The 57,671-nt window shown below is 37.0% G+C and carries 47 protein-coding genes, 14 tRNA genes, 2 rRNA genes and 1 riboswitch (1 of these 64 running past the window's edge); of the genes, 50 read left to right on the top strand and 13 right to left on the bottom strand.

Features of this window, described 5'->3' with window-relative positions:
• The 18 genes from GHD00_RS13345 to GHD00_RS13430 all read left to right on the top strand — a co-directional run.
• A 23S ribosomal RNA gene (locus tag GHD00_RS13345) occupies window positions 1-199 on the top strand; the annotation flags it as partial.
• Between the two features lie 169 nt (window positions 200-368).
• Window positions 369-484, top strand: a 5S ribosomal RNA gene (gene rrf, locus GHD00_RS13350).
• Window positions 485-496: 12 nt separating this feature from the next.
• Window positions 497-571, top strand: a tRNA-Asn gene (locus GHD00_RS13355).
• Window positions 572-573: 2 nt separating this feature from the next.
• Window positions 574-665, top strand: a tRNA-Ser gene (locus GHD00_RS13360).
• Window positions 666-678: 13 nt separating this feature from the next.
• A tRNA-Glu gene (locus GHD00_RS13365) sits at window positions 679-753 on the top strand.
• Between the two features lie 50 nt (window positions 754-803).
• Window positions 804-879: transfer RNA gene (locus GHD00_RS13370), tRNA-Val, on the top strand.
• 108 nt (window positions 880-987) lie between these two features.
• Window positions 988-1,064, top strand: a tRNA-Met gene (locus GHD00_RS13375).
• A gap of 72 nt (window positions 1,065-1,136) precedes the next feature.
• Window positions 1,137-1,213: transfer RNA gene (locus GHD00_RS13380), tRNA-Asp, on the top strand.
• Between the two features lie 35 nt (window positions 1,214-1,248).
• Window positions 1,249-1,324 (top strand) — tRNA-Phe (locus GHD00_RS13385).
• A 38-nt stretch (window positions 1,325-1,362) separates the two neighbouring features.
• Window positions 1,363-1,448: transfer RNA gene (locus GHD00_RS13390), tRNA-Tyr, on the top strand.
• A 23-nt stretch (window positions 1,449-1,471) separates the two neighbouring features.
• Window positions 1,472-1,542, top strand: a tRNA-Trp gene (locus tag GHD00_RS13395).
• Window positions 1,543-1,550: 8 nt separating this feature from the next.
• Window positions 1,551-1,626 (top strand) — tRNA-His (locus tag GHD00_RS13400).
• An 11-nt stretch (window positions 1,627-1,637) separates the two neighbouring features.
• Window positions 1,638-1,712, top strand: a tRNA-Gln gene (locus GHD00_RS13405).
• Window positions 1,713-1,716: 4 nt separating this feature from the next.
• Window positions 1,717-1,791 (top strand) — tRNA-Gly (locus tag GHD00_RS13410).
• Window positions 1,792-1,806: 15 nt separating this feature from the next.
• A tRNA-Cys gene (locus GHD00_RS13415) sits at window positions 1,807-1,880 on the top strand.
• A 7-nt stretch (window positions 1,881-1,887) separates the two neighbouring features.
• Window positions 1,888-1,969: transfer RNA gene (locus tag GHD00_RS13420), tRNA-Leu, on the top strand.
• 212 nt (window positions 1,970-2,181) lie between these two features.
• Window positions 2,182-3,150, top strand: a complete 969-nt coding sequence (locus GHD00_RS13425) for a tyrosine-type recombinase/integrase (RefSeq protein WP_163538679.1) — start codon at window positions 2,182-2,184, stop codon at window positions 3,148-3,150.
• A gap of 176 nt (window positions 3,151-3,326) precedes the next feature.
• Window positions 3,327-4,790 (top strand): SIR2 family protein, encoded by a 1,464-nt coding sequence (locus GHD00_RS13430; protein ID WP_163538680.1) that lies wholly within the window; start codon window positions 3,327-3,329, stop codon window positions 4,788-4,790.
• Between the two features lie 1,929 nt (window positions 4,791-6,719).
• Here the strand turns inward: GHD00_RS13430 and GHD00_RS13435 are convergent.
• Window positions 6,720-7,631, bottom strand: coding sequence for a hypothetical protein (locus GHD00_RS13435; protein ID WP_163538681.1), 912 nt, complete (start codon window positions 7,629-7,631; stop codon window positions 6,720-6,722).
• A 339-nt stretch (window positions 7,632-7,970) separates the two neighbouring features.
• Here GHD00_RS13435 and GHD00_RS13440 point away from each other — a divergent pair, with 339 nt between their 5' ends.
• From GHD00_RS13440 to GHD00_RS13455, 4 genes are all read left to right on the top strand, one after another.
• Window positions 7,971-8,522: a tyrosine-type recombinase/integrase gene (locus GHD00_RS13440; RefSeq protein ID WP_163538682.1), complete on the top strand. Its 552-nt coding sequence runs from the start codon at window positions 7,971-7,973 to the stop codon at window positions 8,520-8,522.
• Window positions 8,523-9,066: 544 nt separating this feature from the next.
• A complete protein-coding gene (locus GHD00_RS13445) occupies window positions 9,067-9,939 on the top strand; it encodes a hypothetical protein (RefSeq protein ID WP_163538683.1) in 873 nt (290 codons plus the stop codon).
• A gap of 139 nt (window positions 9,940-10,078) precedes the next feature.
• Entirely contained in the window at window positions 10,079-10,282 is a 204-nt protein-coding gene (locus tag GHD00_RS13450) for a restriction endonuclease subunit S domain-containing protein (protein WP_163538684.1), read from the top strand.
• 862 nt (window positions 10,283-11,144) lie between these two features.
• Window positions 11,145-11,408, top strand: coding sequence for an HI0074 family nucleotidyltransferase substrate-binding subunit (locus GHD00_RS13455; protein WP_240468707.1), 264 nt, complete (start codon window positions 11,145-11,147; stop codon window positions 11,406-11,408).
• A 637-nt stretch (window positions 11,409-12,045) separates the two neighbouring features.
• Here the strand turns inward: GHD00_RS13455 and GHD00_RS13460 are convergent.
• Both GHD00_RS13460 and GHD00_RS13465 read right to left on the bottom strand, forming a co-directional pair.
• The gene (locus tag GHD00_RS13460; protein WP_163538685.1) at window positions 12,046-13,380 is read right to left on the bottom strand and encodes a glycoside hydrolase family 68 protein; all 1,335 of its coding nucleotides are present in this window, start codon (window positions 13,378-13,380) and stop codon (window positions 12,046-12,048) included.
• A gap of 201 nt (window positions 13,381-13,581) precedes the next feature.
• A complete protein-coding gene (locus tag GHD00_RS13465; protein ID WP_163538686.1) occupies window positions 13,582-14,961 on the bottom strand; it encodes a glycoside hydrolase family 68 protein in 1,380 nt (459 codons plus the stop codon).
• A 595-nt stretch (window positions 14,962-15,556) separates the two neighbouring features.
• Between GHD00_RS13465 and GHD00_RS13470 the strand changes: the two genes are divergently transcribed.
• The 5 genes from GHD00_RS13470 to mscL all read left to right on the top strand — a co-directional run bounded on the left by GHD00_RS13470 (window position 15,557) and on the right by mscL (window position 22,642).
• Window positions 15,557-17,968: a GH32 C-terminal domain-containing protein gene (locus GHD00_RS13470; RefSeq protein ID WP_163538687.1), complete on the top strand. Its 2,412-nt coding sequence runs from the start codon at window positions 15,557-15,559 to the stop codon at window positions 17,966-17,968.
• A gap of 396 nt (window positions 17,969-18,364) precedes the next feature.
• A complete protein-coding gene (locus GHD00_RS13475) occupies window positions 18,365-19,717 on the top strand; it encodes a PTS transporter subunit EIIC (RefSeq protein ID WP_163538725.1) in 1,353 nt (450 codons plus the stop codon).
• A gap of 56 nt (window positions 19,718-19,773) precedes the next feature.
• A complete protein-coding gene (locus GHD00_RS13480; RefSeq protein WP_163538688.1) occupies window positions 19,774-20,643 on the top strand; it encodes a PRD domain-containing protein in 870 nt (289 codons plus the stop codon).
• Between the two features lie 381 nt (window positions 20,644-21,024).
• Entirely contained in the window at window positions 21,025-21,921 is an 897-nt protein-coding gene (locus tag GHD00_RS13490; RefSeq protein ID WP_163538689.1) for a fructose bisphosphate aldolase, read from the top strand.
• Window positions 21,922-22,201: 280 nt separating this feature from the next.
• Window positions 22,202-22,642, top strand: coding sequence for a large-conductance mechanosensitive channel protein MscL (gene mscL / locus GHD00_RS13495; protein ID WP_163538690.1), 441 nt, complete (start codon window positions 22,202-22,204; stop codon window positions 22,640-22,642).
• A 258-nt stretch (window positions 22,643-22,900) separates the two neighbouring features.
• Here the strand turns inward: mscL and GHD00_RS21300 are convergent, their stop codons facing one another.
• Window positions 22,901-23,032, bottom strand: coding sequence for a hypothetical protein (locus tag GHD00_RS21300; RefSeq protein WP_276208282.1), 132 nt, complete (start codon window positions 23,030-23,032; stop codon window positions 22,901-22,903).
• Between the two features lie 489 nt (window positions 23,033-23,521).
• Window positions 23,522-23,722 carry a hypothetical protein gene (locus GHD00_RS13500; protein WP_163538691.1) on the bottom strand — a complete coding sequence of 67 codons (201 nt, stop codon included), beginning with the start codon at window positions 23,720-23,722 and terminating at the stop codon, window positions 23,522-23,524.
• Window positions 23,723-24,229: 507 nt separating this feature from the next.
• On the opposite strand from GHD00_RS13500, the gene sppA reads away from it, so the two are divergent.
• The 4 genes from sppA (at window position 24,230) to GHD00_RS13520 (ending at window position 27,312) form a co-directional block, all read left to right on the top strand.
• The gene (gene sppA / locus GHD00_RS13505) at window positions 24,230-25,231 is read left to right on the top strand and encodes a signal peptide peptidase SppA (RefSeq protein WP_163538692.1); all 1,002 of its coding nucleotides are present in this window, start codon (window positions 24,230-24,232) and stop codon (window positions 25,229-25,231) included.
• A gap of 12 nt (window positions 25,232-25,243) precedes the next feature.
• Window positions 25,244-25,708 (top strand): RDD family protein, encoded by a 465-nt coding sequence (locus GHD00_RS13510; RefSeq protein WP_163538693.1) that lies wholly within the window; start codon window positions 25,244-25,246, stop codon window positions 25,706-25,708.
• Window positions 25,709-26,311: 603 nt separating this feature from the next.
• On the top strand, window positions 26,312-26,686 hold the full coding sequence (locus GHD00_RS13515) for a 2Fe-2S iron-sulfur cluster-binding protein (RefSeq protein ID WP_163538694.1): 375 nt from the start codon (window positions 26,312-26,314) through the stop codon (window positions 26,684-26,686).
• A 152-nt stretch (window positions 26,687-26,838) separates the two neighbouring features.
• A complete protein-coding gene (locus tag GHD00_RS13520; RefSeq protein WP_205600767.1) occupies window positions 26,839-27,312 on the top strand; it encodes a hypothetical protein in 474 nt (157 codons plus the stop codon).
• Window positions 27,313-27,397: 85 nt separating this feature from the next.
• Here GHD00_RS13520 and GHD00_RS13525 read toward each other — a convergent pair whose 3' ends face one another.
• Both GHD00_RS13525 and GHD00_RS13530 read right to left on the bottom strand, forming a co-directional pair.
• Window positions 27,398-28,246 carry a family 1 encapsulin nanocompartment shell protein gene (locus GHD00_RS13525; RefSeq protein ID WP_163538695.1) on the bottom strand — a complete coding sequence of 283 codons (849 nt, stop codon included), beginning with the start codon at window positions 28,244-28,246 and terminating at the stop codon, window positions 27,398-27,400.
• 27 nt (window positions 28,247-28,273) lie between these two features.
• A complete protein-coding gene (locus GHD00_RS13530; protein WP_163538696.1) occupies window positions 28,274-28,870 on the bottom strand; it encodes an IMEF encapsulin system ferritin-like cargo protein in 597 nt (198 codons plus the stop codon).
• A gap of 993 nt (window positions 28,871-29,863) precedes the next feature.
• On the opposite strand from GHD00_RS13530, the gene GHD00_RS13535 reads away from it, so the two are divergent.
• The 7 genes from GHD00_RS13535 to GHD00_RS13565 all read left to right on the top strand — a co-directional run bounded on the left by GHD00_RS13535 (window position 29,864) and on the right by GHD00_RS13565 (window position 34,266).
• Window positions 29,864-30,865, top strand: coding sequence for a TRAP transporter substrate-binding protein (locus GHD00_RS13535; RefSeq protein WP_163538697.1), 1,002 nt, complete (start codon window positions 29,864-29,866; stop codon window positions 30,863-30,865).
• 16 nt (window positions 30,866-30,881) lie between these two features.
• Complete coding sequence (locus GHD00_RS13540; protein WP_163538698.1) at window positions 30,882-31,409, top strand: TRAP transporter small permease; 528 nt, start codon at window positions 30,882-30,884, stop codon at window positions 31,407-31,409.
• Window positions 31,406-32,704, top strand: a complete 1,299-nt coding sequence (locus tag GHD00_RS13545) for a TRAP transporter large permease (RefSeq protein WP_163538699.1) — start codon at window positions 31,406-31,408, stop codon at window positions 32,702-32,704. Before GHD00_RS13540 ends, GHD00_RS13545 begins: the two co-directional genes overlap by 4 nt.
• Before the next feature lie 238 nt (window positions 32,705-32,942).
• On the top strand, window positions 32,943-33,377 hold the full coding sequence (locus tag GHD00_RS13550; protein WP_163538700.1) for an Hsp20/alpha crystallin family protein: 435 nt from the start codon (window positions 32,943-32,945) through the stop codon (window positions 33,375-33,377).
• A 27-nt stretch (window positions 33,378-33,404) separates the two neighbouring features.
• Complete coding sequence (locus GHD00_RS13555; protein ID WP_163538701.1) at window positions 33,405-33,608, top strand: hypothetical protein; 204 nt, start codon at window positions 33,405-33,407, stop codon at window positions 33,606-33,608.
• Between the two features lie 5 nt (window positions 33,609-33,613).
• Window positions 33,614-33,979 carry a hypothetical protein gene (locus GHD00_RS13560; RefSeq protein ID WP_163538702.1) on the top strand — a complete coding sequence of 122 codons (366 nt, stop codon included), beginning with the start codon at window positions 33,614-33,616 and terminating at the stop codon, window positions 33,977-33,979.
• Complete coding sequence (locus GHD00_RS13565; RefSeq protein ID WP_163538703.1) at window positions 33,979-34,266, top strand: hypothetical protein; 288 nt, start codon at window positions 33,979-33,981, stop codon at window positions 34,264-34,266. The genes GHD00_RS13560 and GHD00_RS13565 overlap by 1 nt, the downstream gene beginning before the upstream one ends.
• Window positions 34,267-34,688: 422 nt before the next feature.
• Here the strand turns inward: GHD00_RS13565 and GHD00_RS13570 are convergent, their stop codons facing one another.
• The 6 genes from GHD00_RS13570 to GHD00_RS13595 all read right to left on the bottom strand — a co-directional run bounded on the left by GHD00_RS13570 (window position 34,689) and on the right by GHD00_RS13595 (window position 38,830).
• Window positions 34,689-34,955, bottom strand: a complete 267-nt coding sequence (locus tag GHD00_RS13570) for a spore germination protein (protein WP_205600768.1) — start codon at window positions 34,953-34,955, stop codon at window positions 34,689-34,691.
• A gap of 8 nt (window positions 34,956-34,963) precedes the next feature.
• Complete coding sequence (locus GHD00_RS13575) at window positions 34,964-35,209, bottom strand: hypothetical protein (RefSeq protein ID WP_163538705.1); 246 nt, start codon at window positions 35,207-35,209, stop codon at window positions 34,964-34,966.
• A gap of 568 nt (window positions 35,210-35,777) precedes the next feature.
• A complete protein-coding gene (locus GHD00_RS13580) occupies window positions 35,778-36,239 on the bottom strand; it encodes a hypothetical protein (protein WP_163538706.1) in 462 nt (153 codons plus the stop codon).
• Window positions 36,239-37,027 (bottom strand): hypothetical protein, encoded by a 789-nt coding sequence (locus GHD00_RS13585; protein WP_163538707.1) that lies wholly within the window; start codon window positions 37,025-37,027, stop codon window positions 36,239-36,241. Before GHD00_RS13585 ends, GHD00_RS13580 begins: the two co-directional genes overlap by 1 nt.
• 275 nt (window positions 37,028-37,302) lie before the next feature.
• On the bottom strand, window positions 37,303-37,407 hold the full coding sequence (locus GHD00_RS21385) for an ATP-binding protein (protein ID WP_205600769.1): 105 nt from the start codon (window positions 37,405-37,407) through the stop codon (window positions 37,303-37,305).
• Window positions 37,408-37,480: 73 nt separating this feature from the next.
• A complete protein-coding gene (locus GHD00_RS13595) occupies window positions 37,481-38,830 on the bottom strand; it encodes an APC family permease (RefSeq protein ID WP_163538708.1) in 1,350 nt (449 codons plus the stop codon).
• Window positions 38,831-39,182: 352 nt separating this feature from the next.
• Window positions 39,183-39,300, top strand: a riboswitch (guanidine-I (ykkC/yxkD leader).
• A gap of 59 nt (window positions 39,301-39,359) precedes the next feature.
• Here GHD00_RS13595 and GHD00_RS13600 point away from each other — a divergent pair.
• From GHD00_RS13600 to GHD00_RS13655, 12 genes are all read left to right on the top strand, one after another.
• Window positions 39,360-40,079: an urea amidolyase associated protein UAAP1 gene (locus tag GHD00_RS13600; RefSeq protein ID WP_163538709.1), complete on the top strand. Its 720-nt coding sequence runs from the start codon at window positions 39,360-39,362 to the stop codon at window positions 40,077-40,079.
• A gap of 28 nt (window positions 40,080-40,107) precedes the next feature.
• Complete coding sequence (locus tag GHD00_RS13605) at window positions 40,108-40,758, top strand: urea amidolyase associated protein UAAP2 (RefSeq protein WP_163538710.1); 651 nt, start codon at window positions 40,108-40,110, stop codon at window positions 40,756-40,758.
• Between the two features lie 33 nt (window positions 40,759-40,791).
• Window positions 40,792-44,430 carry an urea carboxylase gene (gene uca, locus GHD00_RS13610; protein ID WP_163538711.1) on the top strand — a complete coding sequence of 1,213 codons (3,639 nt, stop codon included), beginning with the start codon at window positions 40,792-40,794 and terminating at the stop codon, window positions 44,428-44,430.
• A complete protein-coding gene (gene atzF / locus GHD00_RS13615) occupies window positions 44,427-46,169 on the top strand; it encodes an allophanate hydrolase (protein ID WP_205600770.1) in 1,743 nt (580 codons plus the stop codon). The genes uca and atzF overlap by 4 nt, the downstream gene beginning before the upstream one ends.
• Window positions 46,170-46,443: 274 nt before the next feature.
• The gene (locus tag GHD00_RS13620; RefSeq protein ID WP_163538712.1) at window positions 46,444-47,175 is read left to right on the top strand and encodes a gamma-glutamyl-gamma-aminobutyrate hydrolase family protein; all 732 of its coding nucleotides are present in this window, start codon (window positions 46,444-46,446) and stop codon (window positions 47,173-47,175) included.
• Window positions 47,176-47,262: 87 nt separating this feature from the next.
• Window positions 47,263-47,886 carry a hypothetical protein gene (locus GHD00_RS13625; RefSeq protein WP_163538713.1) on the top strand — a complete coding sequence of 208 codons (624 nt, stop codon included), beginning with the start codon at window positions 47,263-47,265 and terminating at the stop codon, window positions 47,884-47,886.
• 133 nt (window positions 47,887-48,019) lie between these two features.
• Window positions 48,020-49,264 (top strand): TolB family protein, encoded by a 1,245-nt coding sequence (locus tag GHD00_RS13630; protein WP_240468703.1) that lies wholly within the window; start codon window positions 48,020-48,022, stop codon window positions 49,262-49,264.
• A 299-nt stretch (window positions 49,265-49,563) separates the two neighbouring features.
• Window positions 49,564-51,495 (top strand): fructose-1,6-bisphosphatase, encoded by a 1,932-nt coding sequence (locus tag GHD00_RS13635; RefSeq protein ID WP_163538714.1) that lies wholly within the window; start codon window positions 49,564-49,566, stop codon window positions 51,493-51,495.
• Between the two features lie 314 nt (window positions 51,496-51,809).
• Window positions 51,810-53,867, top strand: a complete 2,058-nt coding sequence (locus GHD00_RS13640; protein ID WP_163538715.1) for a hydantoinase/oxoprolinase family protein — start codon at window positions 51,810-51,812, stop codon at window positions 53,865-53,867.
• A gap of 1 nt (window position 53,868) precedes the next feature.
• Complete coding sequence (locus tag GHD00_RS13645) at window positions 53,869-55,842, top strand: hydantoinase B/oxoprolinase family protein (protein ID WP_163538716.1); 1,974 nt, start codon at window positions 53,869-53,871, stop codon at window positions 55,840-55,842.
• Window positions 55,843-55,952: 110 nt separating this feature from the next.
• Window positions 55,953-57,056, top strand: a complete 1,104-nt coding sequence (locus tag GHD00_RS13650) for an ABC transporter substrate-binding protein (RefSeq protein ID WP_205600771.1) — start codon at window positions 55,953-55,955, stop codon at window positions 57,054-57,056.
• Window positions 57,056-57,671: the 5' portion of an ABC transporter ATP-binding protein gene (locus GHD00_RS13655; protein WP_481810389.1), read on the top strand. 497 nt of this gene lie beyond the right edge of the window; 616 of the gene's 1,113 nt are visible here — the first part of the coding sequence; its start codon is at window positions 57,056-57,058; its stop codon lies beyond the right edge, outside the window. The genes GHD00_RS13650 and GHD00_RS13655 overlap by 1 nt, the downstream gene beginning before the upstream one ends.

Consider the following 57,671-nt stretch of genomic DNA (forward strand, 5'->3'; position numbering starts at 1 on the left):
GCCAGGAGCATCGCTGGGTAGCTACGTGTGGTCGGGATAAGTGCTGAAAGCATCTAAGCATGAAGCCTCCCTCGAGATGAGACTTCCCATCACGTCAAGTGAGTAAGATCCCTCAGAGACGATGAGGTAGATAGGTTCGAAGTGGAAGCATGGTGACATGTGGAGCTGACGAATACTAATCGATCGAGGACTTAACTATCATGATGAACGCTTTAAACCGTTTGGTTTTGATGTCTCTCTTTTTCTTATCTAGTTTTGAAAGTATATATTTTTTCTAAAATTATACTTGATTTTTTCTTAATACATAGTTATAATATTCCTTGTCACTGAAAAAAATATTAACTCGATTTGACACACATGAGTACAAGCTTGGTGGTGACAGCGGAGAGGTCACACCTGTTCCCATGCCGAACACAGCAGTTAAGCTCTCCAGCGCCCATGGTAGTTGGGGCTTCGCCCCCGCAAGAGTAGGACGCTGCCAAGCATTTATTTCCATTCCACAGTAGCTCAGTGGTAGAGCAATCGGCTGTTAACCGATCGGTCGTAGGTTCGAATCCTACCTGTGGAGCCAATGGAGAGCTGTCCGAGTGGTCGAAGGAGCACGATTGGAAATCGTGTGTGCGGTCAACGCCGTACCGAGGGTTCGAATCCCTCGCTCTCCGCCACTTTTAATATATAGGCCCGTTGGTCAAGTGGTTAAGACACCGCCCTTTCACGGCGGTAACACGGGTTCGAATCCCGTACGGGTCACCATCTTAACCTTGAACAGGAAGGCATGTTAAAATTGCAACATCCTGTATTTCGGAGGATTAGCTCAGCTGGGAGAGCACTTGCCTTACAAGCAAGGGGTCGCAGGTTCGAGCCCTGCATCCTCCACCATTTACAAAACATTGTTTAATATGTTATAATATATTTTCGAGCATCATTATGAGGTTTTATTTATAATATGAAGTATTAAAAATGTTAAAATATTAATTTTATTATCATCGCGGGGTGGAGCAGTCTGGTAGCTCGTCGGGCTCATAACCCGAAGGTCGCAAGTTCAAATCTTGCCCCCGCAACCATAAATTTTTTCACTACGTTGAATAGACATCCGTGTTAGAAAATAATCGTGGTATTCGATAGAGTGCAACCAAGGTCCGGTAGTTCAGTTGGTTAGAATGCCTGCCTGTCACGCAGGAGGTCGCGGGTTCGAGTCCCGTCCGGACCGCCACTATTAACTTATAAAAATAATTAATCATTATTAACGGCTCGGTAGCTCAGTCGGTAGAGCAACGGACTGAAAATCCGTGTGTCGGCGGTTCGATTCCGTCCCGAGCCACCATTTAAAAACACTTTCTCAATATGAGATTCCAATGTGCTGGAGGGATAGCGAAGTTGGCCAAACGCGGCGGACTGTAAATCCGCTCCCATCGGGTTCGTAGGTTCGAGTCCTACTCCCTCCACCATTTTCATTTTAAATTTATATCATAGGGGTATAGTTTAATGGTAGAACAGAGGTCTCCAAAACCTCCAGTGTGGGTTCGACTCCTACTACCCCTGTTTTTATGGCGGTCATGGCGAAGTGGTTAACGCACCGGATTGTGGTTCCGGCACGCGTGGGTTCGATCCCCACTGGCCGCCCCATTTTTGATTAATGGGCTATAGCCAAGCGGTAAGGCAACGGTTTTTGGTACCGTCATGCGCTGGTTCGAATCCAGCTAGCCCAGCCATTTTGCGGAAGTAGTTCAGCGGTAGAACACCACCTTGCCAAGGTGGGGGTCGCGGGTTCGAATCCCGTCTTCCGCTCCATATTCATATTTTTAAGGCGGCATAGCCAAGTGGTAAGGCCGAGGTCTGCAAAACCTCTATCACCGGTTCGAATCCGGTTGCCGCCTCCATTTCTATGCCGGTGTGGCGGAATTGGCAGACGCGCACGACTCAAAATCGTGTTCCTTCGGGAGTGTCGGTTCGACCCCGACCACCGGTATCTTTTACCAATACGATAAACCTTGAACGTTGATATGACGCTAATCCATTCGAAGTGGTTAGCGTTTTTTTGTGTTAAAGTTAGACGATTTTTACCTGAAAGAATCGTATGAACCTTAAAAGCGAACCGTTACGTATTAGGTGCGCACTACCCCGACACATAATTTAAGTAGCTCTAGCGGTAAATCATTAATCCGTTGGAGGCGAAAACATATGGCAAGACGAAGAAACAAATTAACATCGGAGGACCTAACTCCGCAGAAACAAGCACCGATATATGGCGCAGAAGATTTCGAATCAGCATTACATTTGTTCCTAAGAGATTGCAAAGTCCGAAATTTATCAGAGCATACGGTGAAATACTATCGAAATGAGCTTATTGGTTTTCGGAATATGTTAGAGCGACAAAAGGTAGATACGGAGCCGCATAAGATTACGGAGGTACTCATCAAGGAAAAGGTGATACTTTATATGATGGAGGAACTCGGTAGAAAGGACGTTACAATCAATTCTAAGCTACGAGCTATTCGTGCGTTTTTTAATTTTCTATACAATGAGAGCTATATCATAAAAAATCCAGTTGCAAACATATCTCTAATAAAGCAGAAGAAAACTATCATCGAGACGTTCAGTCGAGACCAATTGCGGCTACTAATGGCTCAACCCGATCAGTCGACCTTTACGGGTATGAGAGACTATACAATACTTCTATTCCTTCTCGAGACGGGCGTTCGTGCTCGTGAGTTAATCGATATCAGCGTATCCGATATTAACTGGCAGGATAACGTAGTCCGCATAAATGGGAAAGGAAGTAAAGAAAGACATGTCCCTATTCAATCGACTATGAAAACGCAGCTACGTAAGTATGTGAATATACGAGGGAAGTTAGAGCACGATGCGCTATTTGTTACGATTGATGATACATCGCTCACAAAACGTCAGTTGCAAAATAGAATTGCGCTATATGGTCGGAGAGCGAGTATTAAGGACGTTAGGTGTAGTCCGCATACATTCCGACATACATTCGCAAAGATGTCAGTACAAAACGGAGCAGACGTGTTTCACCTGCAGGCAGTTCTTGGACATACGTCGATGGATATGGTTCGAAACTATGTGAATCTATTCAGTAGAGACGTGTTCAATGGACATCGTAAGTTCTCACCAGTTGAAAAATTGGTATAAATTAAAGGGCGACCATTAGGGTCGTCTTTTTTATATTTACGGTATATTTTTCTTCTCCAACTTATATTGTAGTCAGTATTCATAGAATTTTTGAACTTTTATATGGCATTTGAAAAGGATATCTAGTATGATAAGTTGAATAAAGTATTTATCTAGTTAAAAAGGAGGGGGAATTGGTGTCTATATATGACAATTATTTGAACGAATCATTAGTTAATTTGCAGTCAGTTATGGATGATAGTGGTACAAGACCGATATTATTTATTGGAACGGGTTTATCCATTAGATACCTTAATGGACCTGATTGGCAAGGACTTTTAGAGCTATTGGTTGAACAAAACCCTAGAATTAAGTATCCATTGGCTTATTATAAGCAGACAACGCCAGATTTACCTTCGGTAGCATCTGAATTGGTTGATGAATATAAGGATTACGCATGGGAAAATTATAGTAATGGTACCTTTCCTGATAGTTTATATGACCCCGACTATTCAAAAAGTATTTTTTTAAAGTATCAAATATGTGATATTTTCAATTCTTTATTAAGTCAATTTAACCTCGATGATAATAAATATAGTAAGGAAATCGAACTACTTAGTAACCTTCAACCCCATGCAATTATTACAACAAATTACGATTCTATGTTAGAAACTATATTCCCTAGCCACTCGATAATAATCGGTCAACAAGTAATAAAATCAAAAAGTTCATCAAGGTTTGGACAAATCTTAAAAATTCATGGATGTACATCTAAACCTGAAGAAATAGTAATCTCAAAAGAGGATTATCATCACTTTGAAGTAAAACAAAAATATCTTACTGCAAAACTTTTAACTTATTTTATGGAACATCCAATTATTTTTCTTGGATATTCAGTATCAGATATGAATATAAAATCTATATTATCTGATATAGCAGAAATTGTTTGTGAAAATGAAGATGAAATAGTAAGTAACATATGGTTTATTGATTGGACCAAAGAAGAAATAAATCCTGATATGAAACCACCTAACGATAAAACAATTGATTTAGGGGATGGAAAAAGTATTAGAGTTAATTATTTGTTGGTAAATTCCTTTGATCGCTTATATGAAAGCCTTTATCAAGGATCAGAATCCTCTGTAGATGCAATAAAAGATTTAGAGGGAAAGGTATATAATATCATAAAAAGTAAGTCCATTTCTGATTTAGAAGTTGATTTCCTTACAATGCGTAGCGTAGAAAATGAGACTAAGTTAGGTGAACTAATCGGATTTAGGAAAAAGGAGGAAGAAACATCCGAGCATAATAATGCAGTATCAGTTATTGGAGTTGGGACAATCTCAGACCCTGAACAAATTAAAACGAGGTATCCATTCCGACTTTCAGATGTAGCTGAAGAATTAGGTCTTTCCCATTGGATGTATGCTCATCAACTTATTGTAAAAATCGAAAAAGATACTGAAATTAATATTAAAGAAACAAGTAACATATATCATTTTGATGTTAGTGTCGTTCCAAATCAACCTCAACATCGGTATTCTAAAGACGCAATAAGTTTGCTTGAAAAAGTATTAAACGGTGAGAGTTATTCAATATTTAACGAAAAAGGAGAGGAAATTCATCCGTACAGTCTGCAAAATAAAGAGTTTCAACATTAAAATTTTACATAGTTAGAAATAACAAAGAGAAATAGGAGTAGATTTAAGTATATATTAGATATGGGACGGACAGTTAATAACTACTGCGGCAGATAATCGTTCGAATTAATTTTAAAAAGGATGAGGACGCAATAATCCGTATCCAAGTCATGTGTAGATAGAAAGGGAGGCGATAAACTCGTCTCTTTTTTGTTTGCAGTGACACGCTCTGCATCATGAGTAAAGTACGATTACAATGTAAACGATGATAAATTATCGAATAATTTATGGTAAACGAATATAACCGTTGTCATATATGGCGTCAAGATATTTAACTTGATAGGGAGATGTATCGTAGTAATTACAAAAGTTTACGTGTGACAGCATGCAGAGGGAGTCGTTAAGCTAAGTTTTAGCGTAAAAGTTAGGTAGTTACGGTCATGGTATTATTGAGTAACAATGCGGAGGGAGGACCAAGGCGTTATCGGGAACAAATCGAACTACTATCGCATAACAACCACTGACGGCTCCGATCGATCGACCTCTTTTAAACTCGACCCGTTCGCATCTTCTCGAACACTATCATGGACAAGGTCAATAGCATAATTCGGTCTATCCGAAAACTACGAATAATCATCGCCGATATAAGTTAAAATATACGGGCGATATTATCTCTTTTTTACCCATCATATGTCCACGCAGAAAAGACATCCGTCGTATCTCTTCGAAAAAAACGTCGTAATGTATGCGGGATCCCGTCATATCAACTTTTAACCCACATATACCAACGTAACAAAACGGTATTGTGTTACATTCAAATGGTCGTTATCCGTTGCGTTTTATATGATAACATGCCGTTATAATAGTCTTATTCTCTGCCACTATAGCTTTCTTGGAAACTGTTATCGTTTAAATTATACGGATACATGGGGTTCATACGGGTAGGGGTATGTAATATTGTCGTTAGAATCCCAATGTGGCTCCTTGTTATCTCTGATTATTCGGAAATAGACCCTCGAGTTTTATTTTTATTTCTATTTAATTGAGTTATTAATCGAATGCATTCGCAAAGTAAAAGGACACTATAGACCGACATAGATAGGACTCTCGCTAGTCTAACAGAAATATCAAGTAAAAGGTTTCAGAGCCTAAAGAAAAGCTCTAGAGGCTTCTAAGTTATTAAAAAGAACAGGAAAAAACATAAACTTTAGCCCCCAAGCCCACGACATAAGGTACATCAACTATTTCCTGTAAACTACGCATAATATTTTTAAATTCAAGGGGTAAAGGTGACAACCCCGAAACGATAGAACACTTTAATTAACCACGAATAAGTAATACGAAACCCCAATACATCGAAAATAGCTCGGAAAGATAACCGTCGCATGGAGCAAGGGTTCGCTATGGTCGGTAAGGTAGACGAGCGGTTCGATAAGGTCAGACGAAAAACTCGATAAACTTACGAAAACGGTTCGTAGCCGTGTAGTACGAAATGCCTTAAAAAGAGACTATTACGAGTTAATACATATCCTCTTATTTCGTTATTATCGAGTGCTAACGTTAGGTAGCACGCAATAACTAAAAGGGCTACGCCCTAAAGACTCGCCAAAGGGCTCGCCTTTACTCTCTCTTTTTAATCGTTTTATTTCGCATTGGTTATTCGCATAAGGAATCGAGTTTCAACCCCGATATAGTTTATAGATATATCTATGCGACTACGGACGAGGGAACCGAGGAACGTCCGTAAGGATACAAGAATAAGAGTGTTCCGTAGAAAAAATACGGTATATACCTTGTCGCTCTAGTTCTGAGAATCGTAAATGAAACGGTCATTTTTACCACCATGTACGGCTTGAAACGGTCGTTTTCACCCCCTTGTTTACATTAATGTTAATAATGTACTAAACTAACGACATCCGTTAGTTAAAGAAAAAGCAATCATTTGAGCACTCAACAATTTTTTAAATCAGTAATTAATTGCGGCTCAATAAGCGCTTGTTTTAATGTTGCTTTTAGTATATTGTGAATTACTTTTGATACGTGTTCAGGTTTAACTAGTACTTGTAACTTGCCATTAAAATCTGAAAAATTACCATGAGCAATGTTACTACGATAATTATATAAAAGAGTGATAACCTTATTATAATTAGTTTTACCAAAATAATCCGAGAAATCTATAGGTGTATCAAATCGATTATTTAACAAACTTATCTTAGTTTTAAGCTGATGGCTAATGGATACTTCCTCTGAATTACTCACTAATAACGCTTCAAGAATTGAAAACATACCAAGTACATAAAAAGGAGTGCGCCTAGGAATTGTTTGTAAATGCATATAGTCCTTTACAGATTTATCGATATAAGGATAATTTTCTTCATCTATTTTCGTTAATAAATTATAAATTTTTTGAATCTCATCTAAATCTGTTTGGGATATTTCTTTCACATTATGAACTCCTATATTTTCTGTAATAAAATTATGATAAGCATATTGTTGATGTATAGTTCCAGTATCAGGTAATTTTTCAAATAAAGTAAACAAATTAATTTTAGCCAGCAATAGTGCTAATTTTATATTATATCTCGATTGTTTTTCATTATGTTCAATTATCCAATAATTCCAATCATGAAAGTCATCTGAAGGCTTATAGTCTACATGATCTTCGTTTTTTTGAACAATTGACTCATACTTAATTTTATAAAAATTAACATGTCCAGACTCTCCAATATATTTTCTGATCTCTTCCACCTGATTTTGATTCGCCTTTTTCAAAACATAACCTTGGATAATTTGATACTCTTTAATTTCTTCAGGTAACTTAATTATGTCTCCTAAAAAGATAAATCCCTTATTTTCAGTCATCTTATTTATCATCCCCTTTTAGTTATTAATTTCGATAAAAAGAGATGATTTCCTTTTAATTGAACCTTCTAGCTATAAAAAATTAAAATAATTACGTTTTTTCATTTACGTTTAGTCGTTCTTTAATATCTCAATTACTAATTCATTTTCCTTTTCTTCTACTACTTGCCAATTAGGTTATTTGTATATGGTTCTAAGGGTTCTGTATCTCTTCCGTTACCTTTTTTAATACGTTTATAATCATATTTGTAACACAATTTACGTTCTTGTTATGTTACATTAGAATTAATTGCATAAATTGATAGAAAAGTATAATAAAAAACGGGGGGCGATGAACTGATGAAAGAGGCACAACCGATAAAAACGAAAAAAGAAATTGCCGCAATTAAGTGTGTTCTTAAAGGTAGGAACCGTTTGTTATTTATTTTTGGTATTAATTCGGGGCTACGTATCTCTGATATACTAACTTTGCGAATAAAGGACGTAATAGACGATAGCGGCAAACCACGCAATACGGTGACGATTAAGGAGAAAAAGACCCATAAAACTAAGACTTTTACTCTTAATGCAGCTATAACGAGAGAACTTAAAAAAGTTGAGGCATCAAATCGAGAGGAGTATCTTTTCAAATCTCGTAAAGGCGAAAACAAACCGATAAGTCGAATACAATCACATAGAATACTTCAAAACGCCGCAGTTAATGCAGGCTTATCGATAAAAGTTTCCGCACATAGTCTCCGTAAAACCTTCGGTTACTTTGCTTATAAAAAAGGTGTAGACTTGTCGCTACTAATGAAAATTTTTAATCATTCGAGCCAAGAGACTACGCTTCAATATATCGGAATAACTAACGATAATATTAATGCGGTTTATGACTCTCTTAATCTATAACATAAACTATAAATGATATTTCACGGGCGGCTACTAGTCGTCCTTTTTTGTGTTTCAGGGTTTTTTCAATCTTTTAATAATATCTCCTTGTGCGTTTCAATTACCTGTTAACGATAGAAATTATGACCATGTATAGTAGACTATACACCCACCTATGTATAAAGTACGATTATCTCACCTCCCCCATGTATAGTAGACGATACATACATATTTATTGGCATAAGGACTCTCGTAAAAACGTTTTTATGTATTCCTATGGTTCTCGTATTCCATTTGTAAGTTCGAAAGAAATTCCGAAAAGATACCTCGAGCTTCCTCACAAATCATTGACTCAATACTATTCAAGTAATGGATTAATAAAAAATATTACATTTTATGTACCAAAGTAGTGGCATCCCGTACTTATGTATGTGAGGACGTCATAAAAAAACTGAAAAAGTTATGAGTTCAACGTTCTAATAAAAGAAATAGAAGTACAGTAAAGGCAAAATTTATTTTCTGAATTTACCATTCTATACGAATAAGCAAAAAATGGGGGATGTTAATGACAACAGATAAAAAATATATGGTTATAAATAGCAGTACAGGGGAGATAGAACACACGACTGACGTAGTTATAACAGAAGAGCAAGTAAAAGAGAAACAAGAGCGACAAGCCAATGGACGAGCAGTCTATCGAGCTCGAAAGAACTATCACGAAAAGGACAACAGACGATTCGTTATTAATTTTATAAGTCCTATACGAGGACTATTACCAAATCTAACGCTCACAGATGCGGGAGTAATGATGAAGTTATTACCATATACACAAACGGATAGGAAACTGAAGAAGAACGGTAAGGCTCTAGAGATAGCGGATATATCTAAAATAATTAAACGATCGGAAAAACCAACACGCCGAGCATTATCAAGATTAGAAAATGTCAGTTTGTTAGAGTCGACGGGGCGACCTAAGAATTACTATGTTAATCCATTTTATCATTTAAAGGGTTCATTGAAAGGTAGAAAAGATGAAAAATTCGTCAAGCTCTATAAAAGTAAAGCCAAAGAGTTATTAGATAGGCTCTCACTAAACGAAGCAGGTATAGTTTATAAAATATTACCATTTTTTCATTACGAAACTTTTATCTTATGTGGTAATCCAAATGAAGAAAATCCAAAACTATACGAGGAGCTAAGTCAAACTATGCTTTCTGAGCTAATCGGACATGATAAAGATGAACTAAACAAACTAATGAAAAGTCTGCGAACTAAAGGAGTCTTAATGCAATCCGAGAGTTCTTATGTAAAATCTCACTATGTTCATCCTGATCTGTTCTATCGTAAAGATTATGAGGACGAGCATACAAGAGAAATACGTGCTATGTTTGAGCGTAACGAGATAAGAAAACAAGCACGAGTAATACGCAAAAAATAATCAAGAGGAGGTAAAACGATGGGTACAAAACAAAAACGTAGAACTGAACTGTACAAATCTCGATTAACGAGATCCAAGAAAGTTTAGTAGGAAGCGGCTTATAGCGTAGGTGTGTAGTTATCGAGAGAAGGCGCAACAAATGATAAACAAAATGCCGAAAGCATCTTATCCAAGTATTAATAAAGATGATATTGACTTTTTTGAGATACCTTTAATACCTCCTAATAAGCAGATGGAAATTATTAAGTATATTGAAAGCAAGGAAAATAAGATAAATGAGGAGAAACAAAACTTAATAGAATTAAAGGAAAAAAAGAATGAAACTTTATCTAATTTTATTTAATATTAAGGATAGGAATAGCTAAGAGTTTGACAGAGTCGCATTATTGCGGCTTTTTTTTTGCGTTTTTATCCATAAAATCGGAGTAATTCATTAATACTAACACAATTCCACAACAAACATTACTCGGATGTCTACACTTCATATAGTTAAACGGGAGGTAAGGCGAGGGGTAAAATAAGGTTATGCGTAACAATCCAATTGACTAAACTCGAATAATCGTAGTAACATATAAACTACCGTTAGAGCTACGCACTACCCGAGATTCATAACGACTATGATATGCGGTAATCCACAGTTAGTGGAACGTAGTCGTACGAACCGTTTCGAATAATACGCACTTAACTCCGCTAAAGGATAGCGTAGTATCAATCGTTCAAGGTATCGAAAATCGGAAAAAAACCCTCGGTACGACTCAAAATCGTGTTCCTTCGGGAGTGTCGGTTCGACCCCGACCACCGGTACTTGGTTCTATCAGTAATTTAAAGTGAATATACCGTAATATCAACCGTTCTTCACAATTTTGGGGAACGGTTTTTTTGTGTGCCAGGCATGTACACAAACTTTAGGGTTGAAGTCCCGAACTGGGAAAGCAGTAGTACCAGTTAGCCAGAATAAAAGTATTTGAATCTAATGGGCAATATACATTTAATTTGAAATTATGAACCATAAATTGTTTCAGTACACGTGTTAAAATTAAATATGGATAAAACAATTGGAGTGAAAACATGGATAAAATGAAGGATATTCGTTGGCAACAAAGATTTGAGAACTAGTCTTTCAAGCTCCTAGAAAAATACTCGAGTAGACCAATACAATATCAACTGAATTAGAACGAGCAGGTATTATTCAATTCTTTGATACAATCTTTGAATTAGCATGGAAGGTGTTAAAGGATTATTTAGAGGCAGAGGGGTATGTTACTAAAAGTCCTAGAGAATCTATTAAAAAAGCTTTTCAGGTTGAGATAATTGAAGATGGCCATCATTGGATAGATGCGCTATCCAAGAGGAATTTAACTTCCCATACTTATGATCAGGAACTAGCAGAAAAGTTAGTGAAAGAAATACAAGAAAGATTTCTACCTTTACTAAGAAACTTATATGAAAGGTTACTAAAGGAAAGATAATATGTTTGGACTAATTGAAAGTGATATACATTATATAAATATTGCCCTAGCGAAATTTTTGATGAAAAAGATTGCGGGATTATTTTTCGGAGCTGAGCAATTGGTAATTACAAAAGAGGATCTGATATAGACCTTGCAATAAAGGAAGAGGGTATTACCCCAAAGACATTATATAAGTTGTCTGATTTACTAAACGAGGAATATCCTTTGCCATATTTTTTGATCTCATTCATTACGAGACTATCTCTAATGTAAATTTAAAAAATCATATTGATAGAGAAGGTAAAGTAATTTATGAAACTAACTCAGGGAACTATAAAAGTTATGGTGGATAATAAGTTGTTTTAGTTTACATGTGGTCATATAAAGCACATCAGTTGATCCCATGTTATTATCAATAAAAGAAATATGATCATGTTTCATTAGAAATCGTCTTTTCGTGGTAACTTACAATTATAGCGTAAAGAGCGATTTTTTTAATTTTCGTCTAAATACAAAACAAAAAAGAGGCGACCTCAAAAGGAGTTGTTAAAGTCCTTTTGGGTCAGCCCCATTTACCTTTAGCTTATTTACATTATTCAGTTTTGCACAATTTCACTCATTAGCCTTATCTGTAGCTTCTAATCTGAGGTGAAATTTATTTAAAAACACCTGGATCTTTTTCTTTCACAATCTTGGTCTTGTCCTGATGAATGGATATTTTTAGAGACGGTGCTAATGTTCCGCCAAAATGATCAAATTGCCATTCACGAGATTGATGACCAATATCATCAATGGTCTTATCTCCAAGGTCAAAGAAATTCAAAAAGCTAACTATCGTTCCGTTGGGCAGAACTGTCCAAGAGTAAGCCTGGTAAGGATTATCCTTAGGATTGGCAACAACCAAACCACTGTCATTCAATGGTTGATAGCCTCCCACAAGAGAATCTGATACAAATCCAAAAAGACCGTCCGGACCTGAAGTACCAGGTGCAAATTTATTAAGATGAGTGTCTGTGAACAAATAGTACTTATTTCCTTTAGTTACCATATGTGGACGTTCAAGTTCCTGGTTCACACAATTTGCTTCCACTAAAGGAGGCATTATTTCATATTCGGTCAAATCTTCATTGGTTGATTTGGCAATACCGATGCTGCCATTAAATAATTTGGAATTCTCAGGGACTTCATGATTAGCACGGAATTCTTCTGATCCGATGTGCTCAGGTTCACACTGGCGTTCAGCTGGTGTGCCATTGGAATTCCCCTCAAAAAGAATGTATTCTTCACCAGTTTTCGGATCTTCAAAAAACCACGGGTCACGGAACGCATAAGCAATATCACCTTGCATACCTTCTTCCATCGTTTGATAATATTTACCCTCCGGTTCAAGAATCACATCATGATTTGACCAGTTGTTAAATGATATTCCGTCTTTCTTTGTGATTTCTATATCAGCTGATGCTTTGGCCAAGCGCTGTTCGTAGGTAATGTGATCTTCACCTTTTCTTCCCGTCGTGGTGTAGAAAAAGTGAAGCTTGCCATCATCAACCATGGCTGAGCCAGCCCATTGGCGAGAACCGAGCGCTTCCCCTTCAGGGAACACGGTTCCTCCTAACTCCCAGTCCTTTCCATTTTTAGAGACGAAATAACGAATTTCAGCAATGTCATGACGTTTTCCAGGTAATACATCCGACGGGGCCGTCAATGAGAAGATAACTTTGTAACCATTAATAACTGCAATGGATCCGTCACGATTACGTAAAGGCCACGTATCCCAAATATGATAGTCTGATGATATTTTTTCCACTTCTTCTCCGTTAATATACGGAGCTGTGTTGTCCGCTGTTTGCTCGATTTTAGATACTTGTTCACGAGTCCAGTTGACAGTTGTCTCTGCACCATCCGCCTGAAGCGGAACAAATACAGAAGTAATAAGGGTTGTAGCCAATGCAAAAGTCGTTAAAGCTTTTTTGCTTTTGTAAGTAAACATTTCATTTCTCCTTTCATTTTATAAATCATATTCACTGATTACGAATTGCTTATTTATCACGGTGGACAATCGTCCGTAAGACTCCACACTTTCAGACTTAGAATAATGAAAGAAGGATACGTGGGGAAAACGGACGCTAGCACCCTGATTAGTTTTACTAACCATCAGTGGGGGATGAAACCCACTGATGTAAGTCTCTTTTTATCGTAAAGATCTTCCGTAAGGTCCGAATGGTTTGATTTCTCCAGCTTCCATTTCTTTCATTATTTCAGTTTTGTCACCGTCAAAGGACACTTTCAATGTAGGTGCGAATGTACCGCCGAATTTAACATTTCCGTTTTCATCTCTAGGTTCGTTGATGAAGCTGATAACCTGTCCGTCTGGCGCTACCCACCAGGAATAAGCTTGGAACGGGTTTTCCTCTGGATTTGCAACGACCAGCCCAGTACCATTTACTGGTTTATAATCGCTTCGCAGTCCGCCTTTACCTACAAAACCGTACAAGCCGTCTGGACCGTCAAGACCAGGAGCAAATGTGAATTTGTGGCTGATCGTAAGTAGGTAATAAGTGTCGCCGTCTACCACGACATGCGGACGCTCTAGCTGATGGTTGGCACCAACTGATTCTAAAAGTGGAGGTAACATTTTCAATTCACTTACGTCTTCGTCAAGCACTTCTGCAATACCGATATTTCCGTTGAAATTTTCTGCACCATCCGGAACGGTATGGGTTTTGCGATATTCTTCATCACCAATGTTTTCCGGTTTCAGATAATTTCTGTTCGATCCTGCCTGTCCTTCCCAAATAATATACTCTTTGCCTGTGTTTGGATCATGGAAGAAAAACGGATCACGGAACCCAGTGATGATATTGCCATGTTCTTGGAACTGTTGAATCGTTTCATAATGTTTGCCGTCTGCTTCAAGCAGGATTTGGTGCTTCCCTTCATTGGTGAGATGGACGCCATCTTTATCGGCGCTAATGTCAAACGTCGTCTTAGCGAGACGTTGCTCAGCTCTTTTTACCCATCCATCTTGATTCCATTCTTTACCACCATCTGCATTCATATCAGTGGTTGATGTATAGAAGAAATGCACTTTTCCATCCTCGTCTACCATTGCTGAACCTGCCCATTGCATGTGGCCTAACGCTTTATCATAGTCATATGGAACACCTGCATAGGTCCAGTCTTTACCGTTTTTAGAATAGAACATACCGATTCTTGCTTCAGTATGGCGCTCACCCCAGCCTAAAGAACGTGGAGCAACTAATGCGAAAGCGATTCTGTATCCTTTTATTTTAGCAAGAGAGCCGTCTCTGTTCTGAAGCGGCCACGTATCCCAAATCCACACATCCGGAGCAGCAAGCTCAAAATTAGTATCGATAACTGGAGCTGTCGTTTCTTCCGTTAGTTCAACTTGCTCTGCTTGCTGACGTGACCAGACAGAAGTATGATCATCCCTAACATCCCAGGTAGTCTGTTGCGCCGAAACGGCAGTAGCACTAGTCATTAGAGTGCTTGTTAAAATCACAGTACCTAAAACCAATTTACCAATTTTTTCATGAAATTTCGTTTTCATTTGGTTTCTCCTCTCTTTGATTGAAAAATTTTTTTCTACAAACGAATAGTAATGAGTCCTATCTGCACCCTACCCTCCTTTTCAGTGGAACAAAAAAAAGACCTAAAACGTTTAAGGACAAAGTGCACGCAAGGCACTATACTCCTTTAAACATTTTAGGTCTTGCCTGGTTGACCAGTCACAATCCCACAATATTTTGTTTACATCGACAACTCTATCTCACTCCATAGCATTCCGTCAATGGTACAAAAATCTTAAAATACCAATCTTACATTACTAGCAATAAATACCTATAATCCCAATTATTCATCCTTAAAATTACCTATTTATGTAAATTTAAACAAATACACTATGATATAAGACATATGTAGCCTAATTCCCCCTTTTAATTTTAATGTGTTTCTATTAACTTAATCAGTCTAAAAGCAATTTGATATATTTAAATGTACATAGTATACTGAGTGTGAAAAAAAATACAGTAGGATTGTAACTGATTTAACAGGCAAGACCTAAAGTGTGTTGGGGGAATTTCTATGGCCTCCTATACATTTTAGGTCTTTTTTTATTCTACTAGAGACAATGGAGGAATTAGTTTATGGTTAACCTCAAGAAACAGGGATGGAAAAGAATCACGCTTACATCAGTTATCACCATTCTCTTACTAGCTATACTTTTCTTCTTGTTTAACAACAAAAACGAGTCAGAAAGTAATCAAGTTCATAAAGAAACTACTAAATTTCCGGAACCAATTGCAGCATGGAAGTTTGATGAGGGGAGTGGCGCTATAACACAAGAACAACAATCTAAGCAGAAAAACCAAATCTATTATGTGTTTAATCATGCAAAACAAAAACCCTCAAGTGACCCTCTTTGGAGAAAAGGTGTTTCTGGACCCGCACTCTTGTTTGACGGGTATTCGACATGGATTTCTTCTGATGCCCCTAAATTCCACATTCCGAAAGGATCTCTAACCTTAGAGGCATGGGTGGCACCGCGTGCTTATGAATGGGGGCAGGATGGAAAGCTTTCCTCGATTGTCAGCTATCATAACCGCCCCATCCATCAAGGCTTTCATCTTGGTATGTTTCGACATGGATCATGGTCTTTTCAAATGGGGAATGGAAACGAATGGTTCGAGGTGTGGGCTGATAAACAACATAAGCTTCCTAAAAATGAGTGGTCTCATATTGTAGCTGTGTTCGATCAACAAAAAAATGAAGTCGTGATCTACCGAAATGGAGAAATAGCTGGAAGAAAAGAGGTACCGCCAAATACATCTATGGTTCCTGCTGATCATGAACTACGGATTGGAAAAAATAACGAACCTGCTAAAATTAGTGAGGTTTTTGATGCCAGTATGTTTAACGGGTTGATTGATGAAGTAAAGATTTATGACCGTCCACTTCAACAACATGAAATTACTCAAATATTTAATAACCAAAAGGAACAAGGACTAGCCGATCCGAAGCCTGAACTTGCATGGGATCGAAGCCGATATGAAGGTGATCGTCACAGACCACAATATCATTTTACAAGTCCTGAGCATTGGATGAATGAACCACATGCACCTTTGTACTTTAACGGACAATATCACCTTTTTTATCAATTTAATCCTGCAGGTCCGTATTGGGGTGGTATCCATTGGGGACATGCGGTCAGTGACGATCTCGTTCACTGGCGAGACCTTCCCATTGCATTGGCTCCTGAAGAAGGTGCTGTTGACCCTGATGGTTCCTGGTCAGGAAGTGCTGTTGTGGATGACGTAGGAATTCCAACTTTATTTTTTACAGCGGGAAATGATAGTATGTCTCCTAATCAAATGACTGGCCTTGCCAGGAGCACTTTTATGAAAGACAAAAACAACGATTTGGTTCAATGGGAAAAACTATCTGAACCTGTTACCGTTCAAGAAAATGGAATTCAAACGGAAAAAGGCAAAGTATGGTACGGTCAATTTCGCGATCCGTTTGTTTTTAAATCTGGAGATAAATGGGTACAGCTTGTCAGTTCAGGGATTAAAAAAGGAGAAGAACCGATCGGCGGAACAGCACTCGTATATACATCTGAAGATCTTGTGAACTGGAAATACGAGCATCCACTAATGATCGGGGATGTAAAAAAATCCCCGAAAACAGGTCATGTCTGGGAACTGCCTGTACTGCTACCGATTGGCAAGAACAATGAGGGAGAGGAAAAACATGTCTTTCTTATTAATCCCTGGTTCAACGGTCCAAGTGAACATGCCGTAAAACATGTATGGTATTGGATTGGGACATGGGACTCGAACAACTATCAATTTATTCCAGACCATGAAGAACCAAGACTGCTTGATGTTGGCGAACATTTCACCGGACCGAGTGGCATGATCGACGAAAAAGGACGAGCGGTCGTCTTTTCCATCACCCAGGATAACAGAACGGAAGAAAACCGGTACAAAGCAGGGTGGGCACATAATGCCGGATTACCTATTGTCCTTTCCTTACGTGAAAATAACCGTCTAGGTGTTCAGCCGATACCAGAATTAAAGAAGCTGCGAGAGACAAAACTCTTTACACTGGAAGAACCGGCAACAATAGAAAGTGTCAACGAACAAATCAAAGATATTAAAGGTGATATGCTTGAAATTGAAGTTGAATTGGAGCAAAAAGAAGCTGAAAAAGCCGGTATTTTTTTAAGGCGTTCACCAAATGGAGAAGAAGAAACCATGCTATACTATGATTTTCTTGAACAAACCTTAAACGTAAACAGAGAAAAATCGAGCCTTGCCCACGATGTTGGAAAAGGGATTCAGGGTGGAAAGGTTAAGCTTGATGACAATGTGCTTCGGCTACACATTTACCTTGACCATTCAATGATTGAATCCTATGCCAACAATATCAAAAGCTTAACTACTCGTGTATATCCGACACGGGAGGATGCTCTTGGCTTAAAATTATTTTCTGAAGGAAATATCGAAGTGAAGAAGTTAAACATTTGGAAAATGGGATCCGCCTTTACGAATCAATAGACAATAAGAAAGTTAGTTAAACATACCATTTTCACTTTATATTTCTTGAATAATTAGGGTATTTCATACTATTGATAATTTGTCGAGTGATATAGTATGATTGTGTAAACTCTATGAAAACAAGCAATGGCGTTCAGTTTTCCTGAGCGCCTCTATGTTTTTAAACAATCTTTACTTTTAATAACAAAGCTCTGTTAAAGAATCCATGTCGATATTAAATTTCGCCACCTTAAAACAAAAGGTTGCTGGAGACTAAAATAAAAGACTATCAGAATAGTGATCTATAATTTTTGATACTATATTAAAATAATAACAATAGCACAAATTTGAAATATATAAACCATAAAATTCAAGGTGGAGATTACCATTCAAGACGAGCATTTACAATCTAAAGATATGGCGAAGAAATTAGTAACTTTATTAGGTGGTAAAGAAAATATTGTTACCATCACTCATTGTACTACTCGCTTGCGCTTTGATCTTAGAGATGAGAGCAAGGTAAAGAAAACTGAAATTGAACAAATGAATGATGTACATGGTACCTTTACCAGACTAGGTCTCTTTCAAATCATCTTGGAGAATGATGTTGTAAACAAGGTTTACCGAGCCATTATGGATATGGAGGAAGCCCCGATAACAAAAACTCCAGCGAACTCACAATCGAAAAAGAATCTTTTTATTCGATTCGCTGAGACAATGTCTAATATTTTTATTCCGATTATCCCGGCTATTGTAGCTAGTGGTTTACTATTAGGGCTTATAGGCATCATAGAGGAGTTTCAATGGCTATCACCTGATCATTCTTTTATGAAATTGCTAAATATATTTTCTAGCTCCCCTTTTATCATCTTACCAATATTACTTGGCTTTAGTGCCGCGAAGGAATTTGGTGGTAACCCTACCTTAGGTGCAGTTATTGGTGGAATCTTAACTCATCCTGCACTATTAAACCCTTCAATGGTTGGGCACAAAATTCCTGAGTATATTGAGGTACTTGAATTTGATGTTTCTTTGATCAGTTATCAAGGGACTGTGATCCCCATTTTGCTATCCGTCTTTTTGATGAGTAAATTGGAAATAAACTTAAGAAAAGTAGTACCGCAGTCACTGGATTTATTCATTATTCCTTTTCTTGTGATTTTATCTATTGGTTCTATTTCACTCATCGCAATTGGACCATTTTCATCATTCATCAGTAATATCATGACAACGATGATAGAACTTGTTTATAACCTGGGAGGAATTATATCCGGGTTGTTATTTGGGGGCCTGTATGCCTTAATCGTTATAACAGGCTTACATCATATTTTAATTACATTAGAAATTGAATTGCTTTCCAATATTGGTGTCAACTTTTTATTACCCATTTGGTCAATGGCAAATATTGCTCAAGGTGGGGCTGGGTTAGCTGTTTATTTTAAAACTGAAAATGTGAAATTAAGAAAAACAGCTCTACCTACTTCCTTATTAGCATTTTTAGGAATTATTGAACCTGTTGTATTTGGAATTAATTTAAAACTCATAAAACCATTTATTGCTGCAGCTATTGGCGGGGCACTAGGGGGAGCGTATATTGTTTTAACTCAAGTGGCAGCAAACTCCTATGGCTTAACAGGGATTCCGATGATTGCTATTGTAGGACCATTAGGTATGACTAATTTAATGCATTATCTCATTGGTTTTGTGATTTCTGCTATGGTCGCATTTATTGCTTCTTGGATTCTTTTGAGGAGGGAAGAAAACTTATAGATTAAGTTAAATCACTACTAAAGTACTAATTCACGTTACAAATGAGGTGGTTAATAATGAAAATCAAAAAAATCTTAAATAATAGTGCGGTTGTAGTTAAGGATCGGAATGGAGAAAAGATTGTAATGGGTCAAGGAGTAGGTTTTCAGAAAAAAAAGAACGATCTTGTAGTACAATCTAAAATTGAAAAGGTATTTGTTATGAAAGATCCTAATGAGTACCAGAAGTTCGAGGAAATTTTGAAATTTTTACCTGAAGAACATATTCAGGTAGCAGAAGAGATCATCTCTTATGCAGAAAGAAAATTAGGTGTAAGGATAAATGAACATATTCACGTAGCATTTTCTGACCATTTGTCATTTGCAATTGAACGGTTAACAAATGGCATCAAAATTAAAAATGGGCTCCTCAATCAAATCAAAGTTCTTTACTCAAAAGAATTTGAAATGGGACTCTGGGCAAAGGAGTTAATTAAAGAGAAACTAGGAGTAGAAATACCTGAAGATGAAGTTGCTAATATAGCTATGCATATTCATTCGGCCAGGATGAATGCTGGAAATATGCAGAAAATGATTGAAAGCACGACTACAATACAAGAAATAACAAGCATAATCGAGAACTGTTTGCAAATTAATATTGTTGAGGATTCGGTTTCATACGAGCGATTAATCACTCATTTACACTTTTCAATTAATAGCCTGGAAAAAAAGGAGTCTAGCCACAACCATGATCCAATCATGCTTTCTATGATTAAAGAAAACTTTAAAGAAGCTTATTCATGTGCACAGAAGGTCGGACAATTTGTAAAAGAAAAATACGGTCTCGAATATCCTGAGGAAGAATTAATGTATATTTCTATGCACATTCAAAGATTTTATAATAGAGCAAAGATATCACATAAAACAATGACAAAAGAGAAGATGTAATATTAAATTAAATCTGCTTTATTTTATTGTTGTTCATGTCTGATTTAAGAGAATCCGGCAACATCGAGTAGGATGCTGATTTAGAATATGTAGGAATCTCCGTCATCTGGCACGAAAACATTAGAGGAGATTCTTATGAAATATTAGATAAATTTTTGGAAGACTTAAACGAGCATGCAAACTATAAATTATCGATCGTTATTAATAAATAGTGTATCAATAAAAATTAGGAGTTTGTGAAACAAAATTTTAAAAACTATATCGGAAATAGATAATGTTGAAAGAATAAAGTTACTTAATTTTTCTGAGATGTTACAATAGATTTGTATTGTTCAGAAGTAATGCAATGAATTCTAACTACTTTAAGAGGAGTGAGATGAAATGCAGGAAAAATACTTAGAAAAAATGAGGGACGGAAAAGGTTTTATCGCAGCACTTGACCAAAGTGGTGGAAGTACACCAAAGGCGCTTGCCGCATACGGTGTATCTGAAAATGAATATTCCACCGAAGCCGAAATGTTTGATCTTGTACATGAGATGAGAACTCGAATTATCACTGCTCCAGCATTTGGTTCGGAGCATATTCTCGGTGCCATTTTATTTGAGAAGACGATGGATCGTGAAATCGAAGGCAAATATACCGGAGATTATTTAGCAGGGGAAAAAGGTATTGTACCATTTCTTAAAATAGATAAAGGGCTTGCCGACCTTTCTAATGGTGTCCAGAAGATGAAACCAATTGATAATCTTGACGAAACACTTGATAGAGCCAACCAGCGTGGTATGTTCGGCACAAAAATGCGTTCTGTGATTAAAGAAGCAAATAAAGATGGAATTAAAGAAGTGGTTAATCAACAATTCGAAATCGGCAAAAAAATTATTGATGCAGGGCTTGTTCCAATTATTGAGCCGGAAGTAGATATTCATAGTGCCGATAAAGAACAATCTGAAGAAATATTAAAACAGGAAATCAAAAAGCATCTGGATCAATTAAAAGAGAATGAACTTGTGATGTTGAAGCTTTCGATTCCTACGGTTGCGGATCATTATAAGGAGCTTATTGACCATCCGCAAGTTGTTCGTGTAGTAGCTTTATCTGGTGGGTATTCCAGAGAAGAAGCAAATACAAAATTAAAAGATCACGAAGGGTTAATCGCAAGCTTCTCCAGAGCATTAAGTGAAGATTTAAATGTAAAACAGTCTGATGAAGAATTTAATGCAACATTAAAAAAAGCGGTTGAATCTATTTATGACGCATCTGTAAATAAAAATAGCTAACAAATGAGCATTTTAAAGTTTTTTAATAACTCTATTGTCCGGTCATTTATTCACCGGTACTTAAAAACATTAGATGAAAGGCAAGTTATAGACGCTCTCTACTACGGTAGGGAGCGTTCAATTTACTATCAGAAAGTATAAAGTATTATGGTTGATAGTATAAGTAAACCAGTGCTTGGCGATAAGCCAAGTTTCTCTTTAGAAAATAAAACGAAAGCTATTCCGCATATACATGCCTTCCTCGCATAGATTTCAGTAAATGCTATATGTGAGGTGGATTATGTGGAAAGAATTTAAGGAGTTTATCTCAAGGGGAAATGTTATAGATTTAGCGGTAGCAGTTATAATTGGGGCGGCTTTTAGTAAAATTGTTGACTCTCTAGTGGAAGACATGATTATGCCGGTAATCGGGATTATAATAGGTGTAGTTAATTTTGAATCCCTTCATTTTAGGATTGGAGGAGCGGTAGTCTCTTATGGGAATTTTGTTCAATCAATGGTTGATTTCCTTCTTATATCCTTCACAATTTTTATGATCATTAAGGTTTTTAATAAACATCATCTGAAAAAGAGCGAAAAAAAGCTGGAGAAAGAGTTATCAGCAACCGACGTAGAACTGTTAACAGAGATTCGGGATATTTTAAAAAGAAAAGAATTAATGGAAAATAACAAGAAGAAAAATAAATCGAATGAAACAGTTATCAAATTGAAGGCAAAATAAATAATGCTATACATGTAATCTTTTCTCTTAACTTTAAGAAATAGATGTAAAACCTATATTTATAGAAAGTATAACTGTGTGTATCACATAGTTTATGGTTTTACTGCTATTTAATTTTTGCTAGCAAATGACGAGGATATATGCGATTGCTCTTATCATATACCAAGAGGTGTTAAGAGACTTCGTTCCATGCTTATAGACATGGAAATAGGGATAGGCTTTATGTCCCATCCCTATGGTGTTAAATAACTAATATTTTTATGATTGGTCAACACGATTGGCATGACTTTCATCTTCTAACATATTTAGAACTTGTTTGATTCTAGGGTTTTTATCAGCAATTTTTTCTAATTGTTTGTTTATAAGTTCTTCTCTTGATGTGTTTTCCAACTCGTTTCACTTCTTTCTATCTTTTAAGATATATTTATACTTTTTTTATATTGATAGCTTCACCTAGGTGCCAGTAACTAATAAAACCACCTGGTTCATATCAATTCCTTTTGTACTTGAAGTACACAAATGTCCCACGTTTTCCATCCATAATTAAAAAATGGAGGCTCTTTCTTCATTCCTAGAAGTACGTAAGGCACATTTTTTACTTGCCAAAAACAACTATGAGGTTGTCTCTAGGACAAAGAGAACCGTCCCGGATAATTCCAATTTGGGATATGGTTTCTGTCCTTTTTGATGCTGATTTAACTTGTACGTGACAGGTGGGCGAGAAGACAATTAGGCAGGAGTCTGTCTTGCTTTTTAACTTATGATAGTTGTTATTCATATTGTATGAGCTTTATTGGAAGTCAAACTTAGGTGAGTGAGGTAGAAAAGGATCAAAGTTTAATTTTTGTGATATTTATATCCATAGACATACTGGTATCTTTAAGCGCTAATTGTTACGTGCTTGTCTGTTTGAGGTTGAATTGGATTATTTGAAATAATACCTCTTCTATTCATAACGGAGATGATTAGACCTAATTCGTAGTATGTAGATTTAGTAATTATTCCTTTTTCAATATTTTTATTAATTTCGTTATAAAAAGCAATCAATACATCATGAGGCAATTCTTCGTAAAAATTCATTATATCACCTTCTAGTTAATTGTTATTTTAATGATAATATAACACACTTTGAAAGCGGTTGCAAATTTATTGTTCCGAAATTGTATAAAAAAAAGTGTAGAACTATCCGACAAACATTAATGGATGCTATTTGTAATCCTATTTATTCCGATATAAAAGGAAGTTAACAAAGTAGTGAAAATTTTAAGGTTCGAAGTACGACGACCATGATGGTCTAGTATCGGTGTTGGTCACAGGACGTGACTGGTTTTAGCCCATGCAAGGGAACTATGGCTATGCTGTCGCCTAAAGGCTCGGCAATTGCCGAGTTTTCTTTAGTGTTTAGTCATTCAAAACTAGGGGTAAGCTGGGACAAGGGGGGCAGGATCGGTTCATGCTCAGTTGACAATAATTCAGCTTTTAATGACAAAGTTTGGGTGGTAACCGGTAAAACTATATAACTCGAAATCAATTGTAAAATCATGTATGATTTATTAGGGTATAGTAAGACGAAATGGAGGTACGTATATGAACGCAAAACGTTGGATCGCACTAGCAGTTGCAGCAGCGCTATTTTTTGTTTCATTAGTTTTTCAATCCTTAATAAGCATGGCAACTGCAGACTTTGAATCGATGTTTAATTTACAAGAGTTAGATAATGACTTAAATGAAAAGATAATCGAGAAAGGCTCACCTACCAATAAAATTGCAGTGCTTCACTTGAATGGAGTGATTCAAGATACAACTGCAAACACGGTGATTAATACGAATTCCTATAACCATAAGCGATTTTTAGACATGCTGAATAATGCTGCGGAAGATCGAGGTGTTAACGGGATTATTTTACGTGTAAATACACCTGGCGGCGGTGTGGTAGAAAGTGCGGAAATTCATGACAAAATCGTAGAAATACAGGAGGAATATAATAAGCCTGTCTATGTGTCGATGGGAAATACTGCGGCTTCAGGCGGTTATTATATTTCAGCGCCAGCCGACAAAATTGTTGCTCATCATGCTACACTGACCGGTTCCATCGGTGTGATTATGGAAAGTTTTAATTTTGCTGAGTTTGCTGAAGAACATGGTATAGATTTTAACACGATTAAGAGTGGTGAATATAAAGACATCATGTCAATGTCACGTGAAATGACAGATGATGAACGAGAAATATTGCAAACGATTATCGATGACATGTATGCTGACTTTGTACAAGTAATCGTCGAAGGAAGGAACATGTCTGAGGACCGTGTGCGCGAATTGGGTGATGGCCGAGTATATACTGGAGAACAAGCACAAGAGCTAGGACTTGCCGATGAACTTGGTTCGTTACATGATACCATTGAAATGATGAAGGATGATCATGAAATGGGCAATGCACAAGTCGTTGAATACGAACAGGGCTTGGGTATTAACCAGTTTCTTGGCGGAACGATTAAAAGCATATTTGGCTCGGAATCCGATTTAATTGGTATTAAGAATCTGTTGCGGGAAAATAATGCACCACGTGCCATGTATTTATATTCAAGATAGGAGGGGGTTGTTATGAGTGAAGAGCACGTTGGATATGATTCAACACCAACTACGGATAGAAGGTACGCAGGATTTTGGATGCGATTCTGGGCGTACTTGGCTGATTTAATAATTGTTTTTAGTATAAATGGTATCCTGCTTATTCCGTTTCACTTTATCAATGATGGTGCGAGAATGGATATCGGGTTCTGGACTGTAACCGGAATTCTTAGTTCTATTGTGTTATATCTATACTTTTTGTTCATGACGAAATGGTTCAACCAGACGTTGGGAAAAATGATATTTGGCTTAAAAGTCATTAGGCAGGATGCAGAACCATTAAAATGGAGTGATCTTCTTTTTAGAGAAGTGATAGGAAGATTCATTCATCGTGTGTTTTTTATCACTGTATTTTTGTACATAGTGATTGCATTTACAGAACAAAAACAAGGAATCCATGATATGATCGGAAATACCCGTGTTGTATTTGATGAATAAGGATTAGGGGTTCTGTATCATATCGATCAAGGCCCCTCCAACTACATTAAAACCGATCTTGAAAAGATAATAAAATAAAAGTAAAGAATTTAGAGCTAGGCATAAGGGCATATCTAAAGCGTTCATCGATATATACGATGAGCGCTTTTTTAAGTTTAAATCCCATTATCCATCACTAATGGCTTTAAAATATTTGCAGGTCTATTTAGAATGTGGTGAATTTCTCTACTTGTCCAACAGTACTTATTTTTCAAGCACATGAATAAAAATGTAGTAGGACAGATTTATAATAGAGAGGAGGAGTTTTTTGTTACTTGTGTGTAGAGAACACATGATAAACGGAATTAATCACCTTCATACACCTCATGTAGTATTTGTCAAAGGTGAAAGGTTTGCAGGGAAATGTTTTTATTGTAATAAAATCGCAGAGTTCGAGTTATTTTATTCAATCCCAACATCAAAGAAAGATAAAGTGAATTACTAAAAAAAAATGAAAAAATATACATATTTGGTTTATGAAATAGATGCAAAGGAAACTACTGTTATTAGATAAAATTAAATTACTAATAAATATAAATTAATATTAAAATAGGAGATATGAGCATGGATAATCGTAGATTAACAGTTGGGTCATTAAAAGAAAATACAGTAAAACCTTTAACTAATAACTTTAAAAATGAAAAAAAGTCGACTAAAAAAGATATAAAGAGAGGTGTTAAATCAGAAAAAATTGACGTAGTCCAAAATAATAGAATTTATAAAATTATTCCTGAAGCAAATCATACACTTCTTGATACGGCATTAAATCAAAAACAAAAACTGTCCTTTAAATGTAAAAAAGGTACTTGTGGACAGTGTATGATTAACGTATTAAGGGGAATGGAATATTTAGAAGAACCGACAAATAAAGAGCATAAGAAGCTGGAAGCTAAAGTGAATAAAGGCTATCGTTTAGCCTGTCAAGCAATGGTTAAGTGAAGATAATATTCTATCACAATAGTGGCTATGATCATGATGTCACTTTATCCCCCATAAATTCCCATTGACGATCCATTGATTTTCATTTACAATGAGAATCAATATCAATGATAATGAGATTCGTTATCATTAATTATTGTGGAGGGTGGAAAATGGGAAATCAAATTAACGGTTATCATGATTTTTACACGGTTATTTCTAATGAGCGAAAAATTGGTGGAGTTATTGAAGCGGAGGAGATTCGGCTTCGTTCAGGGGAAACTTTCAAATTTCCAGTTTTCACAAATATTGATTATTCAGGATCAACGTTTTATACGATTTGCTTTATTACAGATAATGGTACGAAAATGATAATTCACGTGAATGATATTAGCACAATCAAATCACCTGTTCACAAACGGGTTCAGGATATTAAGAATGAATATTATCGTGAAATGAAGATAAAAGAAAAAGTAAATTACTTAAAACGATTATGCCAAGCAGACCAAGGTGCATATACGAAGCCGTTTGTTGAAGAAGCTAAACTTATTATAGAAGACATAGGATATAAGAATGTGGAAAATTTAAACGACATTAAATTTTCTTTACTTACACAGAAGGAAAGCAATTTCTTTAAAATAGCATAGTAGAGTAGTTACTTGATGGATAACTTCTACACATAAGAAAAGAGCCAAAACGCAGGATTTCTAAAGCTTTGGCTCTTTTTTATACTTATTCATTTGGATTTTCTAATGTGCAAATGGCACTCGGCCGTTTAATCCTAGGCACAATACACTCGTAAATTCTAAACAAGTGATTCATTTGTTCACTATCCATATAGGCTGTATCCATATCTTCTGCAATAGCAAGATCTAGATTATGCCTTCCTGTTGAAATCAACACTCCAGTTTGGCCTTTTAACACTGGTGATTGAAAAACACCGTCCGTTACTAATTCACGCACATGTTCAATCTCAAGAACATTTGTGCCCTGGTGAACGCGGTGAAGTATTGCATAGAGATCAGGTGATAATACTAAGGCATATGGTCCGCTATGTCCCATTTGAAGTAACTTATTTCGTCCTTCAACAATATCATTAAACGCATTTCCTGATTTCATCCAATCAGAGCGAATATGCGATAAATGGCCTTTTACGTTAGATAGCCCAGATATATTAAATTGTGATGATCCATTAAAGATTAAATCATCTTCTAACAGTGCACATTGCGTTACAGCATTAGCAGCTTGAGAAAAATCTATCGGGATATCTAACGCTCGAGATTGCTCTATATCACGCCAAAACAAGGTGAAATCTTTATATAACAATGGAATAGTCAAATGGATACGTTTGGTAGAGTTAGATGTTTCCAGGTCTTCTCCGTGAAAGCTTAGCTGTCCTTCCCCAGTCTCATCAAAAACATCATTTATAACTGATTGTACCCCTTGTCCCAATGGACCATAAATATCAATAAATCGTCTTCCGATTAAATTGCGGCGAGCATTTTCAATAACAACTTCGTCAAGCCTTTCCCACTCCCTTTCCGATAATGGTGCATCATGGTATGTCATTGTTTTATTCATGTATCAAAACCTCCTATTTTACCAAAATTATTTTTTTAAGCTACCAACCGTTAATTGTTTTGCTGGTTTATCAGAATCATTTACAACATATTTTTGTTGTTGATCATCATTTGTTGTATATTTATCAATTTTTAAATGTTGGTTAACATCTTCTTTTTCATCTGTCGGTACGGAACCAGGTGCTGATGCAGCTCCATCAAAGGTATCGTTCAAATCAGATAATATTACTTTTATGGCTTGATAATCTGTATCAGTCGAATTACGCATCCGTGTTAGATTCTCGGCATGCTCCGTGTCTTTAAATGTAAATAAAGCTAAATCAAGATGTTCTAGAAAATTATGTAAGCCAAACTTTTCGAGGCTAATATCCTGCAGTATGTGTATAAATTCGAAATTGTCAGCTGTTCTGGCATTGTCGTTGTCATTAAAGTAATCCAGCTTAGGAATTAATGCATTTAATCGATCAAGCCTTTGTTCCTCTTCTTCATAAATGTGATGATAATACAGACGTTCATGATCATCCTGTGCGTTTTCTATGCGTGGAGTTAAAATGGCCATAAAATCGTGGATATTCTCTCTCGTTCTCAAAAATATTTCATTTAGTTCAATAAAAGAATTGGACATCTTACAATTTCCTTTCTTTATTGTTTTTCTAAAGTTAATAGGTTTTAATACCTCGTCTAACTAATAATCCCTAATATTATTAATTTTTGCCAAACTTTAAGACAAATAAAACTTATAATTTAAAAACTTACATTATTTATTTTCTTAGGCTCCAGAATTTGTATGGATATGGAGCCTACCGAAAATACGAAGTTGAAATTGAAGGAGGAGTAATCATCTGATCTATTTTCCAAAAGTAATGGAAAGTCTTTTGAATTGTGTGGGAAATTAGCACGCGATTAAAAATATGGGCAAAAACAAAAGGCTTCTTGTTTTTGTATACTTGGGAATAACAATATTTATTGTTGTTTTGTGTTGATATTTGTCTGCATTACCTTTATAATGTAAAATACATACAAATTACTGCAACATAAAAAAGTATCATATCTGATTCAAGTTGGAGTTTAAAATGTAAGAATGATCTTACTCGTGAAAAAGAAATGGTACTCTTTCATAAATCAAAGAAAATACAGGTAAATTTCTATTAAACTTTGATGGTTTAATAGACTATGAAGTTGGCAAGTTTGAATTTGCCTGAAGATGTCGATTTGTATGGAATATATAAGCTTTAAACATAATTAATTAAAAATGAAAAGGCTTTAACGCTGTGAATAATTGATTTGAAACTGGATTTGAAGAAGGAATACTATCAAAGAACTTAACTTAATTACTATGGCTACATACCTTATTTTACTGCTAATTATCATTGCAATTTTAGAAAATATAGAATTGTAAGAAGGGGATTCTTTAAAGAATTCCTAATTTACCGTATAAGAAAGCATAAATTGTCAGCAAGGAAGCCAATTTCGACGTGGTGGGCAATTTTAGGAATATAGATAAGTGCAACTACGTCTCTGACTTCGCCAAAAGCTCGTCAATTGACGAGTTTTCTTTATAGTTTAATAGATATTCAGATTATTTATATTTAGTGTGTGTCACCAAGGAGGAATGAAAATGAAACAGAATATCATATTTTTTTTAGCAGGTGTTATGTTACTTGCCTTGTTTACTGGATGCGGTGTACAAACACAAGCTAAAGACCAAGTCGTTTTACGATTCGCTTATGCAAGTAATGCACAACCTGTAAAAGATGCAATGGCAGAGTTTGGACGCTTACTAGAGGAAAAAACAAATGGAGAAGTAACAGTGAAGTATTATCCTGATTCTCAATTAGGAGGAGAACGGGAGTTAATCGAATTAACACAGACTGGTGCAGTAGATATTACGAAAGTTAGTGGATCTGCACTAGAGAGTTTCTCGGATCGTTATTCCATTTTTGGAATTCCTTATTTATTTAATGGAGAAGAACATTTTTACAAAGTAATGGAAAATGAAGAAATTATGAAACCTATTTATGAGTCGACATCAGAGCTTGGTTTTGTTGGTTTAACTTACTATGACTCAGGGCAAAGAAGTTTTTATATGACAGAAGGTCCTGTACAGTCCCCAGACGATTTAAAAGGGAAGAAGATTCGTGTTATGCAAAGTGAAACCGCAATCAAAATGATCCAACTATTGGGCGGTTCACCAACACCTATGGGTAGTGGAGAAGTGTACACTTCCTTACAACAAGGTATTATAGACGGTGCTGAAAATAATGAATTTGTGTTAGTAACTGCAGGTCATGGTGAAGTGGCGAAGTATTATTCATATGATCAACACACAAGAGTTCCTGATATTGTCGTAATGAACGAAGCATCTTTAAATAAATTAACAGAGGAACAAAGGGAAGCAGTTTATGAAGCAGCTAAAGAATCAACAGAATATGAAAAGCAAGTGTGGAAAGCTGCTGTTGATAAAGAAAAGCAAATGGCTAAAGAAAAACATGGTGTCGAGTTTAATGATGTAGACAATGCGCCGTTTAAAGAAGCGGTTCAACCACTCCATGAAGAATTTAAGAACAGTGAAGAATTCAGTGAACTTTATAAAGCAATCCAAGAGATGGGTGCTAAATAAGTTAGGAGGTAATCAAATGAAATCAGTAAAGAAGTATGTAGATAAAACACTTCTATTTATAACAGCTACTTTATTCCTTGTTATGGTATCGATTACAACTTGGCAAGTAATTGCTCGTTATATTTTGAATAATCCAAGTACGTTAACAGAAGAGTTTGTGAGGTTTAGTTTAATTTGGCTATCAATGTTAGCTGCATCTTATGTAGTTGGCAAAAGGAGTCACATTGCATTTACAATTATTAGTGATCGTTTCAAAGGGAGTAAAAAATTAGGTTTAGAGATTTTTATTCAAGCTATATTCTTAATTTTTTCATTAGTTGTCATGCTCTTTGGTGGAGGGAAAGCAATATCCCTTACTATGGCTCAAATGTCACCATCATTAGGAATACCAATGGGATTAGTTTACCTATCATTACCTGTATCTGGTATATTGATTACTTTCTATAGCTGTTACAATCTTGTAGAGGTAATTAAAGAAAAAAAAGCCCCGGTAACTGAAGATAAGGAAGAGGATGAATATAACAAAGTAGGTGAAATCATATGATATTAGAAGCCAGTTTAATCTTAGTTCTTGTCTTTGCTGTTTTATTGGCCTTAGGAATACCAATTGCAATTAGTATCGCAGTGGCTTCCTTATCAACAGTATTACTAGTTCTACCTTTAGATATAGCCGTTTTCACTTCTGCACAGAAAATGGTTGCTAGTATTGATAGTTTTTCGTTGGTAGCGGTTCCGTTCTTTATTTTATCTGGAATAATCATGAATAATGGCGGGATTGCAACAAAACTTGTGGACTTTTCCAAGCTACTAGCAGGTCGGGTTCCAGGATCTTTGGCCCACACAAATGTTATTGGTAATGGATTGTTTGGATCTATTTCCAGTTCTGCAATTGCTGCATCTACAGCAATTGGTGGGGTAATGGTTCCTCTTCAGGAAAAAGAAGGTTATGATCGTAAGTTTGCTACAGCAGTAAACATTGCATCTGCTCCAGCTGGAATGGTTATTCCACCTAGTACTGGATTCATCATTTTTTCCTTGATTAGTGGCGGCACTTCCATCGCAGCATTATTTATGGGGGGATACGTCATTGGTATCCTTTGGGCTTTAGCTATCATGGTTGTTTCATTCATTATTGCTAAAAAAAGAAATTATCCAGTAGTAGCTAAACAGGCAAATCAAAATGTGAAAAAGATAATTATAGATGCAATTCCAAGTATACTTTTAATTTTTATTATTATCGGAGGCATATTAACTGGTGTTTTCACAGCAATTGAAGCATCTGCCATTTGTGTAGTATATTCATTCTTATTAGCATTTGTATTCTACAGAACGATGACAATTAAACAATTACCACAAGTAATGGCTCAAGCAGTTGAAATGACAGGTGTTATTATGCTCCTAATTGCTGCATCCTCGTTGATGTCATTTGCGATGGCATTCACTGGTATTCCAGCAGCACTAAGTAATTTAGTTTTAAGTATTTCTGATAATCCAATCATTATTCTACTAGTAATGAACGTTATCTTGTTACTAATCGGTACTGTAATGGATGTTGCTCCAGCAATTCTAATTTTCACACCAATATTCATGCCTATAGCAACAAGTGTCGGTGTAGATCCAGTACACTTTGGAATATTCTTTATTCTCAACTTATGTGTAGGAACGATAACACCACCAGTTGGAACGGGGTTATTTGTGGGATCGAGTGTAGGTAAGGTTAAGATAGAAAAAGTACTTAAACCGTTGCTTCCGTTTTATGCAGCGATTTTCATTTTACTTTTAATCGTGACTTATGTTCCACAAATAAGTTTATTCTTACCAAACTTATTAGGCTTGTAAACGATAAAAAACTTGTGAATGGGTAATAGATTCACAAGTTTTTTTGTTCGCCTGGCATGGTCGAACTCTATTCTGCCAAATTTTAATACATATAAAACTTCGTACTTCCTTGTTCTTAACAAGATATTCCTGCCTAAACATATTTCTGCCAAATTAAGATATAAGATACCATATGTTATTTATTCAAGGTTTAATAATCTAAGAAATTTATGCATATATATGCTTTGAGGTGGTCGTTTTGAAGAGAAATTCTGGGAAATTTAGTTGGTCTAAGCTTCCTGATGAGGCAAAAGATGTCTTAGGGGAGGAATTTTGGAGTGATTTTCAGAATCTCTTTCCAAAAAATGGACCAAATGTTGATTTGTATGAAACACAAACAGAAGGAACTCTGTTACTTGATTTGCCTGGCTTACATTCAATCGAAGACATTGACCTAAAGAAGAATGGAACAAACTTAATTATTACCGGAAATATTCCAGATTTAACTCCTAAGACTAAAGACAAACCAAAACAAATTATTAATGAACGGTTTACAGGTCCTTTTGAAAGGAGTATTCCCATCCCTTTTTCATTTTCTACTCAGCATGTATCTGCTAAATATATGAACGGCCTTCTTGAAATTCGCCTTGGAAAAATTAGGAATGAAGAGCAAATTAACGTAAGATTTGAATAAAGATAAAACGTTTTGGAGGTGAATAGAGTGGTCCAAATTCGTTTCCAGCAATTCGAAATTGAAAACTTGAAAGAAACATCGGCTGTTTTTTCCGGTGATAACTTTCAGCATAACTTTTCCAGTATACTAAAAAAAAAGGAAGGGCATGGAAGCATTATTGGTAATAGAAATATCGTTTTCAATAATATCCATACTGTAAGAAACAACAAATCAGATACTGAAGATGAGTGATTTAATTGTTTTGGCGTAAACGAAAAAAAGCTGATCCAGCATTACATGCATTACAAAAGCAATTATATGAGCTTCAAAAAGACATATATGAGCTTAAAAACGAAAAGAAAGAATACCATTTTCAAATCGAAAAGGTTGATATTCATCAAGCTGCTCTTGATAAACTTCTCTTTCAATTAGATAAAATTGATATTGAAGATTTAAGCGGTGCACTTAATGTCGGCAATAACTTTGGTGTAACGATTGAAGATGAAAAAGGAAGCAAAAAAAAGAACGGAGAAAAAGAAACATCTAATTCTTTTAATAAGAACAAAGTAACAAGGACAAAAGATGGATATTCTATTTCCTTTCTAAACAAGGAGGACGATTGATGACATTTTTATCACCAAATTTTTTTATTGGTACAATACGAATAGGAACAGTAGAAGGTGCCTCTTGTGTAAACTTTGGGAATAATGCCCCATCTGGTTTTGAAAGCTTTAAAAAACAAAGCCAAGGTTTAGGGAGCATTAGTGGAGATGGAAACCATATTGAAGGATTGCGTTCTTTATTAAACGATACTGCGGTAATGGATATGTTGGTTAGCCGTGACACAGCAGAAATGCCTGATTGGCTACAGGAGCTGGTGGAGGAAAAAATAAAAGAGGAAGATAGTTAGTCCTTCCTGTATCATACGAAAATGCTGACAAGACGTTGCCTATGTACCGTTATATTGTTAAAGACAGAGGCTTAGTTGCACTTTCATCGGAAAAAATGGAACATCTTTTAAGTTCGCCTACTTCCTAATAGGCAACACAGATGTCAGTACCTCCTGTATAAGTACGTCCTGTGACAGCGCCGGTGTTAGGGTAACCTGTCCGAGTACGTAGATGTTAATTTTTGCTTATATAAATAATTTTCCATTAAAGATTAATACCTCTACCCTTTTAGAAAAAAGATATCATATGCTGGGTTGACAGAAATCGGCATAAGAGCCGATTTCCATTATACCCCATATCTAATCTGAGGCTTAATGCTCCTTTTAGAACAGCTTTGATGAGTAAATAAGAGCATCTCTTAAAACAGCTAATAACAGACAGCTTACTCTTCCTGATCATTGGGAATCTTATTTTTAGTATCCTTTTCACTGTTTTGATTAGTATCATTTTTTATCGGCATATCTACAACATCATTGTCATAAACAACATTAGCATTTTGAGAAAGGTGATTCATATCTCCGATTACTGTTCCTTGCGCACTATTTTCTTTTGTTTGTGAAGACCAATTTAATTGAATATTGGAACCAACAAAGACACCTGCATTCGAACTCACTTTGTTAATATTTATAGAATCAAATTGAATTTTCATTATTATCATTAGTATTGTACATTGGATTGTGGATTCACAGCTTCGCTTGCATTAACCGGAACATCAATGACATCATTATCCACTATTTGATTAAAATTACCAGTTAAAGTTACTAAACCAATTTGCTGCCCAGCTGCAAGATTATTCTTCCCTTGGAAGGACCAATCCGTCTGATTGTTCTGTCCTGTTGCAACAGATGAATTGACGTTAACTGTATTCACTGCTATTTGATTAAATACAATTGATACTGGCATAAGGTTACTTCCTCCTTTTCACAAAAACAATTCAAAACCTGACACCACCTTATTTTATTATTCTCTCTTTTATGCCATTTTACGTTTTCATTCTAAAAATGAAGACGAAAATGGGTGTTCACTTCATATTGGTTGAGCTGATAAAACAACAAAATAAGAAGATGCCAGGGGCAAGGCTTTCGTTTTACTTTAGTTAAGGCAGACTAGTCGAAATCTTTTAAAATAACCAATTTCTTTATTCAGACTCCGCTACACACCTATTCTCCTTTTGCCATAAACAATTTGATCTGATCCTATAAAGCGAAACGGTAAAAATATATGTTTATAATCATCATATTCTTTAATTCCTAAAACGTGTAATTACATTTTTTTAATCCTTATTTTTAAAAAATTATGTAAATCAAAATACAACTGATATGTTTAGCCCTTTACATGCCTGCTAATTTGCTAAGGATTTCGTTATATGAACAGCAAAAAAACTGTAAACTTGAAGAAGATATAGATCAGTAGCATCTTGTATGACCATATACATTTTTAGCAACGTCCACTACCTAGTTATGTACACCAATCAATTTCGACCCTCACTTATTACTCCAACCGCAAGAGCATCATGTTCCCAAAGTATTCTTTTGATTGTTTCGTGTTGCTTTTCATGACACTTTACAGTTAAAAAAACTTCAATTTTTGTTTCCCTATTTTTGATTTCTTTCCGTTTTATGTAAAAATATTTAATAATGACTCCAATTATAAATCCAATCATTAAGCCCATAAATCCTAAAAAAATGGGGCCCCATGTATGAACATATCCATAGATAATTCCTAAAAGCATGCCTATCGTACCAAGAATAAAAGCTAAATCTACCATACTAATACCATCTGAACGATGTATAGTATCAAATAACCTTCCTTGCTCTTTCCGTTTATCTAAAGGTATAGCAACTATTTGTTCTTTATGTATTCCGTTTTCTTCTAACTTTAAAAGAGCAAGTTCCAATTCTGTGTTATATTCAAATGCAGAGACAATATGCATTAACTCCCCTCCTGCTGAGAATCTTTATAGATACTATCTAATTCCCCTTTTTGATAATATTTTTTGAGAAAACTACTTTTTTCCATTTCATAAACTTTGTTATTTCCTACTGCCATATTATAAGCACTAAAAATTCCAAAAACATAAATCGAAGGAATAAATAAAACCCATTGAGGATTTAAAGTTGCTTTTGCTTTCGAAATGTCACCTATCATCGAATACACAATTGCTTCATAAAGATTGGAATAAAAGATCACTACTCCCCACCAAATCAAAGATAATATAAAAAGTGGCATTCTATTGGATATAAACGAACCTAACCCTGGCATAATAATAGACCAAAAACATGTATAAAGTGGTTCTCTCTTTTCCAAAAGATTTTTTTCCAATGGTGAAAATTGAAAAGGATTTTTACTATCTCCTTGAGCATACGCTAGTTGATAAACTTTGTTGTTATCTACACACCTTCGGTAACTATCTGCAATCGTAAATACATAGACAGAAGCATATAAAAGAGTCCACTTGATGTTTAAAACCTCTTTAGCATGTTCTATGTCACCTAACATAGAATAGAAAATCGCTAAATTGATTTGTCCTAAGTTATTAAATATAAATTCAAATAGTATTAATATAAATCCCCATAAATAATGATTGATTAATAAGTGGCCATATCCGGGGAAAGCCATAGACCACCACAGAACTACCCAAGGGCTATTAAAACTTAAAACATTATTTGTTAGAGAATTGGAACTAACGATCCATCGGCGTTCATTACTTTTCGGAGTCAAGATATTCCCAACCTTTATGACAGTGATTTAAAAAATTTACTTTTATTACTTTTATTTCCAAATGAAATAATTCTATTCATATACTGCAAATTTGTATAATCAAGGTTTTTACAATATGAAACAAATAGAAGTTGTTTTGAGTATACTTTTAGGGATTATTGGTGTTTGGGGGGGGCTCTGGAGGGAAAAATCCCCCAAACGCCTCCACAGGTTAATTCTACACCTCTTCCTTTTCTTTATATTTCAAACTTTGCCGAAATCAATATGATTCACCATTAAACAATTGGATATTTGAGCCGATATAAGAGTGCGGCTGTCATCATTTCATCTCTAAATAAACTCGTCCATTTTGAAAACTCCAAGTTTGTTGTGATGATCACGCTGGCACACGTTCCTTTATGAACATCGTTCGATGATTTCCTGTTTCACTGTTCCTTAAAAAAATAGTTTATGTTATACCACCTGTCTCTCTTCTTCTCCCTGTTTTTGATCATGGAGTGGCTTTTGGAAAGCATTCGTTAAGTACAAGAGATATACTATTCCAGCAGCAATCCATATAGAGCCGCCGATAAGGGTTGGAACATCCAATAAGACCATAAGCCAGACAATAAAACTTGCACCAATGATAGGGCAAATCAAATTAGTAATAGTCATACGAACAAAACGTTTTTCTTTATTTTTAAAATACAAACGGATCACACAAAGATTAACAAAGAAGAAAGCACTGAGTGCTCCGAAGTTTACGAAGCGTATTGCATCATCGACGGTAATGAAGATGGCTAATAAAGAGATGACAGACGCAACGAGTATGTTTAATGATGGTGTTTTGAATTTTGGATGAACGTAGCCAAAAAATTTTTTTGGTAAAATGGAATCTCGACCCATGACATACAAGAGACGAGAAACACTCGTAACAGAAGCGAGTCCTTGTGTGAAAATAGCAGCAATTAAAACGGTCATGAATACAGCGCGAAGTAGGCTTCCTCCAATTATCCCCATTAACTCAAGAGCTGCGGAATCAGCATCCTGAATAGTAAAAGTAGGATAAGACAATTCTATAAAATATGACATTGTCACATGTAAAACACCAACAATAGCAATCATGATAAAAATTGCATTAGGAATAGTTTTTTTAGCATTTTTGGTTTCTTCGGATAGAGTGGTCAATGTATCAAAACCTAAGAATGAAAAAACGACAATAGATGCACCGGCAAGCGCTACGGAGAATGATAAGTCTACATTCAAGAAGGGTTCTGGGGAAACAAGGCTTGCTGCTCCGCTATCAATAAATAATGCATAAACAAGAAAGCTTGTAAAACCAATAATAAATATAATCTGTAAAGAAACGAATACACTACTGATGTTTGCTGAGGAATTTACACCAATTGTTGCTATAATGGCAAGAAGAACAATAAGTCCGATAATCCATACGAAGGCTGGGATGGCTGGAAATTCAGCGTGCATGAAAATACCGAATGTAATAGCAGCTATAATGGGAGCAAATAAATAGTTTAATAACAAAATCCAGCCGACTAAAAAACCAACATTTGGATGAATGGCCTTTTTCGCAAATGTGTAGGCGGAACCTGAAATAGGAAATTTTTTAGCCATGATTGCATAGCTTGCTCCTGTAAAAAGAACAGCGATAACAGCTAAAAAATAGGCAGATGTTAAAAATCCATTAGATCCTTGATAAGCGACACCAAAAACAGAGAAATAAATCATTGGAGTATTCCAAGCTAATCCGAGAAATACGACTTGTGGAAGTGTTAACGTTTTCTTTAGTTCCGTGCTTTCCTTCATTTTCACAACCTCACCTTTCTATTACTACATGTTTAAAATTTCTTTACTCATTTATTAATCTTCGCGAAGTGGAATAAATCATAGTAATCATTTTCTAGGCAATCTAAAGTGAATGACAACTATATTGTTAGTAAATCTAACACATTTTTTTGAAAATCTTATTTGCGTTCTAGATTTTAAAATTATATCTGTTTAAAGTGGAATATTGAAAAAATAGCGTCATAAAGGGATTGGAAAAAAAGTTAGTTAGATAATCTAACATAGATGTTGTGGAGCTATTTCCCCCTTGGCATACTAAGAATATATACAACACAACAAAAAACAAAATAAAGCTTCTCGATTATTCGAGAAGAACAAAGCTGTCTAGGGTTCCGCCGGGGTATAGCGCTCTGGGACTGGTCCGAGAGAGAGCGAACAGGCTTCTACTATAAGAAAGCTTGTTTACACGGAAGGAAAAAAGCCTGGGAGATTACATTCTCCCGGGCTTTTTTTTATTACTTAAAATAGGATTTCTAAGGAGGAATAAATAATGAGTAGAGTATGGGAAAACACATTACAACCCGGAGCGAAATGGTCGGGAACAATTGCTAAAGGGAGTTACATTACATTTACAGCATTAGGAGAGGGAGCGAATCTATCAGTTCTTCTTTACAATGCTACAAACTTATCGGAGCGTTACAACGCCCCTGACTCTCTCAAAGCGCAACATACTTCTAAGCTAACGAAAGGAAATGTCCTCATGAGCGATAATGGGCGTGTGCTAGCAAGTATTGTAGAGGATAGTCTTGGTTGGCACGATCCGATTGGAGGATATTCCACTCGTGAGTTAACAGATGAAAAATACGGAAAAACGAGCTTTCAGGAAATGCAAAACGATTGGTTACGAAGTGGTCAAGAAAATTTTATTGTAGAGTTGGTTCGAAATGGATTAGGTATCCGAGATATGGTTCCAAATGTAAATCTCTTCTCAAAGATTTACGTGAGCCCTGAAGGAGAGATGCATTTTTCCCCTTCTCATTGTCGTAAAGGAGACACAGTTACATTACGTGCTGATATGGATATTTTGTTTCTTTTGTCCAATACACCGAACCCGCATGATCCTAGTGTCACTTATCCATCGGTACCTATCAAAATGGAAGTGACAAAAGGAAACGAAGCAGATGAATTCGATTACTGTGTAAATTACCGTCCAGAAAATCGTCGTGCCTTTGAAAACACATGGAACTATCAACTATTAATTGGCCAATAAACGAAAAATAGAGTAGGAGGAATAAATGATGACAGTTTTAAGTCAAGTAAAAAGTAATTTGAAAGTGGAAGAAGCCATTTATGATGAGTTATTACCAGCTGGAGAAGGATGGATGTATGATTTGAAGCCAGGCCAAGTGTTTCGAATTGTTGACATTGAGGGGAATCAAGCAGCGGACACTTTATTCTTTGATACTAATAACTTAGAGGATCATTATAGTGCAATCGCAACGATTTCTGCGCAAAAGAATGTGTACTTATCAACCGGTTCAATCCTTCGAGCAGAGTCTGGCAAAGAACTATTAAAAATAGAGGCTGATACGGTTGGGCGTCACGATACATTAGGTGGAGCTTGCTCTGCGCAAAGTAACACTGTTCGTTACGCTCATGATAGAGTTACCATGCACAATTGCAGAGACACGTTTATGAAGCAACTGGCACAGTACGGCAAGAACTACACAAAAAGAGACTTAGCTCCAAACATTAACTTTTTTATGAATGTACCGCTTAGCTCAGAGGGTGGGCTGGAGTTTGCCGATGGAATTTCAGGTCCGGGGCATTACGTTGAAATGAGAGCCCTTTGTGAAACAACCGTTTTAATTAGTAATTGTCCGCAGCTTAATAATCCATGCAGCGGGTTTAATCCAACAGCACTTCGTCTACTAATCTGGGAAAAGTAATGATCAATAGATAAAGAGAAAGGAGTAGTGTAAATGTTTAATAAAGTCTTAATAGCAAATCGAGGAGCTATTGCAGTTCGAATAGAAAGAACATTGAAAAAATTAGGAATTACATCCGTTGCTGTTTATTCAAAGGCAGACCAGGACAGTTTACACGTAGTACAAGCGGATAAAGCAATTTGTGTAGGAGAAGGTCCTGCAAATGATAGTTATTTAAATGCTGATCTAATCTTAGAGAAAGCAATAGAAACAGGAGCTGAGGCTATTCATCCTGGCTATGGTTTTTTAAGTGAAAATGCTGATTTTGCTCGTAAGTGTGCAGAAAAGGGGATAACGTTTATTGGACCAACGCCTGAGCAAATTGATATATTCGGCTTAAAACACTCCGCTCGGGAAGTAGCAGAAAAGGCAAACGTCCCCCTTCTTCCTGGAACAGACTTAATTACGGATAAAGCAGAAGCATTGCGTGAAGCAGAGAAGATTGGATACCCAGTGATACTAAAGAGTACAGCTGGTGGTGGTGGAATCGGCATGAGAGTGTGTAAAGGTGAAAACGAACTGGTAGAAGCGTACGATGGAGTAAAGCATCTAGCTGAAACCAACTTTAACGATGGCGGTTTGTTTGTAGAAAAATATATAGAAAAAGCACGACATGTGGAAGTTCAAATTTTTGGAAATCGATTTGGAGAGGTAAAGGCCCTTGGGGAGAGAGATTGTTCCATTCAGCGACGAAATCAAAAAGTAATTGAAGAAAGTCCGGCACCAAGACTTTCTCAGTCCGTTAGGAATGAAATGGCGCTTGCTGCTGAGAGACTTGCAAATGAAGCAGGATACCGAAGTGCTGGTACTGTTGAGTTTCTTTACGATCCAGATACAGAAGAATTTTATTTTCTAGAAGTAAATACAAGATTACAAGTGGAGCATGGGGTTACGGAAGAAGTGCTTGGCATTGATCTTGTCGAATGGATGGTTAGAGAAGCAGCAGATGAACTCCAGCAAATAGAAGCAAAAGTTTCCGTTCCATCTGGTCATAGCATCCAAGCAAGGATTTATGCGGAAGACTGTCACCAGCAATTTCGTCCAAGTGCAGGTCATCTTGATAGTGTAGTATTCGCAGAAGCTGCACGTAATGAAACATGGGTGCAAGATGGTATTGAAATTACGACGATGTATGATCCAATGCTTGCTAAGATTATCGTTCATGGAAAAGACCGTAATGAAGCTATTCAGAAATTAATAGAAGCACTAGTTATTACTCGATTCTATGGAGTGACAACAAACCTTTCTTATTTAAGAAACTTGCTACAGGAAAGCACTGTGCAACAAGGCGATGTGTATACGAGAATGCTAGAAGGGTATAAACCAGCCGAACACTCTATTGAAGTATTGGATGGTGGTGTGCAATCTACTGTACAGGATTGGCCTGGAAGAACGGGACATTGGGATGTTGGGGTACCCCCATGCGGACCAATGGATCCATACTCTTTCCGACTAGGAAATAAGCTCCTTGGAAATGAAGATAATGCAAGTGGTATCGAATTGACATTGCGAGGAGGTACATACAGCTTCCGTGATGATATGTTGTTCTGTCTTACAGGGGCGGATATGCAAGCAAAACTTGATGATAAATCGGTGCCAATGTATACGCCAGTCTATGCTAAAAGGGGGCAAGTTCTCGAGTTTTGGGAAGCGAAAGAAGGAATGCGTACGTATCTTCTTGTAGAAGGCGGACTAGAAATGCCAAGAATTCTTGGAAGCTCCTCTACTTTCACCCTAGGGGGATTCGGAGGACACGGCGGTCGTGCGCTACGACCTGGAGATGTACTCCAAGTGCAGGAAGACAATAAATCAGAAGTACAGCAAGCATTATATAAAGAACACCAGCCTGAGGTCAGTAATCAATGGACGATTGGTGTCATTCCTGGACCTCACTGTACGGAAGAGTTCTTGCAGGAAGATTATTTACATCAGCTTTCTGAAACGGAATGGGAAGTTCATTTTAATAGCTCTCGTACAGGAGTGCGTCTGATTGGGCCAGCACCAAATTGGGCCCGAGAAGATGGTGGAGAAGCAGGGCTTCATCCATCTAATATACACGATAATGCTTATGCAGTAGGGACGTTGGACTTAACTGGGGATATGCCAATTCTCCTTGGCCCAGATGGACCAAGTCTTGGCGGCTTTGTCTGCCCGGTAACCAGTGCTTCAGCAGAGTTTTGGAAAATCGGCCAGCTCCACCCGGGAGACACAGTTCGTTTTCAATTACTTACGATCGAAGAAGCCAACGAATTACGTAAGCGCCAAGAGGAAAAATTAGAAGCAGTAGGTAATGGAAATATCGATCAGTTATCACGATTAGCACTTCCAAGTAAGCAGCAAAATTTGACGCCAAATTATCCGCTATTTATATATGAAGAAACTGGTCGCAGATTTCCGATTTCTGTTCGGTTCAGCGGGGATGAATATTTACTGGTGGAGTACGGGAAAATGGAACTTGATTTAAAACTACGCTTCCAAGTACAGGTTCTAATGGAAGCAATCCGTAAAGATGGTCGTCTTCCCGTTATCGAAATGACGCCAGGGGTACGTTCCTTACAAGTCCATATTGATCCGCTCAAAATCAGCGCAAAGTCGGCAGGGGAGCTTATTTTAGAAATAGATAAGCAATTACCGCCACTTCATGAGATTGAAGTACCATCAAGGATTGTAAAGCTTCCATTATCTTGGAATGATCCGTCTACACAGTTAGCAACAGAACGTTATCAGAAGAACGTCCGCCCAGATGCACCTTGGTGCCCGGACAATCTTGAATTCATTCGTCGTATTAATGGACTTAATAGCATTGAGGATGTAAAAAGAATTGTATTTGATGCAAATTACTTAGTTCTAGGACTTGGAGATGTTTATCTAGGGGCTCCTTTAGCTACACCAATTGATCCTCGCCACCGGTTAGTTACAACCAAATATAACCCGGCACGAACTTGGACTCCGGAAAATGCAGTCGGTATTGGCGGTGCCTATATGTGTGTATACGGAATGGAAGGACCAGGTGGTTACCAATTTGTTGGTCGTACGATTCAAATGTGGAATAGACTTCAATCCACAGAAAGTTTCGAACCTGGGAAGCCATGGCTGCTTCGTTTCTTCGACCAAATTCAATACTATGCTGTTGAGGCTGATGAATTAATGGAAATGAGGGAAGACTTTTTACGTGGAAGATTTGAAGCAGATATAACTGAAACAACTTTTAACCTTGGAGAATATTTAGAATTCCAAGAATCTATTAAAGAAAGTGCTGAAGAATTTCGGATGAAGCAGCAGGCTGCTTTTGATGCAGAAAGGGAAAGATGGAAAGAACTTGGAATTGCCGAATACATTGGTGAAGAAAATAATAATACTGTGACCGTAGAGGAAGATTTACCTGAAGACGAAATGGCAGTTCGTTGTATGATGCCAGGAAGTGTATGGAAGGTGCTTGTTGAGCCAGGTCAGTACGTAAAAAAAGGAGAAGCTATTATTATAGAAGAAAGTATGAAAATGGAATTTCCACAGAATGCTACTTGTGACGGTTATATCACTTCCGTACATGTCAAACCAGGTGATGAAGTGCAAGCTGGACAACTTGTCGCTGGTATCGCTGAGGAGAAGAGAAACGAGGTGTCTATTACATGATATCAACCCGTACTATTACAGATCTTCAAGAAGACTATAAAAACGGAAAGATAACGCCAGAAGATGTAATAGAAGAAATTATTGAACAGGCTGCCGCAGATGAAGAAAAGAACATTTGGATAAGTCCTCCTTCTATGGAAAAGATTTATCCATACTTAGAAAAGTTAAAAGACATGAACCGAGAGAAGGCACCGTTATGGGGAATACCATTTGCGGTTAAGGATAATATTGATGTTGCAGGCGTGCCGACAACTGCTGGCTGTCCAGATTATGCCTATACTCCAGCCAAGCATTCCACGGTAGTGAAAAGGTTGGTGGAGTCAGGTGCTATTCCTGTCGGAAAAACGAATTTAGATCAGTTTGCAACTGGACTTGTTGGTACAAGAAGTCCATACGGAGAGACGCATAATAGTATGCAAGATGAATTAATTAGCGGAGGATCTAGTTCTGGTTCGGCTGTGGCTGTTGCTCGTAATCAGGTTGCTTTCTCTTTAGGAACTGATACAGCCGGATCCGGTCGTGTACCTGCCGCACTAAATGGAATTGTCGGTTTTAAACCAAGCTTGGGAGCATGGTCTACTAAAGGAGTCGTGCCCGCTTGTGAAAGTCTCGACTGTGTGACAGTATTTAGTCATACTTTGGAGGAAGCTCTAATGGTGGATGCTGTGGTACGGGGTGAAGATCCTAACAATCCATGGTCTAAAGCAATCCGTAAGCCAATTCCAGAGCGTCCAGAGAAGATATTAATACCACAAGAAGAACCTACTTTCTTTGGACCTTTTGCAGAAGAATATAAAACGGCATGGGAGAAAACAAAATGTAAGTTACAACAATTACATATTCCTGTCGAATATGTAAATACTGATATCCTTTCGGAAGCTGCAAGTATTCTATATGGAGGTCCCTATATTGCAGAGAGATGGACTGCATTAGGAAGGTTTCTTGAAAATAACCCAGGCAGCTCCTTCCCGGTAACGGAGCAAATATTACGTTCTGGCTCAGGAGACAATTATGACGCCTCTTCTGTTTTCCAAGCAATGCACCGTTTGCAAGAGATAAAGCAAGAAGTAAAGAAATTGATGGAAAATGCGATACTTGCTATGCCAACATGTGGCGGGACATGGACGAGAGAACAAGTGAGGGAAAACCCTATTCAAACGAATAATGACATGGGGCGTTTTACAAATCATTGTAACTTACTTGACCTTAGTGCTTTAGCTGTTCCATGTGAAGAAGCTGGAAAAAACCTTCCTTTTGGAGTAACATTATTTGGCCTTGCAGATAAGGAAGGGCTCGTTCTGGGAACAGGATTAGCGTTTAAAGGTGACACATCTGTACTTGAGTCAGTGTCTTCTCGTCATACAACTCCAGTCGCTGTTTGTGGACTTCATATGAGAGGGTTTCTGCTTGAAAAACAAATGCATGAGCACGGAGCTGTGTTTGTAAAGGAAGCGAAAACTGCTTCGAAATATAAATTATACAAGCTGCCAACTACACCAGAGAAGCCGGGCCTTATAAAACAAGATGAGGAAGGGGATGCAATACATGTTGAAGTGTGGGATATGCCACTCGAAACTTTCGGTGCATTTACTTCCAAGATTCCTTCTCCTTTAGGAATTGGAAAGGTAGAGCTTGAGGATGGCTCAGAAATTCCAGGTTTTATTTGTGAAGAATACGGAATAAGAGGTGCAGAAGATATAACGTCTGCAGGTGGATGGCATCAAGTCGTTACAATATAAAATAGTATTAACGGTATCAAGGGATTCATGAAGTTTGTGGTGGAGTAACTGCAGAAGCCACACGTTGGACGTCTTAACGATTATTGCAATCGATAAGACGTCTTTTTATGCATTGTGCCTTATTCACTCATGAATTTTGTTTAGCAATAGATGGCTGAGGTATGGAGTATATTTTTAATTGACTTTTGCAAAATAAAAAAGACATATAATAGACCATTTATAATAGGTCGTTTTTTCATTATAAGATGAGAAGTGCTGAAAGGTAGTGTGAAAAATGGAACCATCAAACAGACCAGTTGTTGGGATTACTAGCTCTATGGTCAATCATAATAACATTCCGAGCTATAATATACATGAGAAGCACATTCAAGCAGTGATTAAAGCAGGAGGAGTTCCTGTCATCATCCCAACAGGTACTAATGAGATGACAGAAGTATGGGTTCGAATTTGTCACGGCATTATCTTAAGCAGTGGAGAAGATATCGATCCCAATACGTTCGGCGCAAACCCATCACCCAAAATTCAAAAAACGAATAAAAAACGTGATTTTACAGAAGTGGAATTAGTGAAAAATGCGCTAAAACAGGGTAAACCAATCTTGGGACTTTGCAGAGGAGCAACGATGTTAAATGTTGCATTGGGCGGAACCGTTATACAAGATATCGAAACGAATAATACGAAGGCAATGAAACATAACCAGCAAGCTACAAGGCCAGAGCCTACCCATTATATACAGATTGATGAAACGAGCGAGTTATATCAAATTATCGGCAGCTCGAACATTCTGGTCAATAGCATGCACCATCAAGCAATTGACCAGATTGCACCGAATCTTAAAAAAACAGCGGTTGCCCCAGATGGCGTGATTGAAGCAGTGGAAGGAACTGATAAAACGTCACCCATGTTAATGGGGATACAATGGCATCCGGAGGAAATGGCTGGTGAAGATCCAATAATGCAGCGTTTATTCGATAGATTTGTGATGGAATGTGAAAAAAGTGGTTGAGGCTTTAAACTGTATTTAAGTTTGCAGCCTTTTCTATATGTAGAAATGTCTTTATAATAGAGAAAAAGGTTTGGGGGTGATGCTACATTGTCAAAACAATATGTTTGGTATGCCAGTTATGGTTCTAATTTAAGTAGGGATCGATTTTTATGTTATATAAAAGGCGGGCGCCCTCGAGGGTCTGAAAAAGAAGAGGTAGGTTGCAGAGATCAATCTCTTCCCATTGACGAATCCACCTATATCATGCACTTTCCGCTGTATTTTGCAAAAGAATCAGAGCGCTGGCAAAGACAAGGGGTAGCTTTTATCGGATTGAAAAAAGATGAAAAGTCCTATACATATAGTAGAAAATACTTAATTACCGTAGAACAATTTATGGATGTTGTGAAACAAGAAAATAACGGAGCTGAATTAAATCTAGATTTACAAGATGTCATGAAGAATGGATTCAAGACGTTTAGAGACTCATGGTATGGAACGATCTTGTATTTAGGGGAAGAGGATGGACATCCCATTTTCACTTTCACAGCTGATTGGGATTTAGATGTTCCTTTTAATAAACCATCAAAAGAATATCTAAGCATGATTATTCATGGTTTAAAATCAACACTTTCTCTCAAGAATATAGAGATTATAGATTATTTAATTACGAAACCAGGAGTTGCTAATAACTATACGGACAATGATATGGAAAAGTTAATAAAAGAATAAGCATAAGGATGTTATAGCACTTATCTATATATTGGATGAGTGCGTTTTTTCTTCATTTGCCATTAATCACATAATACTTCCATCTAAAACACATAATAGGGTGCAAATAACTGAATGGTGGAGGTATCACACATTGTTTAGAATATGCATCATGATGATCATCATAGCCTTAACATTTCCAACGCTAACGTTAGTGAACGCCAGTATGGACAATTCTCATGTGAAAGCCGCTTTTATCCGTGAGGGGAATCTGTGGACATTGATTGATCATAAGGAAAAACAAATTACGAAATCGGGTAAGGTGTATGGATCACCTCAATGGTCTCATGATGGTAAGTACCTATTATATCAAAAAGAAACCTCTTCTGAATTTCAAAACAGTAAAACACAATCCGAAATTTGGGTTTATCAAATCACATCTGGAGAAAAGAGAAAAATTTATTATGATGGCCATGCTCCGAAGTGGGCACCTGATCAAAATATTATTTCCTTCCAAAGCGATGGAGTTCTAAATGTTTCGGACTTAGATCGTTTCTATAATGCCGCTATGGGGGTCTATGGGTATACATGGTTACCAGATGGAAGTGGTTTTCTTTTAGCTTCACGGGCAGATCTTCTTCCTGATGGATGGACAAATCCGAAATTATATAAGAAAACATTTAAAAAACCATATAGTGAAATGACTTTAATGGAGGCCGTTGAGGATTTTTTTACTATTCCTAAAGAGATTGAGGTAGACAACCATACGATTATGTCCATTAATGCGAGACATTTTACATTTTCTCCTAGCGGTAAATGGATATCCTTTATCGTCTCACCAACCGCTTCTTTGTCCATGGACAGCAACGCTCTAGCTGTTATTTCAAGTGATGGCGAAAAGTTTACAGGATTAGATGAACTGATACTTGGGGTTGGTCTTCCGAAATGGGCACCAACAAAGGATATTATCGCCTATATTGCCGGAGGCGGAAGGCTTGTGGCTGGTTTTAAGGACAAAGATCTGAAAGTAAAAGAAATGCCTGTGTCTGGATCCCTTACACCGGAAAATTATGCTGAACTTGATTTTACTTGGGTGGATAATGAATCACTTATTACAGCTAGGATTCAAGAAAAAGAATGGTCTAATGATTTCAGTAAACATCCATTACCATCACTTTATGCCATTCATATAATAAATAACAAACAAACGAAAATTACAAACCCTCCAGAAGACTTTGGTGACTACGATCCTCAGTATATAAAGTCTGTTGATAAACTGGTTTGGCTAAGGGGCAAATCTTTAACAGATAATGATAAAAACCTCTGGCTTGCTGAATCTGATGGTTCCGACGCAGAGAAGTGGCTTCAAAATGTCGAGACGATTGCATTTTATGAATAGGTGATTTTGAAAAAATGGTAGACTTCGGTGAAAACATTCATTAGTTCTGAAACGTTTTTGCCTAGAGCGAACCCAAAATAGCAAACTTTACGAAAAAACAGCGTATGAACCACCTATATATTACATCAAATACCACAATAATAACCACATCAATAGATTATTACGATTAATTGTGTTGCATTAAATAATAAATTAGAGCATTTTTTAATGATGTTCACTAGAAATGTGTTGCGTTTATTGTTATGATAATGATATATTTTAATACATATAAAAAAACCCTGAAGGGGGATGCGATCATTTTGAACACTAGATTTTTAGATTTACTTGCTGAAAAATATGACTGTGAAGAAAAAGTGGTAACAGAGATTATTAATCTGGAAGCAATCCTCAATTTGCCAAAGGGAACAGAACACTTTGTCAGTGACTTACACGGAGAATATCATGCGTTTCAACATGTACTCAGAAACGGATCGGGGAAAGTGAAAGAGAAAATTTCTGATATTTTTAAGGATACCCTGACCGAACAGCAAATTGATGAGTTTGCAACATTGGTATATTATCCGGAAGAAAAATTGAAACTGATTAAAAATGATTTTAAGAGTGACGAGGAACTGATTAAATGGTACAAAACCATTATTTGCGATATGATTCACTTGATTCCATATGTTTCTTCCAAATATACCCGTTCGAAATTGCGTAAAGCATTGCCGAAGCAGTTTATCTATGTCATCGAAGAATTACTTTATAAAACAGATCAATACTCTAATAAGAAGCAGTATTACGAAAAAATTGTCCAGCAAGTCATCTCGCTTGGTCAGGCAGATAAATTGATTACAGGTCTTTCCTACACGATACAACAGCTGGTAGTCGACCATCTTCATGTGGTAGGGGATATTTATGACCGTGGACCGGACCCTGATAAAATTATGGATACGCTAATCAATTATCATTCTATAGATATACAGTGGGGAAATCATGATGTTTTATGGATTGGCGCTTATGCTGGATCCAAGGTTTGTCTAGCTAATATTATTCGCATCTGTGCTCGCTACGATAATTTGGACATTATTGAAGATGCCTATGGAATTAATCTGAGACCACTTCTTAATTTAGCGGAGAAGTATTATGACGATAACCCAGTTTTTAGGCCAAAGGTACATTCTGATAAACCAATTTCTGAACATGAAGCATTACAAATTACAAAAATCCATCAGGCAATTGCTATGATTCAATTTAAGCTCGAAAGCCCTATTATTAAGAGACGTTCTAACTTTAATATGTCCGAAAGGCTTTTACTGGAAAAAGTGGATTATGAAAACAATAAAGTATCGGTTTATGGCAAAACATATCCTCTTGAAAATACTTGTTTTGCCACAGTAGATCCGAACGATCCAGCTAAATTGTTGAAAGAAGAGGAAGAAGTCATCGATAAGCTTCTGTTTTCTGTACAGCATTCTGAAAAGCTGTCCAGACATATGAAATTCTTGATGAAAAAGGGAAGCCTCTATTTAAAATATAATGGAAACCTGCTGATACATGGCTGTATTCCAGTTGATGAAGATGGAAATATGGAACAGATGGAGATTGAAGGAAAGTCTTATAAAGGTCGTGAATTGCTCGATAAATTTGAGCAGTATTTACGTTATGCTTTTGCAAATCGCGATAAAACAGACGATTTGGCTACTGATATGGTCTGGTATTTGTGGACAGGAGAATATTCGTCACTCTTTGGCAAAAGGGCTATGACGACTTTTGAAAGATATTTTATTAAAGATAAAAAAGCACACAAAGAAAAGCAAAACCCTTATTATTATTTAAGAGAAAATGAAGATATCTGTCGTAAATTACTCGAAGAATTTGATCTGGATCCTGATCAGGGTCACATTATCAATGGGCATACCCCAGTTAAAGAAATTGAAGGGGAAAACCCGATTAAAGCAAATGGAAAGATGATCGTCATTGACGGCGGCTTTTCTGAAGCCTATCAATCCACAACAGGTATTGCCGGCTATACTTTACTATATAACTCATTTGGTATGCAGCTTGTTGCTCACCAGCAATTTAAATCGAAAGAAGATGTACTGCTAAATGGTGCAGACGTTTTATCAGTCAGAAGGGTAGTAGATAAAGAACTGGAAAGAAAAAAGGTGAGAGAAACAAATATAGGCCAAGAGTTATTAGAGGAAATTGATATGTTGAAACGTTTAATGGAATATCGGTATATGAAATAAGGGATTTGGCATTTAATGCTCGTGTTGGTTCATGAACTGATACGAGCATTTTTGTTTACACTATAGGAAAGTGAAAATTTTCCATATTGAATAAATATAAAAAACGATAAGTCACGTTTATCTAATGTGTCAAAACAATACATAATCCCTGGTCTATAAACAAAACTAGAAATGAATGGAATGAAAAGTTCAATAACTTGAAAAATAAAATTTGGTAAGCTATTCTAACACTTATTAGTTGACTAGGAATTATCGGAATAGATTGATATATTACTGGCATCAGTGACTATTACATATTTTGAAGGAGAGATTTTATGGCGGAAAATCGTTTTCGTCTAGGTATTGATATTGGTGGAACTTTTACCGATTTAGTTTTGTTAGATCAGAATAACGGGAATATTATAAGTAAAAAAACACCAACGGTAACAGAGGATCCAACTCAAGGGATTACGAATGGTCTGCATGCATTAAAGGAAATGGGGATATCTACGGAGGACATTGAATATTTTGTTCACGGTACGACGATAGGTTTGAATACGATTATTCAACGAAATGGCGCGAAAGTGGCTTTTCTTGTGACAGAAGGTTTTCGTGATATGTTAAGTTTCCAACGATTACGTTTGCCTGTGCCGTATGATTTTCGGTCTCGTCATCCTGAACCATTGGTACCTCGTGATTCAGTATTCACTGTTAAAGAACGACTCCAGCATGATGGAACCGTAGTTAGACCTTTAGACATGGATGAACTGGAGCGTAAAATGGATGCTATTAAAAAAGCGGATGTCGATGGTGTTGTCATTTGCTTTTTGCATAGTTACATCAACCCTGTTCATGAGCTACAAGTGAAAGAGAAAATGGCTGAACAGCTGCCGAATGTTAAAGTCAACCTGTCATCTGAACTTTGGCCGCAAATGAGAGAATACGAACGATCAATGATGACGATTTTAAATATGTATGTCCAGCCAAAGGTAGAACATCATTTCAAACATTTAAAACAACGCTTAGAAGCAGAAGCTGTTCCGGCTCATCCATATATAACCCAATCGAATGGCGGTATTATGGATATTGATACAGCGAGCAAGCAACCGGTAAGAACATTATTTTCAGGTCCAGCAGCCGGAGTAATTGGTGCATTGGATATGGTGAAGAAAGCTGGATTTGATAATGTGATTACATTTGATGTAGGAGGAACTAGTGCGGATATCTCGATTATTGAAAATAGATATCCTACTTATACACAAAGCAATCATCTAGGTGGTTTTCCAGTTATGCTGCCTTCTGTTTCCATGTATTCGGTAGGAGCTGGCGGCGGATCCTATGCTTGGATAGATAACGGAGGTATGTTAAAGGTCGGCCCTGATTCAGTCGGTTCTACCCCTGGACCTGCGTGTTATGGAGTTGGTGATAAACCAGCATTGACCGATGCGTTTTTAGTTTGCGGTTATTTAAACACAGAATCATTTGCTGGTGGAGGCTTTGCACTTGATGTGGAGAGATCTAAGCAAGCCATCCAACCGATTGCGGATTATCTGGAGTTAACAATACAGGAAACAGCTGACCGTATGATTCAGGTGGCGATTGCGAATATGTTTGCAGAAGTAAACAATATCATGGAGCATCATGGTTTTGATCCGCGTGAATTTGCCTTGCTTGGATATGGAGGAGCAGGACCAGTATTATCTAATTTACTAGCAGAAGAAATTCAAGTAAATGAGGTGTTAATTCCTCCATTACCAGGTACACTTAGTGCGTTAGGTGCTTTAAATGCTGATTTTATTCATGATGAAATCAAGACAGAACAGGTCTTGCTAGAAAATATGCCAATGGATGAGCTGCACAGCAAATTCGAGCAATTAGCACAGCAGGCTTTAAACTGGTTGGAGTCACAAGAGGGAACCGATTTAGATGATCAAGAATTGCTGTATACCATCGATGCTCGCTATCAACATCAAGCATATGAAATAGAATTGCCGATCCAACCAGAATGGTTAGATAAAGGAAAGAAAGATGAAATCATTCATCAGTTTCATCAGCTTCATTTTAATCAATATGGTCATAGTGATACAGATGCATCGATTGAATTGATGAATCTACATGTTCGAATTGTGGGACAACCGCCAAAAGTAACGAGCCCAATAGTAGAACAATCAGATGCACAACCTGTTTCAAAAATAAACCGGGACATCATGTTAAAAGGAAACATATATGAAGCCCCAGTCTATAACCGTTCTGAACTTATGTATGGTCAGGATGTAGAAGGGCCTGCCATTATTGAACAAAATGATACGACGGTTGTTCTATTAAATGAATGGAAGGCTAAAGTGAATCGATATGGGCACTTAATTTTATCACGTGAGAAAGGAGGTCAGTAAATTGAGAACAGATCCAGCTAATTTAGAGATTATGCGTAGTTACTTTCATGCGATAGCAAGCAGTATGGGACATGTTATTGAACGTACATCCTATACGACATTTGTAAAAGAATCAGCAGATTTTGCAACAGCCTTAGCATCACCAGAAGGCGACTTTTATGTTTATCCGCGTTCTGTTGGTGTGACGATTTTTTTAGGCTTAAGTTTAGAAAAAGCACTTGAATCATGCGGTCCATTGGAAAAAGGAGATATCGTGATTACCAATGATCCCTATACGACAAATGGTCTTGCTTCCCATTTACCAGATATTCATATCATTAAGCCGATCTTTGCTGGAGATACATTGATCAGTTATGCCTGGTCTTTTGTCCATTGCAGTGATGTAGGAGGACTTGTCCCTGCGAGTATTTCACCAACAGCATCGGATATCCATCAAGAAGGGCTAAGAATTCCTCCTGTTAAAATTTACCGCAAGGGTACATTAAATACAGATGTGAAATTAATGTTAGATTCTAATAGTCGTGTACCACATCTTAATTATGGTGATATAAATGCCATGGTGGCTGCAGTAAATACAGCAGAAAATCGATTAATGAATATGGTCAACAAGTTTGGTGTGAAAGATGTTGAGTTTGCGATTCATGATTTGTTAGACCAAAGTGAAACACGGGCAAGAAGAGTAATCAGCGAAATACCTGATGGTACCTATAGCTTTCATGACTATTTAGATGATGATATGCTCACAGATCATCCGATTCGATTAGCGGCTGATCTTACAGTAGATGGCGGCTCTATTGATATTGACTTTTCGCGTTGTGATCCACAGGTGAAATCAGCGTTTAACCTAGTGACAAACGGCAGCAGGCATTCTTTTTTGTTACAAGGATTGATTAATTTTATTATAAGTGAAGACCCACATATACCTGTAAACGGCGGGATACTAAATCCTGTGAGTATTCACGCACCGAGAGGATCGATTGTTAATCCAGAATATCCTGCTTCCGTTGGTGTTCGTCATAGTATTACAATGCGTATGTACAGTACAGTGCTTGGCGCCTTGGCAAAGGCCATTCCAGATAAAATTCCAGCTGCTGGTGCTGGACAAGCTGCGATAGTTGTACTATCTACACAGGAAGAAGGTAGTGGTAACCGCAATATGGCAGTTGTTGAACCACTAGGCGGAGGTGGCGGAGGCCATCATGATTTTGATGGTATTGATGGCATTGACCACTCTTCAGGATTTCTAAAAAATACGCCAATCGAGAGCTTGGAACAACATATTGACACACTTGTGCATCGATATGAACTCGTTCCAAACACTGCTGGTTCCGGCCATAGCAGAGGTGGACATGCGATCCGATTAGACTTTGAAATTATCCGACCTGATTCGATCGTTACAGCCCGAGGAATGGAACGATTAAAACTCCAACCGTGGGGACTTTTGGGCGGATCTGCCGGTTCGCTCGGCGGAGTTGTATTGAATCCTGATACATCGGATGAAAAACCGCTGCCTAAAATTAATGTGCTCACACCAGAAGTTGGGGATATTGTTAGTATCCGTACTGCTAGCGGAGGTGGCTGGGGATTACCTCAAAAGAGAGATCCAGCGCTGGTGTTACGTGAAGTGGAAATGGGTCTTATCAGTGTAGAAAAAGCGAAAGATGATTACGGTGTTGTGATTGAAGAAGATGACAAGAAGCATTCTTTTATCATTCATGAAGAGAAGACCGCTAAGTTTCGAGAAACATTCCATCAGAAGGATTCTACGGAGATGGATCTTGGCAGCAGTCGGGAACAGTTTGAACAACACTGGCCTGAAGATGTCATGGATCAGTTAATCGAGAAATTACAAACTTTACCTCCTACTGAACGTTGGCATAAGAAAGTATCGATTCAACATTATCTGAAAGAAAAGCTGCAAGATAAATCTATCTCGTTAGCGGATTTAGAAGAAGCATGGAACCATCATGCATAAGGCAGATTTCTCCTCTGAAAGACTTATTAGAGTGTTAGCTGGCGTTATATCTCATGAACGGTCAGCACTTTGATAAATGCTATAACAAATAAAAAAGGAGTGTAAACAACATGATGAAAAAATGGCATTTCGTTTTAGGATTGATTTTGACTTCTGTATTGGTATTAACGGCTTGTGGCGGTGATACCGGAGAAGAAGAAGGGACAGGTGAATTACCGGAAACAGATGAAGTAGTAGTAGGTGTTTATGGAGGTAATTGGGAAGAACAAATTGTAGAAGCAGGCTTGCAGCAATTTGAAGAAGATACAGGTATTGAAGTAATAGTGAATGCAGGAGCTGATGCAAATTGGTTTTCCAGTATAAAATCTGCTGGTGGTGAAAACGCACAATATGACGTGTTAATTTTCCAACCGGATACAATTGAACGCGCGATAGCAGGAGATTTATTAGAACCGCTTGATCCTGAATATGTACCGAATGTGGAGAATATTTATGATTCTGTTAACGAAAGATTTACCATGGACGGCGATGTCTATGCAGCAGGATTTAGTATGGGGCAGTTAGGTATTGCTTATCGAACAGATTTAGTACCGTTTGAACCAGAAAATTGGATGGATTTATGGGACGAAAGATTTGAAGGTCAAGTAGGTGTATCTTCACCATCTTATTCAGCTGGTTTACAATTCTTCTCTGGGGTGATGAATGCAATTGGCGGGGAAGAATCGAGTGAAGCGAATATTGATGCAACATTCGAAAAACTGTCCGAATTACAGTCCAATACTGTTGCATATCCGGATAATCCTGGAACGATTCAAACATTGTTAGAGCGTGGTGAAATTTCTGCTATTCCGTTCTGGGATGGACGAGTATTTGCGCTTCAGGATGCTGGTTTAGACATTGGTTTTACTTACCCAGAAGATGGACCTGTTGCTGCTTTAGCTAGCTGGGTTATTCCGAAAGGCGCCCCAAACTTGGCAAACGCTTATGAGTTAGTCAACCATTTATCTTCTCCAGAAGTTCAGGGTGCTTTTGCTGAGTTGTCTTATTATGGAATGACAAATGAAAATGTAGAATATAGTGAAAGTTTAAGTGAACGTGTCCAAGTTGGGGAAGAATTTTATCAAGATTTAACTTGGGTTGATTATGAAGCCTTAACTCCGAAATTAAATGACATCACAGAACGTTGGACCAATACATTTGATGGAGGACAATAATGAGTATTACAGTGAAAGGGATTAGTAAGCATTTTGAAGAAAATATCGCTTTGGACCAAGTAGATTTAACGATCAAGGAAGGGGAATTTTTCTCCTTGCTTGGTCCAAGTGGTTGTGGCAAAACCACTCTATTAAACATTATCGCTGGATTCTTACATCCGACATCAGGAGAAGTTTCGATTGATGGAAAAGATGTTACCAATCTTCCACCATATCAGCGAAACATTGGGATGGTATTTCAAAATTATGCGTTATTCCCTCACTTAAATGTTTTTGACAATGTTGCTTATGGTTTAAAAGTAAAGAAAATGCCGAAACAGGCCATTAAGGAAAAGGTCGAAGAAGTCTTGAAATTGGTTCATTTAGAGGCGTTTACCAAGCGGATGCCACATCAGTTAAGTGGTGGACAACAGCAGCGTGTTGCGATTGCCCGTGCACTTGCTATTGAGCCTTCCGTATTATTGCTAGATGAGCCATTAAGTAATTTAGACGCTAAGTTAAGAAAAGAAATGCAGACAGAGTTACGTTTATTACAACAACGTATTGGTATTACAACGGTTTTGGTGACACATGATCAAGAGGAAGCCTTAAGCCTGTCTGATCGTATCGGAGTAC

The organism is Gracilibacillus sp. YIM 98692 (assembly GCF_010993965.1).
Taxonomy (GTDB): Bacteria; Bacillota; Bacilli; order Bacillales; family Amphibacillaceae; genus Gracilibacillus.

Bases quoted from the DNA above. Each gene is read 5' to 3' on its own strand.
- GHD00_RS13580 (WP_163538706.1), bottom strand. From the start codon at position 36,239: ATGCATATTGTCTCTGCATTTGAATATAACACAGAATTGGAACTTGCT.
- GHD00_RS13435 (WP_163538681.1), bottom strand. From the start codon at position 7,631: ATGACTGAAAATAAGGGATTTATCTTTTTAGGAGACATAATTAAGTTA.
- GHD00_RS13475 (WP_163538725.1), top strand. From the start codon at position 18,365: ATGGCGAAGAAATTAGTAACTTTATTAGGTGGTAAAGAAAATATTGTT.
- GHD00_RS13650 (WP_205600771.1), top strand. From the start codon at position 55,953: ATGATGAAAAAATGGCATTTCGTTTTAGGATTGATTTTGACTTCTGTA.
- GHD00_RS13525 (WP_163538695.1), bottom strand. From the start codon at position 28,246: ATGAATAAAACAATGACATACCATGATGCACCATTATCGGAAAGGGAG.
- GHD00_RS13605 (WP_163538710.1), top strand. From the start codon at position 40,108: ATGACAGTTTTAAGTCAAGTAAAAAGTAATTTGAAAGTGGAAGAAGCC.
- GHD00_RS13425 (WP_163538679.1), top strand. From the start codon at position 2,182: ATGGCAAGACGAAGAAACAAATTAACATCGGAGGACCTAACTCCGCAG.
- GHD00_RS13460 (WP_163538685.1), bottom strand. From the start codon at position 13,380: ATGTTTACTTACAAAAGCAAAAAAGCTTTAACGACTTTTGCATTGGCT.
- GHD00_RS13470 (WP_163538687.1), top strand. From the start codon at position 15,557: ATGGTTAACCTCAAGAAACAGGGATGGAAAAGAATCACGCTTACATCA.
- GHD00_RS13565 (WP_163538703.1), top strand. From the start codon at position 33,979: ATGACATTTTTATCACCAAATTTTTTTATTGGTACAATACGAATAGGA.
- mscL (WP_163538690.1), top strand. From the start codon at position 22,202: ATGTGGAAAGAATTTAAGGAGTTTATCTCAAGGGGAAATGTTATAGAT.
- GHD00_RS13595 (WP_163538708.1), bottom strand. From the start codon at position 38,830: ATGAAGGAAAGCACGGAACTAAAGAAAACGTTAACACTTCCACAAGTC.
- GHD00_RS13530 (WP_163538696.1), bottom strand. From the start codon at position 28,870: ATGTCCAATTCTTTTATTGAACTAAATGAAATATTTTTGAGAACGAGA.
- GHD00_RS13575 (WP_163538705.1), bottom strand. From the start codon at position 35,209: ATGCCAGTATCAATTGTATTTAATCAAATAGCAGTGAATACAGTTAAC.
- GHD00_RS13620 (WP_163538712.1), top strand. From the start codon at position 46,444: ATGGAACCATCAAACAGACCAGTTGTTGGGATTACTAGCTCTATGGTC.
- sppA (WP_163538692.1), top strand. From the start codon at position 24,230: ATGAACGCAAAACGTTGGATCGCACTAGCAGTTGCAGCAGCGCTATTT.
- GHD00_RS13540 (WP_163538698.1), top strand. From the start codon at position 30,882: ATGAAATCAGTAAAGAAGTATGTAGATAAAACACTTCTATTTATAACA.
- GHD00_RS13600 (WP_163538709.1), top strand. From the start codon at position 39,360: ATGAGTAGAGTATGGGAAAACACATTACAACCCGGAGCGAAATGGTCG.
- GHD00_RS13450 (WP_163538684.1), top strand. From the start codon at position 10,079: ATGATAAACAAAATGCCGAAAGCATCTTATCCAAGTATTAATAAAGAT.
- GHD00_RS13570 (WP_205600768.1), bottom strand. From the start codon at position 34,955: ATGAAAATTCAATTTGATTCTATAAATATTAACAAAGTGAGTTCGAAT.
- GHD00_RS13535 (WP_163538697.1), top strand. From the start codon at position 29,864: ATGAAACAGAATATCATATTTTTTTTAGCAGGTGTTATGTTACTTGCC.
- GHD00_RS13500 (WP_163538691.1), bottom strand. From the start codon at position 23,722: ATGAATTTTTACGAAGAATTGCCTCATGATGTATTGATTGCTTTTTAT.
- atzF (WP_205600770.1), top strand. From the start codon at position 44,427: ATGATATCAACCCGTACTATTACAGATCTTCAAGAAGACTATAAAAAC.
- GHD00_RS13520 (WP_205600767.1), top strand. From the start codon at position 26,839: ATGGGAAATCAAATTAACGGTTATCATGATTTTTACACGGTTATTTCT.
- GHD00_RS13440 (WP_163538682.1), top strand. From the start codon at position 7,971: ATGAAAGAGGCACAACCGATAAAAACGAAAAAAGAAATTGCCGCAATT.
- GHD00_RS13510 (WP_163538693.1), top strand. From the start codon at position 25,244: ATGAGTGAAGAGCACGTTGGATATGATTCAACACCAACTACGGATAGA.
- GHD00_RS13640 (WP_163538715.1), top strand. From the start codon at position 51,810: ATGGCGGAAAATCGTTTTCGTCTAGGTATTGATATTGGTGGAACTTTT.
- GHD00_RS13490 (WP_163538689.1), top strand. From the start codon at position 21,025: ATGCAGGAAAAATACTTAGAAAAAATGAGGGACGGAAAAGGTTTTATC.
- GHD00_RS13465 (WP_163538686.1), bottom strand. From the start codon at position 14,961: ATGAAAACGAAATTTCATGAAAAAATTGGTAAATTGGTTTTAGGTACT.
- uca (WP_163538711.1), top strand. From the start codon at position 40,792: ATGTTTAATAAAGTCTTAATAGCAAATCGAGGAGCTATTGCAGTTCGA.
- GHD00_RS13545 (WP_163538699.1), top strand. From the start codon at position 31,406: ATGATATTAGAAGCCAGTTTAATCTTAGTTCTTGTCTTTGCTGTTTTA.
- GHD00_RS13515 (WP_163538694.1), top strand. From the start codon at position 26,312: ATGGATAATCGTAGATTAACAGTTGGGTCATTAAAAGAAAATACAGTA.
- GHD00_RS13480 (WP_163538688.1), top strand. From the start codon at position 19,774: ATGAAAATCAAAAAAATCTTAAATAATAGTGCGGTTGTAGTTAAGGAT.
- GHD00_RS13445 (WP_163538683.1), top strand. From the start codon at position 9,067: ATGACAACAGATAAAAAATATATGGTTATAAATAGCAGTACAGGGGAG.